Origin of the sequence: Mycobacterium sp. OAS707, from assembly GCF_014873705.1 — a bacterium.
Classification (GTDB): Bacteria; Actinomycetota; Actinomycetes; order Mycobacteriales; family Mycobacteriaceae; genus Mycobacterium.
In genome coordinates, this window is the sequence record NZ_JADBDS010000002.1 from 1 (window position 1) to 56,013 (window position 56,013).

Genomic DNA, 56,013 nt, shown 5'->3' on the forward strand with positions numbered 1-56,013 from the left:
AAACGCCCGGACCCATCCCGAACCCGGAAGCTAAGCCTGCCAGCGCCGATGATACTACCCAACCCGGGTGGAAAAGTAGGACACCGCCGAACACACATTAGAATTACCCCCCACGATTTCGTGGGGGGTAATTCTATATTCGCCGTTAATCGACAACTGAATTGCCATGAATTGTCGAGATTGGCAAATAAGTGTAGAAAGGCATACGTGGTCCAGGACAGGCAGGGCGGCAACAACGGCCGCCGTCCGCGGCGATCGCCGCCGCGCACCTCGGGGCCGGACCGCGCCCGCAGAGCCCAACCCAAAGCGGATGGCGACGCCGCAAAGCCGCTAGGTCCGCCGATACCCGCAGAGATCGAAGCCAAGCAACTATCGCCCGAAATCCGGGGCGAATTAACCACTTTGGATCGCTCGACGGCCGACGTCGTGGCGCGGCATCTGGTCGCGGCCGGCGAACTTCTTGATGTCGACCCGGAGGCCGCATTGGCGCACGCTCGCGCCGCCCGCGCCCGGTCTGGGCGCATCGCGGCGGTCCGCGAGGCGGTCGGCATCGCCGCCTACCACTGTGGCGACTGGGCCCAGGCGTTGGCCGAACTTCGTGCCGCCCGCCGGATGGGCAGCAAGTCGCTGTTGCTTCCGCTCATTGCGGACTGCGAACGCGGCGTAGGCCGGCCGGAACGGGCGATCGAGCTGTCGCGCACACCCGAGGCCGCGCAGCTCGAAGGGGACGATGCCGACGAGCTGCGGATCGTCGTGGCAGGCGCACGGTCCGACCTCGGCCAGCACGAGCAGGCCCTGGCACTTCTATCGAGCCCGACACTTGACCCGACCCGCACCGGACAGACGGCCGCCCGGCTGTTCTACGTTTACGCCGAAACGCTGCTCGCGCTGGGCCGCAACCAAGACGCATTGCAATGGTTCATCAACGCCGCGGCAGCGGACATCGATGGCGTCACCGACGCCGAAGAGCGGGTCACGGAGCTCGCCTGACGTGAGTACCCTTGCGCAGGACCACGATTGCTTACTTCTCGATCTCGACGGCACCGTTTTTCGCGGTCATGAACCAACAGACGGCGCCGTTGAGACACTGGCGGCAGTCCGCTCACGCGTCCTGTTCGTCACCAACAACGCATCCCGCGGACCGGCCGAGGTCGCCCAGCATCTGTGCGATATGGGATTCACGGCCAAACCCAATGACGTTGTCACGAGCGCCCAAAGTGCCGCACGACTACTGCAGGAAGAACTACAACCGGGTGCCGCCGTCCTCGTCGTCGGCACCGATTCGCTTGCCGCCGAAGTCAGGCGGGTCGGCCTCAAGCCCGTCCGGCAGTGGTCCGATGGACCCGTCGCTGTCGTGCAGGGCCATTCGCCGCAGACGTCGTGGCCGGACTTGGCAGAAGCGGCGCTGGCCATCCGCGGCGGGGCGCTGTGGATCGCGGCGAACGTCGACAAGACGCTGCCGTCCGAACGCGGACTGCTACCAGGAAACGGCGCAATGGTCGCCGCCCTCGAGGCTGCGACCGACCGCAAACCTCAGGTCGCAGGCAAGCCCGAGCCGACGCTGCTGATGGATGCGTTGGCGCGCGGCAAGTTCCGCACTCCGCTTGTGGTCGGCGACCGGCTCGACACCGACATCGCGGGTGCCAACGCCGCAGGCCTGCCCAGCCTGCACGTGCTGTGCGGGGTGAGCACCGCAGCCGACACCGTGCGCGCCACCGTTGAGCAACGACCCAACTACATCGCCGAAGACCTTCGCGCGCTCTACGCCCGCGCCGACAGCCTGCGCATCGGGCCTCACCCGGCGTGGTACGTCGACGTCGGCCCGACGGCGGTGACCGTGCAGGCCACCGGGCGCGATCCCGGAAACGATCTGTCAGTGGTCCGCGCGACGGCCAGCGCAGTGTGGAATGCCCAGCTCGACGGCCGGCGTGTCGTCCTGCTCGCGGGCGACGACGTGGCGCGACAGGCCATGGACCGCTGGTCCCTGCTCAGCCCGCCGGATCGGCTAGCGTAAACAGCGAAATGAGTACCGACCCCGACGAGATCCGCGCCCAGATCGCGGCGTTACTGGCAGATGTGCCCGACCCTGCCCAGGAGGGTTCCGGATTCGACCAGCTCGCTGAATCCGACATCGATGCAGTCGCCGCGCGGCTCGAGGAGGCCCACGACCTGCTGGTACGTGCGCTGGAATCGGTCGAGAAGGGCTAACCGCACGTGACGCGGCGCGCTCGTGTTGACGCCGAGCTGGTGCGGCGCGGTCTCGCGCGCTCGCGGCAGCAGGCCGCCGAGTTGATCGGCGCCGGACGCGTCTCGATCGACGGCATGCCGGCCGCGAAGCCCGCGACCGCGATCGCGGTCACCGCCGCCCTGACAGTGGAGGGCGATGAGCAACGTAACTGGGTCTCCCGCGGCGCACACAAGTTGATCGGCGCCCTTGACGCGTTCGACATCTCGGTCGACGGCCGTCGCTGTCTGGACGCCGGCGCGTCCACAGGCGGTTTCACTGAGGTGCTGCTTGACCGGGGCGCCCGCACGGTCGTCGCCGTCGACGTCGGATACGGCCAGCTGGCGTGGTCGCTGCGCACCGACCCGCGGGTGGTCGTGCACGAACGCACGAACGTGCGGGAATTGAACGCCGACGCGATCGGGGGACAGGTCGATCTCGTCGTTGCCGATCTGTCGTTCATCTCCCTGGCGACGGTGCTGCCGGCGCTGACGTCCTGCGCGTCAGAGAACGCGGATATCGTTCCTATGGTGAAGCCGCAGTTTGAGGTCGGTAGGGATCGAGTCGGTCCGGGAGGGGTCGTCTCCGACCCGGAGTTGCGCGCAGACGCGGTGGCTGCCGTCGCGCGCAAGGCCGCCGAACTCGCGTGGCACACGGTCGGCGTGACCGCCAGCCCGTTGCCCGGCCCGTCCGGCAATGTCGAGTTCTTTCTTCACCTGCGCACCACCACCGACTCTCCGCTGAGGGGTGAGCTGCTTGAACAGGCGGTGCTCAAGGCCGTCGCGGAGGGACCGCAATGACCTGTGAACGCACTGTCCTGCTGGTCGTACACACCGGCCGCGAGGAAGCCACCGAGGTGGCTCGCCGGGTCGAGAAAGTGCTGGGCGACAACAACATTGCGCTGCGTGTGCTTTCTGCGGAAGCCGTTGACCGCGGACCGGTGCACCTGGCGCCGGACGACATGCGGTCGCTTGGCGTCGAGATCGAGGTCGTCGACGCCGACGAACGCGCAGCAGAGGGCTGCGAACTCGTCCTCGTTCTCGGCGGCGACGGGACTTTTCTACGGGCTGCAGAGCTTGCGCGCAACGTCGAAATACCGGTGCTCGGTGTCAATCTCGGCCGCATCGGTTTCCTCGCGGAAGCCGAGGCCGATCACATTGACACGGTGCTCGAGCACGTCATCAAAAAGGACTACCGCGTCGAGGAACGCATGACGCTGGACGTCGTGGTGCGCGTCGACGGCAAGATCACTGACCGCGGCTGGGCACTGAACGAGGCGAGCCTCGAGAAGGGTCCGCGGTTGGGCGTGCTGGGTGCGGTGCTCGAGGTCGACGGACGGCCGGTGTCGTCGTTCGGCTGCGACGGGGTTCTGGTCGCGACGCCGACGGGATCCACCGCATGGGCTTTCTCGGCCGGCGGGCCGATCGTGTGGCCTGATCTGGAGGCAATCCTGGTGGTGCCCAACAATGCTCATGCGTTGTTCGCGCGGCCGATGGTCACCAGTCCGAACGCCGCGATCGCCATCGAGATCGAGGCCAGGGGCCATGACGCGTTGGTGTTCTGCGACGGGCGTCGCGAAATGATTGTTCCCGCAGGCGGCCGACTGGAGGTGACGCGGTGCGGCACCCCGCTGAAATGGGTGCGGCTGGACAGCGCGCCGTTCACTGACCGTCTGGTGCGTAAGTTCCGGTTGCCGGTCACAGGGTGGCGCGGACAGTAGTGCTATCCGAAATCCGCATCGAGTCCCTTGGCGCCATCAGCGCCGCGACCGCCGAATTCGATCGCGGGTTCACGGTGCTGACCGGCGAGACGGGTACCGGTAAGACGATGGTCGTCACGGGTCTGCATCTGCTGGGCGGCGGGCGTGCCGACGCCAACCGGGTACGCTCCGGCGCCGAGCGTGCGGTGGTCGAAGGACGTTTCACCACAACCGAACTCGGCGACGGAGTGGGTGCCCGCGTCGACGAGATACTGGACTCGTCGGGCGCCGAGCGTGACGACGACGGAAGTGTGATTGCCGCCCGGTCGGTCAGCCGTGACGGCCCGTCCCGCGCTTACCTCGGTGGCCGCAGCGTGCCCGCCAAATCGCTGAGCACGTTCACCACCGAACTGCTTGCGCTGCATGGCCAGAACGACCAACTACGGCTGATGCGTCCCGAAGAACAGCGTGGGGCACTCGACCGTTTCATCGACATCGAGTCACAACTCAAGCGCTATCGACGGGTGCGTGATGACTGGCTCGGCGCTCGCCGCGACCTGGCCGACCGTAAACAGCGGGCGCGCGAGCTTGCCCAGGAAGCTGACCGCCTCAAGTTCGGGCTCAACGAAATCGACACCGTGGCACCCGAACCCGGTGAGGACGTGGCGCTCGTCGACGACATCCGCCGACTCTCCGAACTCGATGCGCTGCGCGAGGCCGCGCAGACAGCACGGACGGCATTGTCGGGTTTGGACGACGACCCTTCGGCCGCGTCTGCCGCCAACGGGGTTGGACACGCCAAGTCGACGCTCGAGGCTACCGATGACTCAGCGTTGCGGATGCTCGCCGAGCAGCTAGCCGGTGCGTTGGCCGTCGTCTCCGACGTCTCGACCGAGCTCGGTGACTTTCTGGCCGGATTACCAAGCGATGCAAGCACTTTGGAAAACAAGCTGGCCCGTCAGGGTGAGCTGCGCACGCTGACCCGCAAGTACGCCCCCGATATCGACGGGGTGCTGCAGTGGGCGGCCGAGTCGCGCGAACGGCTTACGCAGCTGGATGTCTCAGAGGAAGCACTGGGCGAGCTCGAACGGCGCGTCGACGAGCTCGAGGCCAAAGTCGTCAGCGCCGCAATCGAACTCAGCAAGGCGCGAACGAAAGCGGCTAAAGGTCTGTCCAAGGCGGTGACCGCCGAACTCAGCGGATTGGCCATGGCCGATGCCGGTTTCAGTGTTTCGGTGGCCAATCTCGCGGCCCGCGCGGACGACTCAGCGCCGCTCAGGCTGCCGTCCGGGGAAACCGTTCATGCCGGACATGATGGCATCGACGCCGTTGAATTCGGCTTCGCCGCACACCGCGGCACCGACATGCTGCCGCTGAACAAGAGCGCGTCGGGCGGCGAGCTGTCGCGCGTCATGTTGGCGCTGGAGGTGGTGCTGGCGGCCTCCGCCGAGGGCACCACGATGGTCTTCGACGAGGTCGACGCCGGGGTCGGCGGACGCGCCGCAGTGCAGATCGGTCGGCGACTGGCCCGGCTGGCCCGCACGCACCAGGTCATCGTCGTCACGCACCTGCCACAGGTCGCGGCGTACGCCGACGTTCACCTGGTCGTCGACAGCGGAGGCCGGAACAAGTCCAGCGGTGTGCGCCGCCTCGACGATGGCGAGCGCGTCGCCGAACTCGCACGAATGCTGGCCGGGCTGGGGGAGTCCGACAGTGGCCGGGCGCACGCCCGCGAGCTCCTCGACGCGGCGCAGAGCGATCGCGCGGACTAAACACCGAGCACGGAGTCGACCAGACGCCTGATGAAGTCGGCGTCCGGCGCATCGGGGGTCATCAACCGCAGGTAGAACATCGCGCCCGCGAGCGCCGCCGAGGCCGCATCGGGGTCGACACGCGAAGGGAATTCACCGGTTTCGACACCCCCGGCAATCGCGTCGGTAAGCCGCCGGCGGCGTCGCGCCGAATAGGCGTGGTGGAAGTCGCGCACCGCGGGTTCTGTTTCGGCGGCATGCACCAGCGCAGGCACGCAGGCCGACAACGGCGAGTCGCCGAGCGCGTCGGCGAGGTGGCGCAGGATCAACTCCACCCGCTCGCGGGCAGTACTGTCGGCGAGTTCGCGGGCCGGGTCCGGTTGCGTGTTGAGAGTCTCCAGCGCGTCGGCGATCAACGCCGCCTTGTTCGGCCAGTGCCGGTAGACCGTGCTCCGCCCGACGCTCGCGAGGGCCGCCACCGACTCCATCCGGAATCCGCTGTATCCCGCGTCCGCGAACTCCTTCAGCGCAGCGCGCAGAATCACGCGGCGAGACTGCTCGATGCGCGGATCCGGCCTGTACACACTCTGGGACACTTCTGTATCATAACCGCCAGGAGGTGCAATGATGACCGAATTCAGTGTTCGCTACATCGTCGAGGACGTCGATGCGGCCGCAGACTTCTACACGCGTCACCTTCAGTTCGAGGTGGTGATGAAGCCCGGGCCGGGTTTTGCCATGCTCCGCAGAGACGGCCTCCGACTCCTGCTCAACACGCCGGGTGGTGGCGGCGGCGCGGGCCAGACCTTGTCAGATGGCTCGACGCCAGAACCCGGCGGCTGGAACCGATTTCAGCTAGCTGTCGAGGATCTGGACGGCACCGTGGACTCGCTTCGAGAAGCCGGCGTGGCCTTTCGCGGGGAAACCATCACCGGCCGCGGGGGTAAGCAGGCGCTCGCGGTCGATCCGTCGGGCAACCTCGTCGAGTTGTTCGAGGCCTATGAGGGCTGACACGAAAACCGTGTTGCAGTTGTGACAGAAAGGCACTTCTGGGGCTGATGTTACGGCGCGCCTCCGACGGATACGCGCAGTTCCTCGACAGAATCGGCCCCTATGAAGATGTCTGCGTTGCTTTCCCGTTCTGCCAGTTCACGGCCGGGCATCACCGGAACCGCGAGGGTTGACCGCGACATCGATCGGCTGCTGAGACGGATCACCCCTGGTGACATCGTCGTCATCGACGCACTGGATCTTGATCGGATCACCGCTGACGCGCTCGTCGAGGCGAATGTCGCCGCCGTCGTCAACGCATCGCCATCGATCTCGGGCCGCTACCCGAACCTCGGGCCGGAGGTGCTGGTCGCCAACGGCGTCACGCTCATCGACGACACCGGGCCCGACGTATTCAAGAAAGTCAAAGACGGCGCGCGCGTGCGCCTGTTCGAGGGTGGCGTGTACGCCGGTGACCGGCAGCTGATCCTGGGCACCGAGCGCACCGACCACGAAATCCACGAGTTGATGCACGAAGCCAAAAGCGGCCTGGTGGCTCACCTCGAGGCGTTCGCAGGCAACACGATCGAGTTCATCCGCAGTGAGAGCCCATTACTGATCGACGGCATCGGCATCCCCGACATCGATGTCGACGTCAATCGCAGGCACGTCGTGATCGTCGCCGAGGACATCAGCGCCGCCGCGGACCTGAAGGCCCTCAAGCCGTTCATCAAGGAGTATCAACCGGTACTGGTGGGTGTCGGAACCGGTGCCGACGTGCTCCGCAAGGGTGGCTACCGGCCGGCGCTGATCGTCGGCGATCCCGACAAGATGAGCGCCGAGGTGCTGCGCTGCGGCGCCCAGGTGGTGCTGCCTGCCGACGCGGACGGCCACGCTGCGGGTTTGGAGCGCATCCAGGATCTGGGCGTAGGCGCGATGACATTCCCCGCCGCCGGCTCCGCCGCGGATCTGGCGCTGCTGCTGTGTGACCACCACGGTGCGTCGCTGATCGTCACCGCCGGACACTCGGCCAGCATCGAGGAGTTCTTCGACCGGTCACGGCAGCAGAGCAACCCGTCGACGTTCCTTACCCGGCTCAAGGTCGGCGAGAAGCTCGTCGACGCCAAAGCCGTCGCCACCCTGTATCGCAGCCGAGTGTCCGGCGGGGCCATCGCGCTGCTGGTGCTGGCGATGCTCATCGCGGTGATCGCGGCGCTGTGGGTGTCACGTGCCGACGCCGCTGTGCTCGACTGGATCTCGGACTACTGGAATACCTTCTCGCTCTGGGTCCAGGGTTTGGTCACCTAGGACTCAGCATGATTTCCCTACGCACACACGCGATTTCGCTTGCAGCGGTTTTCCTTGCGTTGGCAATCGGCGTGGCGCTCGGGTCCGGACTGCTGTCCAACACGCTGCTGTCAGGGCTTCGTGACGACAAGCACCAACTGCAGAACCAGATCAACACACTCACCGACGACAAGAACGCGCTGAACGAAAAGCTCAGTGCAGCAGGTGAATTCGATGCCCAGATGTCGCCGCGGATTCTGCACAACGCGCTCGACGGCAAGTCCGTTGTGGTGTTCCGCACGCCCGACGCGAGCGACGACGACGTCGACGCGCTGACTCGGATGGTGGGCCAGGCCGGCGGCACGGTCAGCGGGACCATCGCACTGACCCAGGAGTTCGTCGACGCCAATTCCGCGGAGAAGCTGCTGTCGGTGGTCAACTCGCCGATCGTGCCTGCCGGTGCGCAGCTGAGCACCAAGTCGGTGGATCAGGGCTCGCAGGCCGGCGACCTGTTGGGCATCGCACTGCTGATCAACAGGGATCCAAAGGTTCAGGTGGTCGACGACGCCCAGCGCGACACCGTGCTGGCGGCACTGCGCGACACCGGCTTTGTGACGTATGGCACCGAGCGCATCGGCCCCGCGAACACCGCGCTGATCGTGACGGGCGGCGGCCTCGGTGACGGTGCGGGCAATCAGGGCGCGACGGTCGCCAGATTCGCGGCGGGCCTCGCCCCGCACGGCTCGGGCACCGTGGTCGCCGGGCGTGACGGCTCGGCATCCGGCACCGCAGCGGTAGCGGTGACCAGGTCAGACGCCGGGCTGAGCGGAGCGATCAGCACCGTCGACGACGTCAACGCGGAGTCCGGCCGGATGACCGCTGTGCTCGCACTGGGCGAGCTGATCAACGGCGGACGGCCCGCTCAGTACGGCGTCGGCCAGGGCGCGTCATCGGTAACCCTGCCGCAATAGAAGCCAAGGGCGTGTCAGCGACGGCTTGTCGGCGTCGGTGTTAAGGTGAGATTCCGTGGGTCGGCAGGCCCCAGCTAGTTCAGCGATCCCCTGCCCGTCGTCACGGAGGTTGCTCTTGCCAGCGTTACGCAAGCACCCGCAAACCGCTACCAAGCACCTCTTCGTAACGGGCGGCGTGGTTTCCTCACTCGGTAAAGGCCTGACGGCGTCGAGCCTTGGTCAGTTGCTGACGGCGCGGGGCTTGCAGGTGACGATGCAAAAGCTCGACCCGTACCTCAACGTCGACCCCGGCACCATGAACCCGTTCCAGCACGGCGAGGTGTTCGTCACCGAGGACGGCGCCGAGACCGACCTCGACGTCGGGCACTACGAACGCTTCCTCGACCGCAATCTGTCCGGATCGGCGAATGTCACCACGGGACAGGTCTATTCGTCGGTGATCGCCAAGGAGCGTCGAGGTGAATACCTCGGCGACACCGTCCAGGTCATCCCGCACATCACCGACGAGATCAAGAGCCGCATCCTGGAGATGGCCGACCCCGACGTCGACGGAAACCGGCCCGACGTGGTGATCACCGAAATCGGCGGCACCGTCGGCGACATCGAGTCGCTGCCCTTCTTGGAGGCCGCCCGGCAGGTGCGTCACGAGGTCGGCCGAGAGAACTGCTTCTTTCTGCATTGCTCGCTGGTGCCCTTCATGGCGCCTTCGGGGGAGCTGAAGACCAAACCGACGCAGCACTCGGTGGCGGCGCTGCGCAGCATCGGTATCACTCCGGATGCCCTGATCCTGCGCTGCGACCGCGACGTGCCCGAACCGCTGAAGAACAAGATCGCGCTGATGTGCGACGTCGACATCGACGGTGTGATCTCCACGCCCGACGCGCCGTCGATCTATGACATCCCCAAGGTGCTGCACCGCGAGGAACTCGACGCCTATGTGGTGCGCAGGCTGAGCCTGCCGTTCCGCGACGTCGATTGGACGCAGTGGAACGATTTGCTGCAGCGGGTGCACGAACCCCAGGAGACGGTGCGAATCGCGTTGGTGGGCAAGTACATCGACCTCTCCGACGCGTATCTGTCGGTGGCAGAGGCACTGCGCGCCGGCGGCTTCAAGCATCGTGCCAAGGTCGAGATGCGCTGGGTAGCCTCCGACGACTGCGAGACCGAAGTCGGAGCGGCCGCGGCGCTCAACGATGTGCACGGCGTGCTGATCCCCGGCGGGTTCGGCATCCGCGGTATCGAGGGCAAGATCGGCGCCATCTCGTACGCGCGCAAGCGCGGGCTGCCGGTGCTCGGGCTCTGCCTCGGGTTGCAGTGCATCGTCATCGAGGCCGCGCGTTCGGTCGGGCTCGCAAGCGCCAACTCCGCGGAATTCGATCCGAAGACGCCGGATCCCGTCATCTCGACGATGGCCGATCAGCGCGACGCTGTTGCCGGCGACGCAGACCTCGGCGGCACCATGCGGCTGGGTGCGTATCCCGCCGTGCTGGAGGCGGGTTCGATTGTGGCACAGGCCTATCAGGCCACAGAGGTGTCCGAACGACACCGGCACCGCTACGAGGTGAACAACGAATACCGTGATCGGATTGCCGAGAGCGGATTGAAGTTCTCCGGCACCTCTCCCGACGGACACCTCGTCGAGTTCGTCGAGTACTCCGCGGATGTGCACCCGTTCATCGTCGGCACCCAGGCTCACCCCGAGCTCAAGAGCAGGCCAACCCGGCCCCATCCGCTGTTCGTCGCGTTCATCGGCGCGTCGCTGGACTACAAGGCAGAAGAACGGTTGCCGGGCATGGACATTCCCGAGCAGCACGCGAATGGCGTCGAGCACGACGACAAGGTTTCGCAACTGCTGCAAGAGCCCGCGACCCGTGGCTGAGCACGAGTTCGAGACGGTATCCAGCGAAACCCTATACGTCGGCAAGATTTTCGCGCTGCGCACCGATGAGGTCCGCATGCCGCACGGCAACACCGCGCGCCGCGAAGTGATCGAACACTTCGGGGCGGTGGCCATCCTGGCGATGGACGACCAGCGCAATATCGTGATGGTCTACCAATACCGGCATCCCGTCGGGCGGCGGTTGTGGGAACTGCCGGCAGGTCTGCTCGATCTCGGTGGTGAGGCGCCGCATATCACCGCGGCCCGCGAACTCGAGGAGGAAGCCGGACTGGCGGCCGCGCAGTGGCGGGTGCTCGTCGATCTGATTTCGGCGCCGGGTTTCAGCGACGAAAGCGTGCGGGTCTATCTCGCGACCGGAATAACCGATGTCGGCCGCCCGGAAGCTCATGATGAGGAAGCCGACCTGAAGGTGAAATGGTTCTCTCTCGAAGAGGCCAGGCAGATGGTGCTGGCCGGGGAGATCGTCAATTCCATTGCGATAGCGGGCATTCTGGCCGCCCATGACGTCGAAGATCCGTCGTCGCTGCGCACCGTCGACGCTCCCTGGATCGACAGGTCAAAGGCATTCGCGAGGCGGCAGGCCAACCCATGACCACTTTTCGGTCGGCCCTCGACGACCAAGTGCAGGGCTACCTCAACCACCTCACCATCGAACGCGGGGTCGCCGCGAATACATTGAGCTCATATCGCCGCGATCTGCGCCGCTACGCCGAGCATCTGACGGTCCGCGGCATCGATGATCTGACCAAGGTGACCGAGCCGGATGTCAGCGACTTTCTGGTAGCGCTGCGCCGTGGCGATCCCGATACGAAAACCCTTCCGCTGTCTGCTGTTTCGGCAGCCCGCGCGGTGGTCGCCGTACGTGGGCTGCACCGGTTCGCGGTAGCTGAGGGACTGACCGAGGTCGACGTCGCGCGCGAGGTGAAGCCGCCGACCCCGAGCCGGCGACTGCCGAAGAGCCTGACGATCGATGAGGTGCTAGCGCTGCTCGAAGGCGCGGGCGGCGACAGTGAGGCCGACGGTCCGCTGACTCTGCGCAACCGCGCGCTGTTGGAGCTGCTGTATTCGACGGGCGCGCGCATCTCCGAGGCGGTCGGGCTCGACATCGATGACATCGACACTCAGGCACGGTCAGCGCTGCTGCGCGGCAAGGGCGGAAAGCAGCGGCTGGTGCCGATCGGTCGGCCCGCCGTAACGGCACTCGACGCCTACCTGGTGCGCGGCCGCCCTGAGCTGGCGCGCCGCGGCCGCGGCACGCCGGCGATCTTCCTCAACGCGCGCGGCGGCCGGCTGTCACGACAGAGCGCGTGGCAGGTGCTGCAGGATTCCGCCGAGCGGGCAGGCATCACGGCCGCGGTATCGCCGCACGTGCTGCGTCACTCGTTCGCCACCCATCTGCTCGACGGTGGCGCCGACGTCCGGGTCGTGCAGGAGCTGCTCGGCCATGCGTCGGTGACGACGACGCAGATCTACACCATGGTCACCGTAAATGCACTGCGTGAGGTGTGGGCGGGAGCCCATCCGCGAGCGCGATAACTGATGCAGACGTCGGCTTCCATCGCGATGCGCTGGCGACCGACAGCCGTTGGCTGCCGATGTAGCCCTCTAGATCCTCCCGGGTCAGGAATCCGAGCCGGACTTGCAGATCTGTGAAGCTGAGTGTGAAGGCATCCGCGAGTCTGTGCAGTTCGTCGGCGTTGGGGAAGTCATCCTGCTTGACCCTGCGGTAGTAGCCGCTACTGGACATTCCGAGCGCTTGAGCGATCTGCTGGTTGGTCACCCGACCATCCATTAAATAACTGAGTAGGGCTCCGAGGTGGCGCCCGTTTTCGTCTGTGCGGGGCACCCGGTCACGCTACCGCGATCTGCTAGCTGTGTCTACGAAAGCGTCAATAAAGGTTAAGAAAGACGCGCGTTCGTACTGCGGCCCACGAAGGGCTTGTCCCCTGTTCAGGGGACATGTGCTATCCGATTAACGATTGCGAGATCAACTGCAGCAATGTAGCCGATGCTGAGCAAATAGTTTGCTGGATAACAGGGCCCGCGGCGCACTTCCAGTGCAGCCGCGCTCGCACGCGCGGTCCAGGCGCACGTTGAACAGTCCGGATGTGATTCCGTTGGAATGGACATGTGTGACGTCGTGACGCTGGGGCGCGCCCGGCAGGCTCAAGGTGGATTCGCTGATGCGCACCGCGAATGGCAAAGCGGATCGCGCGAGAGTTGTCAGTTGCCTAAGTATTCCGACTCCAGCACGAGGTCGGGCATCAGCGACTGATACTCGCCGTGCGTCTTGTGCTCAACGGTGTCGAACAACTTGCCCTGCTGCTGGGTCATGAACCCCCGGTATTTCGGTGAGCCGGGAATCAGGATGTTGTCGGCGACGACGATCGATCCCCGATGCAGCCAGCCCCGGTCGATGATGCTCTGCAGGTCGGCCAGATAGGCGGCCTTGTCGTGGTCGATGAACAACAGGTCCAGCTTCCCCGCGGCGAACCCGTGCTGATCGGCCAGCGCGTCAAGCGTCAGACCGCCGTCGCCGATGGTGCCGACCACACACGTGACCCGGTCATCGACGCCGGCGTGAGCCCAAATACGCTGGGCCACTTCGGCATTGGCCTTCGAGAGCTCGACGGAAAACACCTTCGCCGAGGGCGCGGCGCGGGCGATCCGCAGCGAGCCGTAACCGCAGTAGGTGCCCAGCTCCAGCGCCACGCCGGGGTTGGCGCGGCGGACTGCCGCGTCGAGCAGCTCACCCTTCTCGTCGCCGACGTTGATCAGGAACGACTTCTCGTATGCGAATTGGTCGACCTTGGCGATCACGTCGTCGATGTCGCCCTTGCGCGCGTTGGCGACCACAAATTCGGCGGCGGCTGCCTCGCGTCCGTCGCCGATCTGACCGGTCTTGGTGATGTTGCGGGCGCCGATCGCCAGCCGCCAAAACGACCAGCGCAGGAACGGTGCCCGCTGCTTCAGACTCATGGCGGTCAGCCTATTCGCGCGGCCACCGCGATTGGGTTCCACGTTGCCCGCGGGTCTGCCAGACCAGGCAGGTGCGCACCGTTAAACTTGCCCGGATGTTCGGAATGCCTTCAGCTTGGATGACCAGCGACGGTCGGGCATGACCGACGAAGGCGGAGGCTCCGAGTTCGGTCTGACCGGTCGCCCGCCACGGACCATTCCCGAGCCCAAGCCGAAAAGCGTGCACGGGCCGGCCAAGGTCATCGCGATGTGCAACCAGAAGGGCGGCGTAGGCAAGACGACCTCGACCATCAACCTGGGCGCCAGCCTGGCCGAGTACGGCCGGCGCGTCCTTCTAGTCGACCTCGATCCGCAGGGCGCGCTCTCGGCGGGGCTGGGAGTGCCGCACTACGAGCTGGAACACACCATCCACAACCTGCTGATCGAACCGCGGGTCTCGGTGGACAACGTGCTCATCCACACCCGGGTGCCCGGCATGGACCTGGTGCCAAGCAACATCGACCTGTCGGCAGCGGAGATCCAGTTGGTCAACGAGGTGGGTCGCGAGCAGTCACTGGCCCGCGCGCTGTACCCGGTGCTTGATCGCTACGACTACGTGCTGATCGACTGCCAGCCGTCGCTGGGTCTGCTCACGGTGAATGGGCTGGCGTGCAGTGACGGTGTGATCATCCCGACCGAATGCGAGTTCTTCTCGCTGCGCGGGCTGGCGTTGCTGACCGACACCGTCGACAAGGTTCGTGACCGGCTGAACCCCAAGCTCTCGATCAGCGGCATCCTGATCACCCGCTTCGACACCCGAACCGTCAACGCCCGCGAAGTGATGGCCCGCGTGATCGAGAGGTTCGGCGATCTGGTGTTCGACACTGTGATCACCCGCACGGTGCGTTTCCCCGAGACGAGCGTCGCGGGGGAGCCGATCACCACATGGGCGCCGAAATCCGGTGGGGCCGAAGCATATCGGTCATTGGCGCGCGAGGTCATCGACCGGTTCGGCGCGTGAACGACGTCCAGTCGACGCCGGAGGAGCAGACCCAGCAGAGCGGCTTCCAGGTCCGGCTGAGCAATTTCGAGGGTCCGTTCGATCTGCTGCTGCAGCTGATCTTCGCGCACCGCCTCGACGTCACCGAGGTGGCGCTGCATCAGGTGACCGACGAATTCATCGCGTACACCAAGGCGATCGGCCCGCAGATGGAGCTGGACGAGACGACGGCGTTCCTCGTCGTCGCGGCCACGCTTCTTGACCTCAAGGCCGCGCGGCTGCTGCCCGCCGGGGAGATCCACGACGAGGACGATCTCGCGCTCCTCGAGGTCCGCGATCTGCTGTTCGCCCGCCTCCTGCAGTACCGGGCGTTCAAGCACGTCGCCGAGATGTTCGCCGAACTCGAGGCCGCTGCGCTGCGCAGCTATCCAAGGGCGGTGGCGCTGGAGAAGCGCTACGAGGACCTGCTGCCCGAGGTGATGCTTGGCGTCGACGCCGAGAGCTTCGCCGAGATCGCCGCGGCAGCGTTCACGCCGCGTCCCGTGCCGACCGTCGGCACCGACCACCTGCATCAGGTGGTGGTGTCGGTGCCAGAGCAGGTCACCAATCTGATGAACCTGCTGGAGAGCCGCGGCATCGGGCAGTGGGCGTCGTTCTCCGAGCTGGTCGCCGACTGTGGGGCCTCGATCGAGATCGTGGGCCGCTTCCTGGCGCTGCTCGAGCTGTACCGTGCGCGGGCGGTAGCATTCGAGCAATCAGAACCGCTTGGTGTGCTCCAGGTTTCGTGGACCGGAGAGCGGCCCACCAACGACCACCTCGCGGCGGAAGTGGACCGATATGACTGAAGAAGTTCCGAACGACATCACCACCGACCTTCCCGCGGATCTCGACCTCGGCATCGACGTCGCGACGGCACCGGAGCTCGAGGATTCCGAGCTCGGCGCGGCGCTCGAGGCGCTGCTGCTGGTAGTGGACACCCCGGTGACGGTGGATCAGCTGGCCGCCGCGACCGATCAGCCGGCCTACCGGGTGGCGGCCAAGCTGCAGGTGATGGCCGACGAGCTGGCGGCCCGGGAGAGCGGCATCGATCTGCGCGAAGCCGCAGGCGGCTGGCGGATGTACACCCGCGCGCGGTTCGCGCCGTATGTGGAGCGGCTCCTACTAGACGGCGCCCGGTCGAAGCTGACGCGGGCGGCGCTGGAGACGTTGGCGGTGGTCGCGTACCGGCAGCCGGTGACGCGGGCCCGGGTCAGTGCGGTGCGTGGCGTGAACGTCGATGCGGTGATGCGCACGCTGCTGGCGCGCGGGCTGATCACCGAGGCCGGCGTCGATCCGGATAGCGGCGCGGTGACCTTCGCGACCACCGAGCTGTTTCTCGAGCGCCTGGGTCTGACGTCGTTGACAGACCTACCGGACATCGCGCCACTGTTGCCCGACGTCGACGTGATCGACGATCTGAGCGAAACCCTCAGCGAAGAGCCACGTTTCATGAAGCTCAACGGCGGGGCGCCGGCAGGAGACGCGCCCATGTCGTTCGACGTAGACCAGGAGTGAAATGGTCGCCTCTGAGGGCGTGCGTCTGCAGAAAGTGTTGTCGCAGGCCGGAATTGCGTCGCGCCGCGTCGCCGAGAAGATGATCCTCGACGGCCGGGTCGAAGTCGACGACAGGATCGTCACCGAATTGGGCACCCGCGTGGACCCCGACGTCTCGGTGATCCGCGTCGACGGGGCACGGGTGAGCGTTGACGACACGTTGGTGCACTTGGCGATCAACAAACCGAAGGGTATGCACTCCACCATGTCCGACGATCGGGGCCGGCCCTGTGTCGGCGACCTCGTCGAGCATCGAGTGCGCGGCAACAAGAAGCTGTTTCACGTCGGAAGACTGGACGCCGACACGGAGGGGCTGATGCTGCTGACCAACGACGGCGAGCTCGCACATCGGCTGATGCACCCGTCGTTCGAGGTCCCCAAGACTTATCTGGCAACGGTCGACGGCGCAGTGCCGCGCGGGCTGGGCCGTAAGCTGCGCGACGGCATCGAGTTGGACGACGGACCGGCGCGCGTCGACGATTTCGCTTTGGTCGACAAGGTGCCCGGCAAGACGTTGGTGAGAGTGACGCTGCACGAAGGTCGTAAGCGAATCGTGCGACGAATGCTGGCTGCCGTCGGGCATCCGGTACTGGAGTTGGTACGCACCGATATCGGCTCGGTGTCGTTAGGCGACCAGCGCCCGGGCAGCATCCGGGTGCTGAGCCAAAAGGAGGTAGGGGAGTTGTACAAGGCGGTGGGCCTGTGAGCTCCTCACTCGTGGTCGCGGTCGACGGACCCGCAGGTACTGGAAAGTCTTCGGTATCAAGAGGTTTGGCTCGGTCGCTGGATGCCCGCTATCTGGACACCGGCGCGATGTACCGGATCGTGACGCTGGCGGTGCTTCGGGCGGGCGTGTCACTCGAGGACGTCGCTGGCATAGGCGCAACGGCGACTGCTGCGGACCTTGCCGTGGGGTATGACCCTGATGAAGACCGTTCTTACCTTGCCGGAGAGGATGTTTCGGCCGAGATACGCGGCGACGAGGTGACCAAAGCGGTGTCGGCAGTTTCGGCGGTGCCCGCGGTGAGGACCCGGCTGGTGCAGTTGCAGCGCGAACTGGCGGCAGGGCAGGGCAGCGTTGTGGTCGAGGGCCGTGACATCGGCACGGTGGTGCTACCCAACGCCGACGTGAAGATCTTCCTGACCGCTTCGGCCGAGGAGCGCGCGCGACGACGCAACGACCAGAACATCGCGTCCGGGCTGGCGTCTGACTACGACGCCGTGCTGGCCGACGTGAAGCGCCGGGATCACCTGGATTCGACGCGGGCGGTGTCTCCGCTGCGGGCCGCCGACGACGCTTTGGTCGTCGACACCAGCGATATGACCGAGTCGCAGGTCGTCGCGCATCTGCTGGAACTGGTCAAGCAGCGCGCCGGGGCTTCGCGATGAGCGATGGAACGTGGGCCGATGAAAGTGATTGGGAGCTAGGCGCGGAAGACGTCGCGGAGGCGATCGAGGAGGCCGCGGCTCCGCCGCCTGTGGTGGCAATTGTGGGTCGCCCGAACGTCGGCAAGTCGACGTTGGTGAACAGGATCCTGGGCCGTCGCGAAGCCGTGGTGCAGGACGTCCCTGGCGTGACGCGCGACCGGGTTTCCTACGACGCGCTGTGGTCGGGCCGGCGGTTCGTGGTGCAGGACACCGGCGGATGGGAGCCGGACGCAAAAGGCTTGCAGCAGTTGGTGGCCGAGCAAGCATCGGTGGCGATGCGCACAGCCGACGCGATCGTCTTCGTGGTCGATTCGACCGTCGGGGCTACGACGGCCGACGAGGCGGCGGCCCGGTTGCTGCAACGCTCGGGCAAGCCAGTTTTCTTGGCGGCCAACAAGGTTGACAATGAACGCGGTGAGGCCGACGCGGCCGAGCTGTGGTCGTTGGGCCTGGGGGAGCCGCATCCGGTCAGCGCGATACACGGCCGTGGCGTTGCCGATCTGCTGGACAAGGTCACCGAGGCCCTTCCCGCGGTGTCGGAGATGGCGTCCGGCGGCGGCGGTCCGCGCCGAGTCGCCTTGATAGGCAAGCCGAATGTGGGCAAGAGTTCGCTGCTGAATCGGCTGGCCGGTGACGAGCGCTCGGTGGTGCACGATGTGGCGGGCACGACGGTCGACCCGGTCGACTCGCTGATCGAGATGGACGGCAAGGTCTGGCGTTTCGTCGACACCGCGGGACTGCGGCGCAAGGTCGGTCAGGCCAGCGGGCACGAGTTCTACGCCTCCGTGCGCACGCACGGTGCAATCGATGCCGCCGAGGTCGCCATCGTGCTGATCGACGCCTCGCAGCCGCTGACCGAGCAGGACCAGAGGGTGCTGACGATGGTGATCGAGGCTGGCCGGGCCCTGGTGTTGGCGTTCAACAAATGGGACCTGGTTGACGAGGACCGGCGTTATCTGCTGGATCGCGAGATCGACTTGCAGCTGTCGCAGCTGCAATGGGCGCCGCGGGTGAACATTTCGGCGAAGACGGGCCGGGCCGTGCAGAAGCTGGTGCCTGCGCTGGAGACGTCGCTGGCGTCGTGGGACACCCGAGTGCCGACGGGGCGGCTGAACACCTTCCTCAAGGAGGTCGTGGCGGCGACGCCGCCGCCCGTGCGGGGAGGCAAGCAGCCGCGAATTCTGTTCGCCACGCAGGCGACTGCGCGACCGCCGACGTTTGTGTTGTTCACCACAGGGTTCCTCGAGGCCGGCTATCGGAGGTTCCTTGAGCGGCGGTTACGCGAGACCTTCGGATTCGAGGGCAGCCCGATCAGGATCAACGTCAGGGTGCGGGAAAAGAGGGGCGCCAAGTCTCGATAGGGTTGGGCAAATGCCCGTCTCGCACATGATCCTGATCGCCCTGGCGGGCGTCGGGGCGGGGGCTATCAATGCGATCGTCGGCTCCGGCACGCTGATCACCTTCCCGACCCTCGTGGCGCTGGGATATCCACCGGTGACCGCGACGATGTCGAACGCGGTCGGCCTGGTGGCCGGCGGTGTGTCGGGGACGTGGGGATATCGGCGCGAATTGCGCGGCCAATGGCATCGACTCCGATGGCAGATACCTGCGTCCTTGGTCGGCGCGCTGTTGGGGTCGTGGCTGCTGCTGCACCTGCCGGAAAAGGTGTTCGAGAAGGTCGTGCCGGTGCTGCTGGTGCTCGCGCTGGGCCTGGTCGTCATCGGTCCGAAGATCCAGGAGTGGGCGCGGCGGCGAGCGGAGCTGTCCGGGCAGTCGCCCGAACATGTGAGCGGCCGGCGGATGGCGGCTCTGGTGTTCGGGACCTTCGCGATCGGGATCTACGGCGGATACTTCACGGCCGCACAGGGCATCATGCTGATCGCGGCGATGAGTGCGCTGCTGCCGGAAGACATGCAGCGGATGAATGCGGCCAAGAATCTGCTGTCGCTGTTGGTGAACATCGTGGCTGCGGTGGCGTACACGCTCGTCGCATTCGACCGGATCAGCTGGGCGGCGGCGGGATTGATCGCGGCCGGCTCGTTGATCGGTGGATTCCTCGGCGCGCATTACGGACGGCGGCTCTCGCCCACGGCGCTGCGGACAGCGATCGTGATGGTCGGCGCGATCGGGCTCTATCGACTGGTAACCGTTTAGGGCGCGGAGGCGGTCTGCGGTAGGCTTTCGACCTGCTGCCGGCGATCCTGGCAGCACCGCGGGCTGTGGCGCAGTTTGGTAGCGCACTTGACTGGGGGTCAAGTGGTCGCAGGTTCAAATCCTGTCAGCCCGACCAAGCTCAGAGGCGGCTTCCGAGATTCGGCAGCCGCTTTTTTCATGCCGTACCGCCATTTCAAATCGCCATCCGAGCGCATCGCGAAGTCCATTGGCTGCCATCCGCGCGGCGTCGCCACTGGTGTGCCCGTAGAGATCACCGGGGACGCTGATCGACGCATGGCCGAGTAGGTCAACCTCATTGAAAGACGCTTGACCCTCCCCCTGGGGGAAACTCCACTGTGGCGGTATGACCAACACCGACACCACATGGGATGCGTTGCCCGCTTTGGTGACCACGTACCTGACCGCTCACCAGACTCGGGACGTGGCCACCGCCATCAGCACCTTCACCGCCGACGCTGCCGTCACCGATGAGGGCCGCACCGTCCAGGGACGGCGGGACATCGGCGCCTGGCTGGACAGCGCAGGCAGCCAGTACACCTTCACCACCACCTTCACCGGCGCCGATGTGCCCGATCCCGAGCATGTCCACGTCGTCCAGCGCCTGGAAGGCAACTTCCCGGGCGGGGTGGTCGATCTGCATTACCGGTTCACCCTGGACGGTGATCTGATCAGCCGACTCGTGATCGAGCCCTGACATGGCATCGAAGAATTGGTTCATCACCGGAGGCACCCCCGGTGGCTTCGGAATGGCTTACGCCGAGGCGGCATTGGAGATCGGCGACCGGGTAGTGCTCACCGCACGTCGCCCCACGGAGTTGGATGCGTGGGCTCGGCCGTACGGCGACCGCGTGCTGGTGCTGCCGCTCGACGTCACCGACGCAGATCAGGTGCAGCGTGCAGTCCGGACCACCGAGGAGCACTTCGGCGGCATCGATGTGCTCGTGAACAACGCCGGACGGGGCTGGTACGGATCGGTCGAAGGGCACGACGAGGCCGCGGTGCGTGCCATGTTCGAACTCAACTTCTTCGCCGCACTGTCTGTCATCCGGGCTGCGCTGCCGGGCATGCGTGCCCGGGGCAGTGGATGGATCGTCAATATGTCCTCCGTGGCAGGCCTGCGCGGTGTCACCGGATTCGGTTACTACAGCGCGACGAAGTTCGCCATCGAAGCGGTTTCCGAGGTTCTCCGCGAAGAGGTTGCACCGCTGGGCATCCGGGTGTTGGCCGTGGAGCCGGGAGCATTCCGCACCCGGGCTTACGCGGGTTTCGCCGACGAGCCCATCGCAGAGTCCATCGCCGACTACCGGCCGATGCTGGAGCGTGTCCGCGCGGCGATGGTCGACGAGGACGGTGCGCAGCCCGGCGATCCGCGGCGCGGCGTGCGCGCCGTCATCGCCGCCATGAGGCGGGACCCGCCGCCCCGCCGGCTGGTGTTGGGCAGTGCCGGATTCGATGCCGTCGTCTCTGCGCTCGAGCACGGGCTGGCCGACGTTCGAGCGAGCGAAGCGTTGTCCCGCGGCGCCGACTCTGCGCCGGGACACTGAGCAGCGCGGTAAGCACATCGCCGGGCCGATTCGCCCCGCGGCCACGGGCGCCAGAGTGAAGGACCCATCACGATGGAAAAGCCAGGGGGACAATGTATTTCGCTTGGATACTGTTCACGGTCACCGTCGCCGCCTTGGCCAGGTCGCACGCCGTGTCAGCCCGGGGCGGTCGCCGATCTCGTCGGCGAAGTTGCAGGCCTAACCGTCCCATGACCACCGAGGCGGCGGTCGGTGCCGGCCGGGGCGAGCCGAAAGACCGGCCAGCCGATCTCTGTTCGCCATTTGGACGGGTCGTCGGTGTCGCGGGGCCCGACCCGATAGGTCTCGTGTATCGGTCCGTCGACGGCCAACGCGTGAGTGACGACCCAGGAACCGAGGCGGCCATAGGTGACGTCGATGTCGTCATGGGGCCCGGCATGGGTGGCGACGGCGAGGTCGGCTGCCGGGAGCTCAAGAACGTCGATCCGACCGGATGGCCGGGGTGTACGCACCGGCCGGAAGACCGTCATCACCCCAGCGCCATGCGCAAACAGCGCGTTCGCATAGTTTCCGCCGGGTGGTCCTGTGCGTTCGCCGGGAGGGAACGCCGCGTCCAGTTCCGTCATCGCCGCGTCGTACCAGCTGAGCGAATCGCTGAGGCGCACATGATCGCTGATCGCGACAACCGTACGAGCAGGCATCGACCGGAGCTCGACGTGAATCTCGGCTGGATCCGGGCGCAAGAGCCGACGTAGCGACACCACGGCGGCCTGGGTTCGGTTCAACTCGGCTTCCAGTCGGCGGAGGTGGCCCGCGATCACCTCGGCCCGTTGCTGCGGATCGTCGGTGGCCAGAATCGACCGAACCTCTGCCAGTGGCACGTCGAGCCGCCGGAGCTGATGAATAACCTGAGCGACCGGGATCTGCTCGGGCTCGTAGTACCGGTAGCCCGAGAAGGGGTCGACAGTCGCGGGCTCGAGGAGTCCGGCCTCGTGGTAACGCCGCAACGTCCGCACGCTCAGGTGCGTCACCGTCGCGAACTCACCGATGGTCAGCTGGGAACCCATGACCCAGTTCCTCCTTGTCCCGCCGGGGAGACCGCACTTTCTGCACTGCAGAACATAGCGCTCCTTGCTGCGTCGTCGGCATTCATCGTTTCGGCTCAGTGTGCGAGTCCACCGACGCACCCCCGACATCGTGGAAGCCGCGCCGGCACGTTTGGTCCTTTGTGGTGCGGGTAGGCGGTTTCAATGTCAGCCGAGCCCTCATCGATCTTGCTACTCGCCGATCCCGGTGCCCCGGCAGCGATCGCCGAACGTCTGTCTCATTCGCTACCGAATGCGCTGGCGGACGGCCCCGGAGATGACAGTTGGGATGTGTCCGTGCGGCGGCACGCCTATCCCATCGATGAGCACACCGAGGTTTCAGAGGTGGTCGGCACCATCGAACCGGCCAGCGAAGCAGAAGACATCGTCATCTATCTCACTGATCTGCCCCGCCGGCAGGGGACGACCCCGGTGATCGCTGACATCAGCGTCCACAACCGCTTCGGAGTGATCTCCATCCCCGGGCTAGGTGGCGCGTTCATCGATCGCCGGGTGAGGAAGTTGGCACGAACCGTGGTGGATGAGGTGACGCGCCAGCCGACGAAGCAAGAGGTGCCGGTGAAGCGGCTGACCCGGATACAAGACGACGACGTCGTTCACTACTTCGCCCCGTCAGCTCTGTCTCGTCTGCGCCTCCTGGCCGGCATGGTTTACGCCAATCGACCGTGGCGACTGGTTACTGGTTTGTCGAAAGTGATGATGGCAGCGTTCGCTACTGGGGCTGTGAGCCTTGCATATCCGACGATTTGGCAGTTGTCCGCCACTATGGGCCCCTGGCGGTTGAGCGCGGCAACGATATTGGCGAGTACAGCCCTGATCGCGTGGCTCGTCGTTGAACACAAAATATGGGAACGCCCGCAGTCGGCCGACGAACGTGACCGCGCGGTTCTGTACAACGCCTCGACTGTCGTCACCCTTGCAATCGGCGTCATCGTTTTCCACGCCGGGCTGTTCATCCTGCTGCTGGTGACGGCCTGGTGGACACTTCCGCCGCAAATGGTCGCTCAAAACATCGGCCATCCGTTCGGACTTTCCTCCTTGTTGTTGATGGCCTGGCTTGTGGCGGCAGTCGCCACACTTGGCGGCGCGCTCGGCTCAGGGATGGAAGACGAGATAAGGCCGTGAAGGCGGCGGCATATGGAATCCGGCAACGCCAGCGATTCGATCAAACCAACTGACGCGCGTCCGTTGTTAGTGGCGGCGCGGGTCCCATAGCTGCGTGGACCTCCCGGATCAACGAAACGCGGGAATCACTTCGTTGGCAAAGGTTTCCGCGTACTTCGCGAACTGCTTGGCCGGAATGCCAGGCGGCAACATCATCATGAAATGCTCGACCGGCGCTTTCGCGCGCATCGCGTTGAAGAAGTCGATGGCCACCGCCGGCGTCAGGACCTGCAGTATGCGACTCGCCTTGAATTGTTCGAGCGTCATCGGCTTCAACACCGCGTCGCCGTCGATGCCCGTCGACTTTCTATCCTCGCTCAGCCACTGCCCGTACGAATTGTTGACATGGAGGTAAAACGGAGCAAGTTCCTCTGCCGCTTGCTCTGGATCGTTCGCCACAACCACAAAGAGTCCCTGAATTCGGATGCGGCCCGCTGCAGGATCTTTGCCGTGCGTACGCAGCTTCTCGTTGTACAGCTCAACGAACTCCATGTTGCCGAAGTAGCCGTCGCCGAACTTCGCGGTCCGATCAATCGCTTTTTCGTTGAAACCCCCGAGATAGAGGGGAATTCGACCGTTCGGAGGTACCGGCATGATCTTGGCGTCCCGCAGCTGGAAATGCTTGCCGTTGACCGTGACGGATTCGCCTCGCCAGAGGCGCAGGAGAATCTCGAGGAATTCGTTTGTGCGGCTGCCGCGCGTTGTGAAGTCGATGCCGTAGCCTTCGGCTTCGCGCCGCCGATAGCCGACAGCAACGGACACATCGAGGCGCCCGTTGGACAGGATGTCGAGCACCGCGCACTCTTCGGCAAAGCGCACCGGGTGATAGAGCGGCGCCAGGGCGACCGCGGGACCGATCCGCATTCTCTTGGTACGAGCCGCAAGCGCCGCCAACATGACCATCGGCGAGGGTTGATAACCATCCTCGGCCGCGTGATGTTCAGGCACCCACGCGCCCTCGAAGCCCAGCGTCTCAGTCCATGCGGCGAACTCCAACGTCTCTGCATAGACCTCTGCCCATGGCCGACGCCACTGGGCGGGATTCCGGAAATCGTAGAGGTAGCCGAACGTCAGTTTGCTGTTCATTAGTCGCGTTACTCGGTCCGGATGCCCTTATGTCCCAACGGGAATCGCTGCAGTCGCGGGGTAGCCGATCGGAAGGAGCACGTCGCCGGCCGTGGTGGGGTAGTAGACCTCCCACCGGTAGTAGCCGGTGAATGCCGACGGGTCGGCCGCGAGCACCGCCGCATAGTCATTGACCGCGTGCACGTAGGCATCGGCGTTGTTGTACCGGTAGATCGCATGATCACGGTCCGTCGCAAAGCCGTTGGCAGCCAACATCCGCCCGGCCGCCGTGATGCTGTCGTGCGGCGAGTGGATATCTCCGCCGTCTCCATACGCCGCGAACGTCGACGGCAAGAACTGCATCGGACCTTGCGCGCCCGCGGTGCTCACACCGTTGATCCGTCCGAAGCGTGTCTCGATCAAATTGATCGCCGCCAGGAAGTTCCATCCCACAGCCGAGGCCGACTCTGACTCGCGGTAGTAATTCAGAAGGTCATCAGCCGGAGCAGGTGCTTCGATTCGCCACGCTGGCACCGCATCTGTGGCATGTGCCAACGTGTCGAGCTGGCGCCGCGCATCCACATTGAGGTCATAGACCTCCAGCATCGTCGCCGGGATGCGTCCTCGCGCCACTGCATCCCATTCGGGATGGTGCCCAATGGCGCGAAAAGCCGCCTGCTGTCGGCGCGCCGCCTGCGTCAGCGCCGCCTCCGACGCCGAGGGGTCATGCAGAACCTGCTCGTCGGCGACCAGATCGTCGGCCAGTTGCGCCGGGTCTGCTGCCAGCCGCGGTTGCGCGGCCGCGGGTGCCGTTGTCTCGTCGAGCATGGTCGCGCCGACCGGCGGGCTTTCAGCCGCCGTCGTCGGTGCGGCGACGTCCGGTGTCGACGTCGAACACCCCGCAAGCAATACCGCGGCGAGCAGGAGGGCCGAAAGTGGTTGCAGCACAGTGGATCCTGTCAACTCGACCTGGTGATGCCACGAGCTACGGCGACGCACAGATCAGCGCACACCGCCGCCACCTCGCCGGTGGTCTCCTGCGGATTCTCCAGCCAGGCTCCGATGAGTTGATTGACACCGCCGACCATGAATACGGCACCTCGGCGCAAGTCAGCGGGGTCCTGAGTCTCGCCGGTCAGGACGTCCGGAGCGTGCTGGATCACCAGATCGGTGATCATGTCCAAGATGTGCGTGCGGTGCTGCGCCAAACCCGGAACACTGCTCACGTCCCCGGTGGCGATGCGGTGCACGTGAGGATCGGCGGCAATCATGTCGAGGAACGCCGTCAGCGCCGACCGAAGTTTGTCGCCGAGCGTTCCAGGGGCGCCGATCCCGGCGACAACCAGCGCATCGAGCAGTTGATCGCGGACGTCGTCGGAGATGGCGAACAGCAGCGCCTCCCGGTTCGGGAACTGCTCGTAGAAGTAGCGCGAGGTCAGCCCCGCATCGGTGCAGACGCCGCGGACCGTCACCTCGGTGACTCCGGACTCGCCCCACGTACGCCGCCCTGCTGCCAGCAGCTTTCGACGGCGTTCGGCGCGGCGGTCGGTCGCGCTGATGCCGCCGTATTCGCGCACCACCTCCGCGCGCTTCATTGACAGCACGATACCCGCAACCTAAATTCTGACTACGAGCGTTATCCAATGTGCTCAAAGGAGAGCAGCGATGAACATTCCGGCACGCCACCCCGAGAGGCCGCTCGCCGTTCCTGCCGTGGTTCGGATGTTCGCTCACGTTATGGGCTTGCGCGAGCCGACACCGGAGCAGTGGCGCAGACTCGGCGAGCGGCTGACCGTGGGCGACGAGCCGATGGACAGCCTTGTCGAATGGATGTCGTCTGCAGGCATGCAGCAGATGCGCATCCTGTTCGATCGTGCAGCAGCCGAGGGCATCGACAACGTGTCCGAAGCACCAGAACCGTTGCGCGAGTTCTTCATTGCCGTCGAATCCGCCCCCGATTGGGTTGACTGGGACAAGGTGCGTAAAGGTCAACGCGCGCTGCGCAGAGGTGGCGCAGACGGCATGTACATCGCGCGCGACGTGTCACTGCTCGGCGGGTATCAGTTCTCCGGATTCAACAAGACGCTGCTGCGTACCGGCGCGCTGGAGAAGGGCTCGAACCAGCGCTTCGCTGAGACCATGCAGTGGGCGATGGACGTCATCGCCGACGGCGGTCTGACCCCGTTCGGAATCGGCTACCGATCCACACTGCGCGTGCGCCTGATCCACGCCTTCGTGCGCAGGCATGTGGTCGCGATGCCCGATTGGCGCAGTGATGAGTGGGGTTTGCCGGTCAACCAGACCGACATGGCCGCGACCCTGGTCGGCGCGCTGATCGCCCCACCCGTCGGTGCAATGGGAATGGGAATCCTGCCCGCGCCCGGCGACCTCGACGCCATCGCACACCTGACCCGCTATGTCGGCTGGCTGATCGGCGTGCAGGACGAATGGCTGCCGCACGACTTCCGTGACGGCATCCGCGTGCTCTTTCACACCGCCACCGCGCTGTCGATGCCCGACGACTCGACCCAGCAGCTTTCAGTGCCGATGGCCGAGGATCCGCTGTCGTGGCACTACCGCGGCGCGCGGGGACTGCGCCGCCGCCTGGCATGGGCCCAACACCTGTCGGTGACGAGCGGTTTCCTCGGACCGCGGGCGATGCGCACGCTCGGCCTGACCTACGTGCTGCCGTGGTACCCGCTGTTGCGAATCCCGGTCAACGTAGGCCGCAGTGTCGCGGCAATCGCGCTGCCCGGCGGCAGGGATCGTGCGGCGTCCCGTGGCCGACGCGAACAAGAAGCATTGCTGCGCACCATCATCGGCGACAGCCAGGCGACAATCGGCGACTCTGCTTCACACATGAGCAGCGTCGCGTAGCGCGATTCAAGAACGCATGGAGTCAAGGAAGTAGGCTTCTTTTCCCGTCGGATAGCCGCCGCCGTCGGTTGCGATGTGAACGTGGTCCATGTGGTTGGCGGTTTCATTGCCGTAGTTCGCCGTCCAACTCGGAGCGGCTTGGGCCGGGTAGAAGCCCTGCCGCCAAATGACGTGGATCACGCCCCACGTCTTCGCCATCGCCAGTGCGTAACCCGCGATCTGGTTGCCCAGCGCGATGCCCGCTTCGCTGTGATAGTCCGGGATCATCACGTCGATGGCCAACCCGTTGGGATGCCACGGCAACGGGTCCTGCCGATACCCGCCGATCGTCTTGATCTCCGGGAACATCACATTGATCGCACGCGCCACCCAAATGGTGTGGGTCTGCAAGCCGTTCTCCGGCGCGATGCCGGCAGGCAACGCGAACTGGAAATCCTGGCCGGCCACCGGCGCACTCGCGGCCAACAAGTCCGCGGCCGAGGGAGTAGCAAGCTTCGTCGCGCTCGGCGGAACGGCTTCCTGCGTTGATGGTGGGACTGCCGCGTTCGCAGGGCTGTGCCGAGGCTCTGCGCCCTGCGCATAGAACATGCCGCAGGCAAGAACAACCGACGCGCCGAGCGCCAACCAGCGACCCCGGCCGTCGGCTAACAGGTTCTTGCCCACGGCCAGCACCCTACTGCCGGATCCGAGTCGGAATGGCTACCTTCACCAAAGGTTGAGAGTTACGCAATCATCGGGTCGATCGCCGACCGGGGCACCAGCACCTGCGTCGCCCCTGCCGCCTCCGGCAGCAGTGTCCCCTGGTCGAAGAAGAAAATCACTCCGTCGTTGACGACCGCGAAGTTCTGGTAGTTGTTCGGGTTGTACAACGCCGCAGGAGCAATCGCGACGGGCGGTGGCGCCGCCGCCGGCGGCGTTGTGGGCGCTGGGCTCGTGGTGGGCGTCGTCGCCGAAGGCGGGGTGGCAGGCGCGGCGGGCGGTGGAGGTGCCAGCTGCTTCTGCAGTTCAGCCTGCACGATCGGGCCGACGACCTTCAGCGGATCGTCGACTCGCCACAACGGCGTGTTGTTCTTATCGTCCGGTGCAGCCGTCCAGATGATCGCCTTGCGATAGCTCTGGTCCCAGTTGAACGCCTTGAACATCGTCTGCGGATGCGCGCCGCCGACGTTTTGGTACACCTTGAACACCACAGCTTGCGTCCCGCGCGGCGGCACTGCCGAGTTGTATTCCGTCGGCGTGATGTTCAGCTCGTACGGGGTGTCGCGCGGCGCACCGGATTTGGCCACGTTGAGGAACCCGTCGCGCGTCTGGGCGATGTAGTCGGCCACCGACTTCTGGTCGGGATAGTCCAGCGGGATGCTGATGTTGACGCTGTAGCCGGCGTCGGAGAGCTGGATCTCGCACGTCCGGCCGGTATTGCCGCCCTTGAGATCGGCGCAGTAGTCCTTTGGCGCGGCGGAGGCCACGCCGGAAGAGCCGAAGATGGCGACGGCCGCGACCAGCGCGGCCACATTGAAGATGCGCACCCGTATTCCCTCCTGGCAAACTGCGGCGTACGCCGCGGACGAGAGATTAGCGCGTAGTACTACTCATCCGCTAAATGCCCTGGCCGGGCATGCTTGTGTCATGTCGCTCAGCCAGCCCGCATCCGACAGCGGCACGGACGCCGTCACCACACCGGTCGGCCGCGACCGTGCTGTCGACGTCATCCGCATCGCCGCACTTGTCGTCGTGATGTTCGGCCACTGCGCGCTGCTGCTTGCCACCATCGACTCCGGTGGGCTGCGCATCGGCAACCTGCTCGGTGAGATTCCCGCGCTTGCCCCGATCACCTGGGCCGTTCAGGTGATGCCGCTGTTCTTTCTGGCAGGCGGCGCTGCCGGCGCCTACAGCTGGCGCGCCGGAACCCGCTGGGGGACATGGCTATTCACCAGGGCGCAGCGCCTGTGTCGGCCCGTGTTCTGGTACCTCGCGGCATGGTCGGCCGGTCTCGTGGTGGCGCGCATGACCCTTGGCGCCGCATCCGCAGAGGGGCTGGGGCGCGAGTGCGTCGCGCTGCTGTGGTTCCTCGGGGTTTACCTCGTCGTGCTCGCCTTCGTCCCAGCGCTAACCAGGCTTCAAACCGGCCGTGGCATCGCCGTCGTCGTTGTCGCATTGCTCGCCGCAGCGGCGGCCTTCGATGCGATCAGGATCGCCGTCGGCACACCCATGTCCGCGGCAGCCAACTTCCTGATCGTCTGGCTCATTCCCGTCGCGATCGGGGTCGGATACGCGCGTCGGCTAATCAGCGTCCGCATGGCATGGGCCGTTGCGGTCGCGGCGCTCACCACACAGGTCGTGGTGGCGATCGCGGGGCCCTACGAAGTGTCTCTAGTGGTCACCGGCACCGAGCGGATGTCGAACGTGACGCCGCCGACGTTCCTGCTCGCTCTGCAGTGCACGTGGTTGTCGTTCGCCTTCGTCGCTACCGCGAGCGTGATCCGGACATGGGCGGCCCGGCCGCGGGTTTGGCGGGCGGTTGCCGTCGGCAACGGGGGAGCGATGACCCTCTACCTTTGGCACATCCCGGCCATCGCAGTAGCCACCTTCACGCTGAACGCGTTCGGTCTCGACGCGTATGACGTTCACGCGCAAGGGTTTTGGGCCCGCCTAGCGCTGCGGGCGGTCGTGTTCGCGGCGGTGATGGCCGTGGCTTTCCGACTGCTGTCACCGCTCGAGCATCGCCGGCTGCCGTGGTGGGATACACCGGCCGACGCCGACGGCGTCCGTGCCTACGCCGCCGGAGCGCTGGTTTGCGTCGCAGGCGTTGCGGTCCTGGTACTCGCCAAGAACGGGCTTGCAGACGCCACCGGGTGGACGGCCCTCGGCGGCTTCGTCGCCGCCGCGGCCGCCGCGCGGATAGCCGCTACACCCCGAGCGCGGGTCCGATAGTGGTGTTCCAGGACTCCTGCATCTCCGACTCGAACAGCCCCCAAGTGTGAGAGCCCTCTGGTCGCACCACATAGTTGATCGGCACCCCGGCCGCCGCCGCGGAGTCGGCGAACACCTTCGTGCTGTCGGCGACGATGCGTTCGATCAATCCGCCGGTGAAGTTGGGGCCGAAACCCTCGGGCAGCCGGTCGACGGCACCGACTCCGCCGCTGGCCGATGCGGCGGCATAGACAGCCACTCCCTTGAGCTTGGATACGTTCTTCGACGGGTCGTGGGCCACCCACAGCGGGTCACCGGGCGGGCCCCACATCGCGTCGGCGCTGGCACCGCCACCGGCCAGGGTCAACGACACCTGCTGGGGCTGATCTGAGGGGTTGAGCAGCCCACTGTAGGAGCCGACGGCCCGATACAGGCCAGGCGCCTGCACGGCGTAATCCACGGCGGTGCCACCGGTGCTCGACAACCCGCCCACCGCGTTGCGGCCGTTGGTGTTGTACTGCTTGTTGATCAGCGGCGGCAGTTCTTGCGTCATGTAGGTCTGATACTGCTTGCTTCCGTCAGCGACCCAGTTGGTCCACCAGCTGAAGGCGCCGCCCAGTGGAGAGACCACGTTGACGTTCTTGTTCGCGAAAAACCCCTGAATGTCGGTCATGCCGAACCAGCTCTTGCCGCCGGGCGCGATGCCCCCGCCGGCAATGTCGTCGCCGCCGTCGATGCCGGGCAGCAGATAGAACGTGGGCGCGCCCGACTTGGGGGCCTTGAAGACGTCGTTGACGATGACGGTATTCATCGACGGCGAGTACACCGACACCTTGTCCCACCGGTCGTTGACGTGCTGAATGTCGGTGATGTGTGGACCGCCGCCCGGAGCCCCACCCGGCGGATCTGCCGCCGCGACCGGGACCGATAGGAACGGAATTACCGAGATCAAGACGACGACGAACACACGGATACGACTCTTCAGTTGGGTCACGGGCTGATTATGTAGTTCAGCGAATCGACAGGCAACTCTTTCCGACTTCAAATGTTGCGTGTCGGTCGATCTCGCCGGCCCGCCCTGACCTGCGGTTCGTAAAATGAAAGTGGCTGTCATAAGACGCCAGTTCTGTTGCATCCCAATCGAAGAGAGCGCCGGTCGAGCTAACCGGATTGCCACTGACGGCAATTGTTGGGATCGGTAGCCGCCGAGGCCGTCTGTACTTATCGCGATGACGACGCCAACGAGGCTGCGCACCACGAAAGGACAACCGTAATGAAGCTCGTGCCCACCCAGCTCGAGGAACAGATCAACCGCGTCGACCGCAACACGGCGCTGGGGATCGGGATCGCAACCGGCCTGACCGCACTGTGGTGCGCATACCGGCTGATCTGGCTGATCTACACGGCAGTCACGTTCTCCAGCGTCGGCTGGTCACCGATTGCACTGGTCTTCCCGTTCGTGATCTGGGGCGTGATAGGTGTTGTCGCCGGGATCGCTGCATTCAGCTTCCTGACCCGCTACGCCAAGGGGACCTAACCCCAAACGACAAGGCCTGGCGCTTGTTCGCGACGTGGGCGGGCGCCAGGCCTCGTTGCGTCAGGCGAGGGGTGCAATAGGCGGTGCGGGGGGAGCCGCAGGACCCGGAGGCACCGGAGCGGCCTCCAGATGCGGTGCGGGACCGACAGTTCCCGCGGCGGGTATCGTCGGCGCCGCGGTAACCGCAGGCGCGGACAGCGGCGACGGCCCAGGCGTGGCCTGCGGCCCTGGTGCCGGGCCAGTGCCGGGTGGTTGCGCCAACGCGTCCGCGGCCCAACTCGCCTGCAGCTGATTGGCGACGAAAGTGGCTGCCTGATCGGTCATTCCGGCATCGATGTACGTGTTGTGTGCCGAGAAACTCCTGCCGCTGGTATCGCAGACGAGGTCGTTGTCGACACACAGGTCGATGGTCTTGCCCACGTACTGCGGCCCGATAGTGACGGCCGGGTCATTGATCGCACGCATGAAACGTGTCGACGGCTTGCCGAACAGGGCTACCGCTGCGACGTGGTTTGCCACCTCGGGGGGCATCGGTGCCGGCACCTCCGCCGGCGAAACCCCATCGGGCACAACGCTTGCGGTGACGAAGCCCATGACCGCCGCGCCCTGCGAGAACCCGCCGAGCACCATCTTGGTCTTCGGGCAATTCGCGGCAGTGGCGAGGATGTGTGTGCGCGCATCGTTGATGCCGTCGATGGCGGTGGAGAATTCGATGGTCGCCGGATAGTCGACCGCGTACACGCCAAGCCACTTCGGGGCGACCCGCGCGCGCAGTGCGTCGACGAACGCTTCCCCCGTCGGCCCTAGGCCCGGCGCTTCGGTGGTGCCCCGAGCGAACACGACCTCGGCGTCCGGGCACGGCTCGGCCTGCGCTGTCGGAATCGGTGCACTCTGCAGACCGCAAGTCGCCAGTGCCGCAGCGCCGATCGATACCGCGATGTGACGTGGCCTCACGGACCTATGCTTGCATACCTCGACGGGTGATGCGCGCCGAGCGGAAAGCCCTTCGCGCGCCCCGAGTTTGCCCCATTTTCCCAGCACAGCAGCAGTAGCGATGAACTGCAGCTTCGCCATGACTGACCTCCCGACTCGCAACGATGCCATCTATGTCGTGAGACAGCCGCCGAGTATTACGCGGAACCCAGATGCTGCCAGCCTGGCTGAAGTGGATTGCGGTGAATACTACGTAACTCACCGCCGAATACCTAGTCTCTTACCGCCTCCTTAGAGCTTGCTAATCGCACGCTAGCGAAGCGGGCGCAAGATCCTCTGCACGCGTTGATGTTTCGCCTTCCTAGATCCGATTCGCCGCGAAAGTTGCGGCCTGATCGACCATTCCGGTCTCGATGTATGCCGTGTGGGCACGCATGTCCCCGCCATCGGAACAGATGGGGTCGTTCGGCACACACAGGTCGATCGTTCTGTCTACGTACTGCGGAGCGATCGTTGGCAGTGGGCCGGGGGAGAGCGTGTCCGCGAACGCACTCCGCGGAGCGCCGAAGAGCGCGGCGGCCGCGACGTGATCGACGATCTGGGCAGGCGCGGCCGTGGTCGACAGGTCGATCACCGCTGCGCCTTGGGAATATCCGCCGAGCACCAACCGGGTATTGGGGCAATTCGCGGCCGTCGCTTGAATATGGGCGCTCGCGTCCTGTGCGCCGGCCGGGGTACTGGTTTCGAAGTCGCGGCTGGCGGGATAGTTCACCGCGTACACCCCGACCGTGCGTCCGCCCAGTTGCGACCGAAGTGAGTCGATGAAGGTCTGCCCGATGCCACCCGGACCTGGCGGCTCAGTCGTCCCGCGCGCGAACACGACCTCCACATCAGGGCATGGATCGGCGCCGGCGGCCGGGAGGTTGGCAAGAGGCAGTGCCCAGGCAGTCATCACCACTGCCGCGCCGACGGTGATTCGGTAGAAGCTCGACGTGCCCATGCTGGTATGTCGCCAGACGGCCCGCGGATGTCACATCAACGAACACATCAGCCCGGTCGGGTCGTATTGCCGACGGACCGCACCCAGCCGCTGTAGGTTCGCGCCGAAGTACAGCGACGGACGGGTGTCCGGCTCCGCATAGTTGACATAACGTCCCACCGAATGTGCTTGAACCGAGGTATGCGCACTGGTCAGCCAGCGGTGCGCGGTGTGTCAATTCGGGCAGCCGAGGGTTCGGTGTACCACTGGACGCAGGCGGCCGCACGTCGCCAAGGGAACGCGGCATCACCAGGCCCGCGGTCTTGGACAGCACCGGATAGTGACTCGATCACCGCAGTCGCCGAACCCGCGTCGAGCGGCCATGCAGTCGTCGCAGCGGCGATCGATTCCGCGGCTCCGCGCGTCATCTCCCCGATGATGTCGGATCCTGCGACGAACGCTCGCGGACGAGCCGCCTGACTGCCTCCTTCGAAGTACCGGACGAAGTCCCTGCGCCCCAACGTTCGGGTCGTAGTGCTCGTGGGCTGCACACCAGCGGCGGCACTGAACTGACTGGCTCTGTGCGGCCCGTCGCCTGCCGGCGTCGCCAGCACAACGGTGCAACCCGCCGAGCCGGCTCCCACGGTGATGTTGACCATGCCCCAGATCGCGCGGTCGGCGCTCTGCAACCAGTCGTGCCAACCGAGGATCACGTCCGCGGTCGCATCTTCAGGGAACTCGACGGTGACGACGTCCCTTCCGGCGGTCGGAAAGGTCCGGAATGTCAATGAGGCGACGACGCCGACGGCTCCGCCGCCCCCGCCGCGCAGCGCCCAGAACACGTCGGCATGCTCATCTGCCGACGCGGTGATGACCTCACCACTGGGCAACACGACGACGGCCGATGCCAGGGCGTCGCACGTCAATCCGGCGCGCCGCGCATCCGACCCGAGTCCGCCGCCCAACGTCAACCCGGCGATGCCAACCGTCGGACAGCTACCACTGGGAATCGAAAGTCTCTCCGCGGCCAGGGCAGTCTGCACCGAATCCAGTTGTGCCGCAGCCGGAATCGTCACCAGCTCGCGGTCGTGGGTGGGCTCGCCGGGCAGTCGCCGTAAATCGATGACCATTGCGCCGTCGGCGGCCGAGGCGCCGATGTAGGAGTGTCCGCCGCTGCGGACGGTGACCTTGATGTCTTTTCGCGCGGCGAACTCGAGGGCCTTGCGAATGTCATCGGTCGATTGCGCCGTGACGACGGCGGCCGGTGTCGAGTCGTCGAAGAGCGCGTTGAAAAGACTTTTCGCCGTGGCGTAATCGGGATTGGACGGGAGGAGGACGTGGCCCTCGATGGCGTCGTCGAGCGCCGCCCAGTTCTGCGGGCCGGAAGCCTCAGCCGGGCTCGGTGCGGCCGAATTCGTTGGTTGCACCTGCGGTCCGTGCACGGGTGTCCGGCACGAGGCCAGCGCAGTGGCCGCGGCAGAGCCGAGTGCACCGCGGATGAAGACCTGACGTGAGATCTCCCGCGTCATGGCCGGATTACGGCTGGACTGTCAGGCAGCCTGTTCGAAGAGCGGCGTGACCCGCGCTGCCGTCTGCAGGACGACGCGTGGCGACCGCCGATTGCGCGTATGCAGCGTGACCAGTGAACCCGACCGTACGACGCCCAACGGCCCCTGACGCGCGAAACGCGAGATCGCGCTTGTCCGCACGGCCATCGCTGCCTTCGCCTGGCGGTATCCGAACCGAATGCCAGCTCCGGAGATGATCAGAAGCCCGGCGATGCCCGGCAGCGCGAACGCGGCGAGGGCCGTCAGGGAAGCGGGCGCCAGCACGGCCTTGACGGTGTGCTCGAGGAACGACAGGGCGTCGGTCGGGCCGGCGCCGCCAACCGCCAGCGGGGCGGTCCCGGACAGCGACAAGTCGGCGCTCAAGCCCGCGGCCGCAATTCCGCCGAGCGTTGCGGGTGCGATGACGTCGCCGAGCAGCGGCATGTCCCCGCTGGGAGTGAACGGAAGAATCGGGCCGGCGAACGGCGTCGTCGGTGATGTCAGGCCGGCACCTGCTGCAACCGAACGGCCGAGGCCGGAGGTGACGCCGACGGTTTCGACTGGCGTCGTCGCGAGTCCGACCATCAGCGAGTACAGATCGCCCGGCATCTGGGCGAGCGGCGCGACCGCGCCATTGACGGTCACCAGCATGCTCTGCAACGAAGTGATGACGTCGCCGAGCGGATCTTCTGACCCGGGAAGGCCAGCGAAGACGCCGGGCACGGTGAGCGCAACCCCGGCAACTGTTGCCACCGCGTTGGTCACCGGTCGGAACGCCGCCATGCCGGGCGCGACATTGCCCGGTGGGGGAGGTCCGCCCGGATCTGCCGCGGCGGCGTCGGCGTTGAGCGGAGTCGCGGCGGGATCGCCGGCCTCCGCGTTTTCACCGGCCTCGGCTGGATCGGTGGTGATCGCGGCCGGAATGGCCTCTGAGGACTCAGTGTTGTCGGCATCGGGGTCGGGCGCAACGACATCTGGCGTCGGTTTCACCGCAACGGGTGGTTTCGGTGCCGGTTTGCCGAGCGAACGCAGCTTCTGAAGGACGCTTTGAAGGGTGGTGTTGAGCGAAGATTTCGGTTTATTAGCGGTGCTAGCGGTCGACGCGGTCGAACCGCCGGCGTCGCTCGATTCACTGACCGACTGGCTCGTGGAGGTGCTCGCACCTGTTGTTTCGGTGTCGGCTGTCGCGATCGCTCCACCGCCGCTCCCGATAAGGAGTCCGGTGGTGAGCACGCAGACACCCGCTGCGAGGCGCAGTTGCGTCGAAATCTTGGTCTCCTCCCACCAGCAAGCGATCTCGTCGGTAGGTAACGAGGGGCATTCTCGCACAGTTTCGGTCTTTAACTAACACGATTCTGCAGTGAATCCGGCTCAAAAGAAATGGGCAGCAAACAATTTCTTCCAGGGACCCGAAAATGATCTTTGTCCGCACCGGCGAGGGGCGTACGAATTGGGTTTGCTGGCATCGGTTTACGCCGCGAGTTTCCCGGTGGACGCCGAGGTGGCGGGGCGTAAAGGCCGGTCCACCGACAACCCGATCACTCCGCATATGGTGGCGTTGCCGTCGCTTTGGTATTGGTGCATACCTCACGAGCCGCCGGCGGCCGAGGCGTCATCTTTACGCGACTGAGTTTGCCGCGGATCTCGCGCCCGGGTCCGGCCCGGATCGCGGCGATGGCCGCGGGCTGGTCGGATCATTGCGAATTCAACTCTCGATCACCCGTGCGAGGGTTGGTACGACTTCTGACCATGGCCTTCGTTCAGTTCAGCGGCGTGACGTTTCACGACCCCGACCTCGCCCACGGCAGTTACGTCCTGTACACCGGCGCCGACGGGATCAGTCGGTTGATCGACCTCGACGGCGTGGTGCGCAACGAGTGGCCGTATCCGGGCGTTCCGGCCAGGATCATCGATCCCGCCCTCAACGGCGGCCGGGTCGGCGATATCGGCGTTCAGCTCACGCAGCTGGCCGACTCGCCGGGCGGCATCTACGGCAATCGGACTGTCGGTCAGCTCTCGTGGTCGGGGGAGAAGGTGTGGGAGTGGGGTACCGAGGCGCCGGATGGTGCGGCCCGCCAGAACCACGATTGGGAGCTGCTCGACAACGGCAACCGCCTCATTCTGGTGGCGATCCCGCGCGAGGTTCCAGCGCTGGGCCCCCACATCGTGGGGGATCAGGGCATTTACGAGGTGGCGCCGGACGGTCGAATCGTCTGGGAATGGAAGGCGGGCGACCACCTCGACGAATTCGGCTTCACCGCAGAAGGTTTCGAGTACCTACGGCGAAGTGTGGCGCGCCAGCCCGACAACATCTGGGGCTACCTGGAAATCAACAGCGCCAGCACGCTTGGACCGAACCGCTGGCACCGCGATGACCCGGACTCCGTCTTCCATCCCGACAACATCCTGATCAGCTCCCGCAAGGCCAACATCGTCGCTCTGATCGACAGGGCCTCCGGGCGGATCGTGTGGCGGCTCGGTCCCTATTTCGACGACGCTCCCGGCGCCGAGCATCAACGCATCAACAGCCACGCGTTGCCGCGGCCACTCGATCAGATCTCTGGCCAGCACAACCCGCATTTCATCGCCGATGGGCTGCCAGGAGCCGGGAATCTGCTTGTGTTCGACAACCAGGGCGGCGCGGGCTATCCGCCTGCACCCCTTGGCATTTACGCCGGTTCGCGGGTGCTGGAAATCGACCCCGTCACCGAGCACATCGTGTGGCAATACACCGCGGAGGACTCGGGTCGCCCACCGTGGACCTTCTTCAGTTCGTTCGTCAGCAACGCGCAGCGCCTCCCCAACGGGAACACATTGATCACCGAGGGGATGCACGGCAGGATCTTTCAAGTCACGCCGTCGGGACAGGTGGTCTGGGAGTACCTCACGCCGTATGAGGACTACGCGGTTGCGGGTGAACCCGAGGTGAAGGTCCCTACCGTCGACGGTGTCGACCGCCCGACCTTGACGCGGATGATCTACCGGTCGCAGGCGGTGCCGTACGAGTGGGTGCCGACGGACACCCCACGGTCGTCGAACGCTGTCGACCTGCGCCTCGCTAGCAAACGGTGAACGGGGGCCGTCCGCGACACATCGAGGCGATGAACACAGCCGGGAGCATGCGTGCAAGGTCGACAGTCGCGCCTGATTCACAGGAGTTTCCCGAGGAAACGTCAATATCGAACGGTGTACGACGTGGTAACACCGCCGGTGGCCGTTTCGATAAACGCCACGACGCCGGTGCTGTGCGCTTTCTCGTCTTCACGAGATGACGCGCAGGAGCGAGCAAACTATGCTCGCTTCGGGTGAGCGCCTGACCCGTAACGGCGACGTCGGTTACGCGACGAGAGTGAGGCATTACGTGCAAGCGGTGTTGGGGCTGTCGATGACATCCACCAGCGTTGGGTGGGTGCTTCTCGACGGACAAGGTCCCGATGCCGCCGTTCTCGACAACGACGCGTTCGACTTTCAGTCCGCCGACGGTGGCGCCGAAGGGGACACGTCGCCGCACATCGCGGCCGCCCGTGGCGCGCAGACGATCGCGACGGCCAGCGGTCACAAGGTCGACACCGTCCACGTCACATGGACCGACGACGTCGAGGCCGACGCCGTGACTCTGCTGAAATCGTTGGTGGACTTGGGGTTTGACAATGTGCACTCGATCTCGCTGAGCAAAGCCGCGCAGGCGTGGGGGATCGAGGTCGGGCAGCAAAGTGAGCACGCCAAGACCGGGCTGTGCATCCTCGAGCCTCATCTGGCCACGGTCATGATCGTGGCCACCGGAGCGGGCACGGTGCGCACCGCCGTCACCGATACCCGCGAGTCCCCCGAGGACCTTGTCGAATGGCTGAGGACCGTGTTCCGCAAGGACGGCTGGCTACCGGAAAGTCTGTATCTCATCGGGGCGCATAGCGATCTGGATGAAGTGACCCAACCGATCGCCGACGCCCTGCCGATAGCCGTGACCGACTCGGTCGAAACGCAGATCGCGCTTGCCCGCGGTGCGGCACTGGCGACGGTCAGCCAGGGCGAAACGGCCCCGCCGCAGACTGTCGAGCCGACGTGGCGGGTGTCGCTGACGAAGAAGACAGCCGCCGCTGCGCCTGCGACAACGCAGTTAGCCGCGACGGCCATCGACACGGCCGTCACACAGGAGATCGCGAAGCCGCGAAAACAGCCGAAGGCTGGTTCGTCGACGCGGCAACGGCCATGGCTGCTGGCGCATGCGAAGAAGCTGACCATCGGTGCCGCGGCGGTCGCGGTTTTCGGCGCGGCTTTGTCGCTCGCCGCCGGTTCGGCGCTCAACGTCGAGAACTCCTCCGCACAGGCCGCCGACCCGGCCCCGGAGGGTGCATCGGTCACCTCGGTGAGCATTCACACGGTTCCGCCGCAGCCCGTGCCAGAGCTTCAACCGATGGCCGCCGAACCTCCGCCCGCACCACCGCCGCCACCGCCGCTGGAACCGCTGCCACCACCGGCAGAGCCGGTTGCATCGGTAGCGCCCGAACCGGTCGCGGTCCCTGTTCCCGAACCGGTGGTTACCGTTGTGCCCCACGCTGTTCCTGCGGCCGCTCCGGTTGCGCCGCTGGCTGCGCCGGTTCCTCCGCCTGCCGCAGCGCCCGCTCCTGTCGCCCCGCCACCTGCGGCACCCGCACCGATCGCGTCGCCACCTCCACCGGCCGAGGGTGCAGAGCCGCCGCCGGCGGATCCGATTCAGCAGGTGTTGAGCCCGCTGTTCAGCGGGCTGCCCTGACCTCTAAGGCTTGACGCCGATGGTGATCAAGTCCGAAAGCACCTGCGTCCACGCGGGCCGGCGGACACGGTGTTGATCGCTGATCGCAAAGCCCGCATCCTCGAACAGCCTTCGCATCTCAGTGGGCGATGGGTTGTGCGAGGGGTTGAGCCGGTTGGCGGACAGCCGATGCAAGGGCAGCACCTGCCGCGGGCTCAAGGTTGCCACTGCGGCCAGACCGCCCGGTGCGAGCACGCGGTGGAAATCACGCAGCGCGGCGGGTTGGTCGAAGAAATGAAACGCCGATGTCGTCACGACGGCGTCCAGCGAACCGTCCTCGAAAGGCAGATGCTCGGCAGGCCCCTTACGCCACTGCACATGTGACGAGCGAGCCTTCGCCTGAGCCAGCATGCCGTCGGACATGTCGACCCCGTAGACCTCGTCGGGATGCAGTTCGGCGGCGATACGGGCCGCGAGAATGCCTGTGCCACATGCGATGTCGGCCACCCGGCGGGCGCCGCTGTCCTCGAGGGCAGCGATCACCTCGTCTTGCGCCGGGCGATATACCCACTGCTGAAGGAACGGCAGATCGTAGAGCGGCGCGGCGATGCTCCAGAACTGCGTTACCGCGTCGTTGAGAGTCCGGCGCGGCACCGACGTCACCAGGTCCAGACCGTGGGGTCGGTCGGCGGGTAGTTCATGCAGATGTCGGTGCCGTGTGCGGCGACGCCCTTGTTGTTGAAGAACAGCTTGGCCCAGTTGCCCCAGTGGGTGGCCATCTGCTCGTAGTAGACGTTGGTTGCGGTGTCCTCCGAGTACTGCCGGCGGCCGGCGTAGTCCAGGGAGAAGAACCAGTAGATGCGGTCGCGGGCGGCGTCTTGGACGTCGACGGGCCGGTTCTTGTAGTCGGTCATGTAGCGCTCGTAGTAGACGGGTTCGACGTCGCGCACGGCGGCCATGTACTGATCGACGGTGCAGGTGGTCTTCAGGATCCGGTTCGGGATCGGGTAGTCGTCACTGGCATCGGCCGCCGCGACCGCCGGAAGTGCCATCGCCGCCACGCTCACCACAGCCGCCGCGACACTCGCCTTGATCCACATCATCTGACTCCTCACTGGTGGGCGGCCGCGTCGAGTACTGGCAGCTTATCGGGACAGTAGTAACGAAGCGATGCCCCGAGGAACTGCCATGCCTGTTCCGTTGTACTGCCTTTCGGCAGTTGAAGGAAGACGAACTTCGCCGACTTGTCGGCATCCTGGTCGAGCCCGTTGTACAGCCGCTTACAGGTGATCTTGCCGATCCACGCGTTGTAGTCCTTGCCGCCATAGATGCCGTACGTGTGGAGTTCGTTGGCGAAATCCGTGTCCGGATCAGCGTGCGCCGGCGCGGCGAAGACCAACGCAGGTGCTATCGCCGCCACGGCAACCGAAGCGAGTCTGAATCCCTTCATCACACACCTATCTGATTGGGCCCGTTGGGTTTTCATCAGCAGTACCGCCACTGCCGACGCTGACTGGGGTGTCGTCCGAATGCCGGGCCGGCTTCGGCCACGGCACCGGCTTTGGCCGGGTTCGCACGTTCTGCGGCCACCAGAACCAGCGGCCCATCAGCGCCGCGATCGACGGCGTCATGAACGAGCGGATCACCAGCGTGTCGAAGAGCAGGCCGAGTCCGATCGTGGTGCCGACCTGACCGACCACGATCAGATCGCTGACCACCATCGACATCATCGTGAACGCGAACACCAGGCCGGCCGACGTGACCACTGCGCCGGTGCCCGCCATGGAGCGGATGATGCCGGTCTTGATGCCGGCGTGTATCTCCTCTTTGAATCGGGACACCAACAACAGGTTGTAGTCGGATCCCACCGCCAGCAGGATGATCACCGACATCGCCAGCACCATCCAGTGCAGCGGAATACCGATGATGTGCTCCCAGATCAGCACGGACAAGCCGAAGGATGTGCCCAGCGACAACAGCACCGTGCCCACGATGACCGCAGACGCGATCACCGCCCGGGTGAGCAACAGCATGATGATGAAAATCAAGCAGAGCGAGGATATTCCGGCGATCAGCAGGTCCCAGTTCGAACCTTCCTGCATGTCCTTGTAGGTGGATGCGGTGCCGCCCAGGTAGATCTTCGAGCCCTCCAGCGGCGTGCCCTTGATGGCCTCGAACGCCGCGTTCTTGATCTGCGGGATCAGCTTGATGCCCTCTGGGGTGGCGGGGTCCGCTTCGTGAGAAATGATGAACCGCACGGACTTTCCGTCCGGCGAGACGAACATCTTCATGCCGCGTTTGAAGTCCGCGTTGTTGAACACCTCGGGCGGCAGGTAGAACGAATCGTCGTTCTTCGATGCATCGAACGCCTGGCCCATGGCGCCCTGGTTCTCCTGCATCGCCTTCATCTGGTCCTGCTGACTCTTCTGGCTCTGATACATCGTCAGCGAGATGTTCTTCATGCTCTGCATCGTCTCGATCATCGACGGCATCAGCGCGACCATCTGCGGCATCAGGGTGTCCAGCCGCTCCATGTCGGGGAGCAGGTTCTTGATGTCATCGGTCATCGTGTCGATGCCGTCAAGCGTGTCGAAGATCGATCTGATCGACCAGCAGACGGGGATGTCGAAACAGTGCGGTTCCCAGTAGAAGTAGTTTCGCAGCGGCCGGAAGAAATCGTCGAAATCCGCGATGTGGTCGCGCAGTTCCTCGATGTCGACCGTCATGCCCTTCATCTTTTCGACCATGCTGTGCGTGGTCGCCGCCATCTGCACGGTGATGCTCTGCATTCGCTGCATCGTGTCGATCGAGGTCTGCATGTCGTTGGCCTGCTTGAGCATGTTGGCCATGACTTTGTCCATGTAGTCCTGGTTCATCTGCTGGGTGGTGCCCTGCATGCTGATCAGGAACGGGATCGACGTGTGCTCGATCGGGGTGCCCTCAGGCCGGGTAATGGACTGCACCCTGCCGACGCCAGGAATGTGGAAGATGCCCTTGGCAATTCGGTCGATCACCAACATGTCCGCGGAGTTGCGCACGTCATGATCGGTTTCGACCAGCAGCATCTCCGGGTTCATCCGGGCCTGCGGGAAATGCCGGTCCGCCGCCGCATATCCGACATTGGCGGGGATGTCTGGAGGCAGGAAGATCCGGTCGTTGTAGCTCGGCTTGTAGGACGGCAGCGCCAGCAAGCCGACCAGCGCCAGTGCCACCGATGCAGCGAGAATCGGCCCCGGCCAACGCACTACGGCGGTACCCATCCTGCGCCAGCCACGGGTCTTCATCGCCCGCTTGGGGTCGAGCAGGCCGAACCGGCTGCAGATGGTCAAGAGCGCGGGCGCCATCGTCAGCGCGGCCGCGACCGCCACCAGCATGCCGATCGCCAGGGGAATCCCTAACGATTGAAAGTAGGGCAATCGGGTGAAGTGCAGGCAGAACGTCGCGCCCGCGATCGTCAAACCCGAACCCAGAATGACGTGAGCGGTGCCGTGATACATGGTGTAGAACGCGGTTCCGCGATCCTCACCGCTTTCACGCGCTTCGTGATAGCGCCCCAACAAGAAGATCGCGTAGTCCGTGCTCGCCGCGATCGCCAATGTGGTGAGCAGGTTGACCGCGAACGTCGACAATCCGATCAGGTCGTAAAAGCCAAGCGCAGCAACGATTCCGCGCGCGGCCGCCAGCTCGATGAACATCATCGCCAGCACGATCAGCACCGTGACGATTGACCGATAGACGAACAGCAGCATGATGAAGATGACGCCGATCGTGATGGCGGTGATCAGCTTCAGGCTCTTGTCGCCAGCATGGTGCTGGTCGTAGGTCAGCGGGGCCGGCCCGGTCACGTAGGCCTTGAGTCCAGGTGGCGCCGGGGTACTGGCCACGAGGTCGCGGACCGCTTGCACTGACTCGTTGGCCAGGCTCTCGCCCTGGTTGCCCGCCAGATAGACCTGCACGTAGGCGGACTTGCCGTCGGCGCTCTGCGCACCGGAGGCGGTCAGCGGATCGCCCCAGAAGTCCTGAATGTGCTCGACGTGCTTCTTGTCGGCCTCGAGCTTGTCGACCAGCCCGTCGTAGTACTTGTGCGCGGCGTCGCTGAGCGGCTGGTCGCCCTCGAGGACGACCATGGCCGAGCTGTTGGAGTCGAATTCCTGGAACGTCTTACCGATGCGTTGCATCGCCTGCATCGATGGGGCGTCGTTCGGAGCCAGCGACACCGAGTGCGCCTCACCGACTACTTCGAGCTGAGGGGCGATGACGTTGACGATCACAACCAGCGCGATCCAGCCCAGGAAGATCGGCACGGAGAACAGCCGGATGAACCGGGGGATGATCGGGTGCGCCCCGACATGTGTGTTGCTCACGCGGACTTCACCAAGCAAAAGGTCTGGGCGTTCACGCCGTCGGTGGTCCTCTCGTCCTTGACCACGCCGTCGACGGTGATGCGGCAGGTGATGGAGTTGCCGTCGCTCTGGGCGACGATGTTCGGGCTAGCGGCGGGCGCCGTCGTGGTCAGCGTCAACTGCCACGGAATCGCGGTGTTGACCGCCTTCTGAGGCTGCGCGTCGAGGTCCAGATAGTTGATGGTGGCTGTCGCCCCGTCGCCGAAGATCTCGTACTTCACGACTTTGGGGTTGAAGGGCTCGGGGTCATTGACCAGGCCGGCGCCCGGCTTCGTCAGCACCGTTTGTCCGAAGAACCCGCGGAAGCGGTCTACCACGAACACTGCGATGACCACTACGAGCAGGATCACCAACAGCACCCAAATGCGCTTGGCAAAACGCAACATCAGACGATTCGCTCCCGTGTCTCAAAGGCAGTCGAGGCTATAACTTAGCCGGTATAACTTCTCATCGCGAAACCATTACCTCAAGTGGTTGTGTTGCTGGTCACCTCCTGGTCGGCGGCGCGGGCCGGGTCACTGATCTGCTGCCCCCATGCGGGCATTTCGAACTGGTCGAGGCAGCGCTCGATGAATGCAAGGGCCTGGTCGTGACCGCGCGTAATGCCGAGACCCTGCTCGTGGATCACCATGCGGGACAGCCCGCCCATGATCATCGACATGACCACCGGCGGGAACTGCTCGAGGTCGATGCCACGGGCTTTCATGGCCAGCGTCACGACTCCCTCTTCAAGGTCGCGGAAGCGCATTGCGTAGGCCGAGATCTCGCTTCGGATGGCCTTGCGATGGTTGGCCATCGCCAAGAACTCGGTGAACAACTGGGCGTCGGTCGCGCTGTTCAGCAGCCACAGCGCGTGCAGCGGTCGCACCTCGGCGATCGCCTCGCGCTGATGTTCCAGATTGCTCTCTGCTTTGTCGCGCAGCACCGCGACGAACAGGTCGTCCATGCTTGGGAAGTAGTAGTGCACCAATGCCGGCTTGACGCCTGCCTTGGCGGCGACCCGTCGTGATGTCGCTGCTGCATAGCCCTCTTCGAGCATGATTTGGGCAGTTGCCTCGATCAGTGCCTCGCGCGTCGCCTCACGGCCAACTCGTGGCCGCTTGTCAGCGGGGCGCCTGATCATGAAGGCAGACTAACGGTTGGGCGACCGCCCAACAACCGCTACGGGTTTTCGGGCGCGGCGGGCGGCAGTAGCGACTCGAGCCGTCCGAGCGCGTCGTCGAGTGCCGCCGCGCGTGGCACCCCGCCTGCGAGCGTTCGGCCGACCGCGCAGCCGATCACAAACGTCGAGAGCGGGGTCATCGTGCGTTCGACGCGGTGTGCGACGTCGCCGGCGGCGTCAAGCAGGCGGGTCATCTCGGCGGACGTCAGTGGTGCCTCACCGAGGCTGCGGGCAAGCTCGTCGATCCAGTTGTCCATGTTGTCTGCCTACTCCTCTTTCGAACTAGCTATTTTTGCTAAGATACGAACTTGTGAACTGGACACCACTTCCCGTTCCGTGGGCAGTCCAGGCTGTGGACCGGATACCCAAGCAGCGCTACTACGACGAAGAGTTCTACGCGCTCGAGGCCGAACTGTTTTGGCCGCGGGTGTGGCAGATGGCCTGCCGCCTCGAGGAAATTCCGGCACGCGGCGACTTCGTCGAGTACGAGATCCTCGACCAGTCGGTGATCGTCGTGCGGGTGGACGACGACAACGTCCGCGCCTTCTACAACTCATGTCGCCATCGCGGGATGAAGATCGTCGAAGGCTGCGGGTCTCGCCGCAGCTTCGTCTGCCCGTTTCACGGGTGGTGCTGGGGCCTCGACGGCGCCAACACGTTTGTGTTGCGCCCCGAGATCTTCGACGAGAAGAACCTCGACGCCGAGGATCTGAGCCTCGTTCCCGTCCGGGTTGAGCTGTGGGGTGGTTGCGCCTGGATCAATCTCGACGACACCGCGCCGCCGTTGCGCGAGTGCCTCGAGCCGTTCGCGTCCAGGCACGACGAATGGAAGGTGGGCGCACTGCGCACCGAGTGGTGGAAATCCTGCCTGCTGCCCGTCAATTGGAAACTGGCGGCCGAGGCCTTCATGGAGGGCTACCACGTCCCGCAGACACACCCGCAACTGCTGCCCTCGTCGCACAGCCCGGACACGTCATCCGTGCATCCCCTCATCGAGATGAGCCTGCACTTCATGCGCACCCTCGGCTCGGGTATGGGCGGCATGACGCACGAGAATGACGTCCGCATCGCCGAAGGGCTGCAACACATGTCGCTGCCCGACGATCCGGCGGAGGCGATGGCCGCGTGGCGTGGTGCGGTGAACGACGCGGTGACGAAATGGCACCGCGCCCGCGACTGCGATTTCCCGGACCTGAACGATCTGGACCGCCGCGGCGTTATCGACCCGATCGGCTTCTGCTTCCCGCACTACTTTCTGCTGCCGCAGTACAGCAGCGCATCTTCGTATCGAATCCGACCGCTCGGGCCAGAACAGACGCTTTTCGAAATCTGGTCGCTCACCCGCTATCCCGGCGACCGCTCACCCGGTAGGCCCACGCCGCCCGAACCGCTGGCACCCGACGACCCGAGTTGGCCGACCATCCCGGCTCAGGACTTCTCCAATCTGCCTAGGCAACAGAAAGGCTTGCACGCCAAGGGGTTCGACTTCATGCGGTTGTCAACGCAAGTCGAAGGGCTGATCTCGAACTTCGAGCGCGTGATCGACGGCTTTCTGGCAGGTGTGCCGTACGAGCGGCTGGTCGGAGCGATTCAGAAAACGAACACCACGATCGACGTCCCTGTCGCCGACCTCGAGCTGTCCGAAAGAGTCCAAGCATGACGAAGTGGGACAAGTCCGTCGACCTTCTCATCGCGGGAAGCGGCGGCGGGGGCATGGCTGCCGCGCTCGCCGCACTGGACTCCGGAATCGAACCGCTCATCGTCGAGAAGCAAGCCCTCATCGGCGGCGCGACGGGGATGTCCGGCGGCATGCTGTGGCTGCCGAACAACCCGCTGATGCAGGCGGAGGGCGTCCCCGATTCTCACGAAGACGGATTGGCGTACTTCGACGACGTCGTCGGCGATATCGGTGAAGCGTCGTCGGTTGCGCGCCGCGAGATGTTTCTGACCGCCGGCAACGAGATGATCGACTTCCTCACCCGCAAGGGTGTTCGCCTGGTCCGATGCCCGGGCTACAGCGACTACTACCCGAATCACAAGGGCGGCAACGCGGCCGGACGATCCATCGAGGGGATCCCGTACGACGCGGCCGCACTGGGGGACTGGAGCGAGAAGCTTCAGACGATGGACAAGAATTGGAACCGCGGCTTCGTGGTGAAGACCAGCGAACTGGTGGTCGTCGGATACTTCAACCGCTCGCCGCGAGCATTCGCGTTGGCCCTGAAGGTGTTGCTGCGTACCCAAGCCGCCCGGCTTCGTCGCCGCAAGGTCCTCACCAACGGGGCCTCGGTCATCGGGCAGATGCTCGAGGTGCTGATGGGCCTCGCCGGTGGCCAGCCGCCGGTCTGGACGAACACCGCGATGGATGATCTGATCGTCGAGGACGGCCGTGTCGTCGGCGCCAGGGTCACTCGCGATGGCGCCTCGCTGAATATCGAAGCGCGCAAAGGGGTCCTGCTCGCAGCGGGAGGCTTCAGCCGCAACGCGGAAATGCGCCGTCGGTACAGCGGCGATCAGCCCAACGAAGCGAAATGGTCGCTTGCCAACCCCGGCGACACCGGGGAAGTGCTGCGGACCGCGATGCAACTCGGAGCGAAGACCGACTTACTGGATGAGGCCTGGTGGCTCCCATCGGTTTTCGTCGCCGATCCCCGTGCACGCGTCGTCGGTCAGGCCCGGCAACGACCGGGGGCGATCTATGTCGACGGGAATGGCAAGCGGTTCTGCAACGAGTCCAATTCCTATGTCGAGGTCGGCAAGGCCATGTACGCCAACAAGGCCGTGCCGTGCTGGCAGATCTTCGACGAGGGTTATGTGCGTCGCTACGTCTCCGGTGCGAACCCGTTCCAGAAGCGGCGACTGCCGGAGGAGGTGATCGAGACGGGCGCCATCATGCGGTCTGACTCGATCGCCGACCTGGCACGCCAGATCGATCTTCCTGCCGACACATTGGAGCAGACGGTCAAGCGTTTCAACGAGTTCGCCGCCAAGGGCCTCGACCCGGACTTCGGGCGCGGCCAGTCGGCGTACAACATCTGCCTCGGCGATCCGGGCCACAAACCCAATGCCGCATTGGGGCCGATCGATCGTGCCCCGTACTACGCCACACGGGTGTTCCCCGCCGACGTCGGCACCTGCGGGGGAGTGATAACGAACGAATACGCACAGGTGCTCAACGAGAACGACCAAGTAATCGACGGCCTCTACGCAACCGGCAACATCACCGCGACGGTGATGGGCCGCACCTACCTCGGCGCGGGTGGCAGCATCGCCAACACCATGGTGTTCGGCTACGTCGCCGCCCGTCACGCGGCCGGTGGGGCTTTGGGCGGCGAGCAGGGCAAGTAGCCGCGCGAGCAGACGCAAAAAGCCCCGACACGCCGAAGAAATGGGGACTTTTACGTCTGCCCGCCGGAGGCAGTGTCACCCTGATCGACGAAATCCCTTGGCTTCAAGCCGGACTCGATGAGCGCTCGCCTTCGCTCCTGCACATCAGAAGCCGCGCCGACCATATTGGTCAGGATGTGGCTGACCTGAAGGTGGACCCGCATCCCCATCAATTCCCACGCCCGCTTCACGTTGTTCTTCACGGCCATCAGCGTGGTCATCGGGATCTGCCCGATCTTGCGGGCCATCTCCTCGACGGTGTCCTCGAGGTCTTCACGCGCAACCACCTTGTTGAGCAGCCCCCATTCCAGCGCCTCCTGCGCGGAAAGCGTTGGCGCCAACAGCAACCAGTCCATGGTGCGATGCCAGTTCATCATCAACCACGGCTCGATCATCGTGTGCCCGCCGGGCTCGCCGAGGCTTTGCGCCAGCGGCATCTGGAAATACGCATCCTCCGACGCGACACTGAAATCCGTCAGCAGCCCAAGGTAGATGCCGCCTCCCATGCAGTACCCGTGGATCGCCGAGATCGTGATCTTTGGAAACTCCCACAGATACAAGGTCGGCCACAAAAACAGGTCGGCGGTGCCCTTGTACAAATCCTCGAAGGTGTCGCCGAAATCCGGGTACGGATTTTCGTCGGGACCCCACCGCGCCACATGCCCGCCGCAGAAGCCTTTGCCGTTGGCCTTGAGGATGACGACCTTGATGTCCTTGTCGCGGTCGGCCTCGTGCAGGCAGGCGTCGACCTCCTCGACCAGTTTGGCGTCCTTGGTGTTGGCCCGGTCGGGCCGGTTGAGGATGATCCGCGCTATCGGCGGCTCCCGTTCATAGATGACCGATTCGAGCACGCGCTTCGTCATGGGGCCTCCTAGAGAATCGCGCCGCTGTCCTTGGCCGCCGAGATGTCATCCCAGTCGAGATCGAGCTCCAACAGGATCTCCTCGGTGTGCTGTCCATGTTCGGGTGCACGCGCCGGACCCGGGGGAGTTTCGTTGAATTGCACTGGAGCCGCGACGATCTGGTACTCGACACCCTTGTCGTCGACATTCGGGATGGTGAGCCCGTTCGGTGCGACCTGAGGATCGTTCAACGTCTCCTTCGGCGTCGCGAGCGGCGCCCATACCCCGGGCTCGTCAGCGAGGGCCGTGCGCCAGTGTTCGAGGTCCTGGCTCGCGATCGCCTCCCCGACCAGTGCACACGCCTGCGCGGCGTTGGCGATCAGATTGCTCGACGGCACGAAGCGTTCGTCGGTGGCGAGCTCCGGCAGGCCGATCCGCTCGCAGAACCCCGCCCAATACCGATCGGGTTGCAGGAAGACCAACTGAAGCCACCGGTTGTCTTTGGTTTTGTAGCGATTGACGAGCGGGTTGATCGCCAACCCCGGTGGGGCACCGGGTATACCGTCGATGCCGAACAGGTCGGCCACCGAGATCGACGGCGCGATCGACCACATCGCCTGAGCCAGCAGCGACGAGTCGACGACGGAGGGCTCACCGGTCCGTTCTCGATGGAACAGCGCCGCGCAGACGCCGCCCGCGAGCGTGATGCCGCCCTGCAGGTCGCCGAATCCCGGGCCCTGCACAGCCGGGGTCTCGGTGCCGAACGGAGTCATGGTGTAGGACACCCCGCCGCGGGACAGATACGTAGCGGCGTCGAATCCACCCTTGTTCGCATCGGGACCGCGCACACCGGTGCCGGTGCCGCGCGCGATGATCAGGTTCGGATTGAACGAGCGAAGGTCCTCAACGGTGAGCCGCGCACGCTCCAGGGGGCCCGGCAGCCAGTTGGTCAGAAACACATCCGCGGTGGCCAGCAGGCGGCCGAGATATTCGCGACCGGTTTCGGTCTTGATGTCGATGCCGATGCTGCGCTTGCCCCGATTGCCGATCTCGAGGATGAAGTCGACGTCGGCGCGCGCGTTCTGGCGAGTGAAGCCGCCAATCACCAGTGCCCTGCCGGGGTCGCCACCCTTGACGTCTTCCACTTTGATGACGTCGGCGCCCCAATCGGCAAGCGCCGCACCGGCGGACGGCACATATGTCCATGACGCCAGTTCGACGACACGCACTCCGCTCAGCACTCCCGTCATTGCTTCACCTTTCCGACAGCTCTGCCCACTTCTTGCAGATATCTATCCGAGCCGCCGGCGAATGCGCTCCAGCCCAGCAGCCGTTTCAGATAGAGGTGCGCGTCGTGCTCCCACGTGTAGCCGATGCCACCGAAGATCTGAATCGCGGTGTCAGCGACGGTGGCCAGTCGCCCGGCGAATGCCTTGGCACGCACTGCCGCCAGGTGGCGTTCGGCGGCCTGCGCGGCGTCGGCCGCCCACAACGCGTGCAGCACGCCGCTGCGTGCGAGTTCGACAGTCTCGTACATGTCGACACACATGTGTTGGACCGCCTGGAAGCTGCCGATCGGCTGATCGAACTGCCGCCGCACCTTTGCGTATTCGATGGCGAGATTCATCACCCCGGTGGCGGCGCCCAGGGCGTCGGCCGCATAGGCGATCAGGACATCGTCTGTGTGCCCGTCGATATCATCTGCCGACCCCAGCCACTGCGCGTCGACCCCGGTGAACCGAACGTCGAATTGTTTGCGCGTCGAATCAACGTGCTCCCGCTCGGTCACATCGACGGACTGGGCGTCAACGGCATAGAGTCCGATTCTGTCGCTATCCACGGCGAACACCAGGATGACGTCGGCGGCCGCCGCGTCTGGCAGCGCAGTGATCTCTCCGCGCAGTACTCCGTTTGCGACCGCGGGCAACTCCCCGTCGAGGGGCCCCACGGTCGCAATGAGGGAACCATCGGCGATACCAGTCAAGATCGTGCCGGCGTCTGCCCCACACCGTGTCAGTGCGCGTGTCGCGGCCACCGCACTCGACATCCACGGTCCCGGGTACAGCGCGGCGCCGAGTTCCTCTGCGACGACGCCCGCCTCGAGCATCGTCATACCCGCGCCGCCGAACTCCTGGGGCACCAGCACACCGGTGGCGCCGATGGCCGCCAACCCGTGCCACACCTCATCGGTGGTGCCCCTGGGGTCATCGAGCATCGGTCGCACATGAGTTGGCAGGCTTGCCTTTTCGGCCAGGTAGCTGCGCACGGTGTCGCGCAGCGCCAGCTGTTCGTCGGTGAGTTCGAGGTTCACTTCCGCGGCAGCCCTAGCACCCTCGTCGCGGTGACGCTCTTGTTGATCTGTGTGGTGCCGCCGGCGATGGTCAGTGAGCGCGACGTCAACCGATACTCCGTCCACCGCCGCGGACCGCCGAGCGGGCCGAGCACGTCAAAGGCCAGCGCGGCGAGCTCCTGGCCGATCTCTGCCCACACGCTTTTGGCCAGACTCGCCGACCCCAGTGCGTCACCGCCGTGCAGCGTCGCCGAGATCGACCGCTGACACAGCACTTCCAGGTACTTGATCCGCACCGCCACCTCCCCGAGCCGGCGCAGGGTCACACCGTCCTCCATCAGGCCGGCGTCGGTGAGGTCGGCCACCAGGTCCTGCAGCTGCATCTCCAGCTGGGCATAGAGCCGAGCCGCGCCCGCTCGCTCGTGGCTCAGCGTGGTGGTGGCGACCTGCCATCCCGCGTTCAGTGGGCCGAGCAACGCGTCGGTGCGAACCCGGACGTCGGTGAAGAAGATCTCCGCGAAGTCGCTGGCGCCGTTGATCGTGACCAACGGCCGCACCTCGATCCCGGGCAGGGTCATGTCGACGATCAGACACGAGATGCCCTTGTGCTTGGGCACTTCGGGGTCGGTGCGCACATAAAGCTGACACCAGTCGGCACGGTGGCCCAGCGACGTCCAGATCTTCTGGCCGTTGACCACGAAGTGGTCGCCGTCGCGCAGCGCCCGGGTGCGCAGCGAGGCGAGGTCGGAGCCGGCTTCGGGTTCGGACATGCCCTGACACCAGATGTCGTCGGCGCGCACCATGCGGGGGAGCAGCTCGCGTTTCTGTGCATCCGTGCCGTACTGCATGATCGCCGGGGCGATGTTGTTCATCCCGATCACATTGAGCGGCACCGGCGCTCGCGCGTGAATGGTTTCCTCGGCGTAGGCGAGTTGTTCGAGCACGCCTGCACCGCGGCCGCCGTATTCCTGCGGCCACGACACCGCGCCCCAGCCCGCGTCGGCCAGCGTGGCGTCCCATGCGCGCAGGGTTTCGAAGGTGTCCGGATCACGGCCACGCCGACGACCGGCGGCCACCACCTCGTCGGTCAGGTTCGCGGCCAACCACGCGCGCAGCTCCTTGCGGAACTGTTCGACCTCCGGCGGGTAAGAAAAGTCCACGGTGTCCTGTCGGGATCGTTTCTTTATAATTTTAGGTAGTATAGCTACTGCAACACGTTACAGTTGGGGTCGCCATATAAGTCTCCGGAATGGTCACTTCAGGGAGGTTCGGTCGTGGGCCGAGTAGCGGGGAAAGTAGCCCTGATCAGCGGAGCCGCTCGCGGCCAGGGGCGATCGCACGCTCGATTGCTGGCCGCCGAGGGCGCCGACATCATCGCCGTGGACATCTGCGAAGACATCGAGACCAACGAGTATCCGCTGGCACGGCCGGAGGACCTGGACGAGACCGCTCGGCTGGTCGAGAAGGAAGGCCAGCGCGCACACACCGAGATCGCCGACGTTCGCGACCGCGCCGCATTGGCGGCGGCGATCGATCGCGGCGTTGCCGAGTTCGGTCAGCTCGACATCGTGGTGGCCAATGCCGGCATCTGCCCGATGACGGCAGGGCTTCCGCCGCAGGCGTTCGTCGACGCGGTCGACGTCGACCTGCTCGGCGTCATGAACCTCATCCATGCCAGCATCAAGCACCTCCACGCGGGTGCGTCGATCATCGCGACGGGGTCCGTTGCCGCGTTCATGGCGACGGCCGTCAACACCGCGGGGATGGACGGCGGCCCGGGCGGTGCGGGCTATGCGTTCGCGAAACAGGTTGTCGCACACTATGTCAACGACCTAGCCCGGACGCTGGCGCCCGAGCAGATCCGGGTGAACGCGATTCACCCGACCAACTGCAACACCGACATGTTGCACAGCCCGCCGATGTACAAGGCATTCCGGCCGGATCTGCAGAACCCGACCCGCGAGGAGGCCGAGGTCGTCTTCCCGATGATCCAGGGTTTCCCGATTCCGTACGTCGAGCCCGAGGACATCAGCGAGGCGGTGCTGTTCTTGGCCAGCGACGCCGCCCGGTACGTCACCGGCCAACAGCTGCGCGTCGACGCGGGCGGCTTCCTGAAGATCAAGCCGTGGTCCGGGCCGTAGGAAAGGCGCAGGTATGCCAAGGGGAATCATCTACGTAGAGACGATGCCGGCCTCGCCGGACCGGGAAGCCGAGTACCACAAGTGGTACAACGACACGCATTTGGAGCAGATCCTGTCGGTGGACGGGATCGTGTCGGCCCGCCGGTTCGCGCCGACAAGCGGCGACGGGCCGTTCATCGCGATCTATGAGCTTGACTGTGACGACCTGGATGCGGCCGCGAAGCGGATGGGCGAGGTCAACCTGACCGGCCTCGACAACATCGCGATGGACCCCAAGCCGATCCCGCACGTCTACCGCGAGATCGGATCGCTTGGCCCATGACCTACCCCGCAGACGTCCAGCGGCGCATCTACGCGTTGATGGTGTTGATGAAGGCCGCCGACGATCGACTCTCCAAGGGCATCGGCACCGGCGAATTCATGTGCGTGTACTGGCCGTCGCGCGGCCAGGAGGCCGTTGCCGCGGCGATGGGTGTGTCGCTGCGTGACGACGACCAGTTGGTGACGACGTATCGCGGGCTACACGACCTGATTGGCAAAGGCGTTCCGCTGGAAGAGATTTACGGCGAGATGATGGGCCGCGTCGTCGGCGCGAGCCGCGGTAAGGGCGGCACCATGCACATCGCGAACCCCGACAAAGCCGTGATGCTCTCGACAGGAATCGTCGGGGCCGGACCGCCGGTGGGCGTCGGGCTGGCCATGGCGGCCAAGCGAAAGGGGCTCGACCGGGTCACCGTGGTCAGCTTCGGCGACGGAGCCACCAACACCGGCTCCTTTCACGAGGCGGCGAACATGGCCGCGCTGTGGGACCTGCCGGTCGTCTTCGTCTGCCAGAACAACCAGTACGCCGAGATGACGCCGACCACCGACACGATGAAGCTCGAAAGAGTCGCGGATAGGGCGGCCGGCTACGGCATGCCGGGTGTCCGCGTCGACGGTAACGACCCGCTTGCCGTCGCGACAGTACTGGACGAAGCGCTGAGCCGGGCCCGCCGCGGCGCGGGCCCCACCTTCATCGAATGCGTGACGTTCCGCTTCCGTGGCCACTATTTCGGTGACCGGACGCCGTATATCCCGAAGGAGCAACTGGAGGCGGCGATGGCAGCTGACCCGGTGCCGCGCTTCCGCAGGCTGCTGATCGACGACGGCGTCTGCACCGACGAGGAGCTGAGCCGGATCGACGAGGGCGCACTCACCAAGGTCGAGATGGCGCTGAAGACCGTCATGGCCGCCGATGCCCCTTCGATCGACGAGCTGGATCGAGACGTGTACGCGACCCCGATCTCCTACCCGGTGTGAGGACGACGCGCATGGACGAGAAGGAAATGACGATGCGCGAGGCGCTGAACTTCGCGCTCGATGCGGCGTTGGCGGCCGACGAGCGGGTGTTTCTGCTCGGCGAGGACATCGCCGACCCCGGCGCATCCGGTCCGACTGCG

General features: G+C 65.4%; 60 protein-coding genes, 1 tRNA gene and 1 rRNA gene (1 of these 62 only partly in view). 36 read left to right on the forward strand and 26 right to left on the reverse strand.

What is annotated here, in order from left to right; genetic code table 11:
* From rrf to recN, 7 genes are all read left to right on the forward strand, one after another.
* Positions 1-92 (forward strand): 5S ribosomal RNA (gene rrf / locus GGC64_RS10670); the annotation flags it as partial.
* Positions 93-207: 115 nt separating this feature from the next.
* A complete protein-coding gene (locus tag GGC64_RS10675; protein WP_192722501.1) occupies positions 208-990 on the forward strand; it encodes a tetratricopeptide repeat protein in 783 nt (260 codons plus the stop codon).
* Between the two features lies 1 nt (position 991).
* On the forward strand, positions 992-2,014 hold the full coding sequence (locus GGC64_RS10680; RefSeq protein WP_192722502.1) for an HAD-IIA family hydrolase: 1,023 nt from the start codon (positions 992-994) through the stop codon (positions 2,012-2,014).
* A gap of 8 nt (positions 2,015-2,022) precedes the next feature.
* Positions 2,023-2,208, forward strand: a complete 186-nt coding sequence (locus tag GGC64_RS10685; RefSeq protein WP_192722503.1) for a hypothetical protein — start codon at positions 2,023-2,025, stop codon at positions 2,206-2,208.
* Positions 2,209-2,214: 6 nt separating this feature from the next.
* Complete coding sequence (locus GGC64_RS10690; protein WP_192722504.1) at positions 2,215-3,024, forward strand: TlyA family RNA methyltransferase; 810 nt, start codon at positions 2,215-2,217, stop codon at positions 3,022-3,024.
* Positions 3,021-3,944 carry an NAD kinase gene (locus GGC64_RS10695; RefSeq protein WP_192722505.1) on the forward strand — a complete coding sequence of 308 codons (924 nt, stop codon included), beginning with the start codon at positions 3,021-3,023 and terminating at the stop codon, positions 3,942-3,944. Before GGC64_RS10690 ends, GGC64_RS10695 begins: the two co-directional genes overlap by 4 nt.
* Entirely contained in the window at positions 3,944-5,695 is a 1,752-nt protein-coding gene (gene recN / locus GGC64_RS10700) for a DNA repair protein RecN (RefSeq protein ID WP_192723832.1), read from the forward strand. The genes GGC64_RS10695 and recN overlap by 1 nt, the downstream gene beginning before the upstream one ends.
* On the opposite strand, the gene GGC64_RS10705 is transcribed toward recN, so the two are convergent.
* Positions 5,692-6,270: a TetR/AcrR family transcriptional regulator gene (locus tag GGC64_RS10705; RefSeq protein WP_192722506.1), complete on the reverse strand. Its 579-nt coding sequence runs from the start codon at positions 6,268-6,270 to the stop codon at positions 5,692-5,694. The genes recN and GGC64_RS10705 overlap by 4 nt on opposite strands.
* A 31-nt stretch (positions 6,271-6,301) precedes the next feature.
* Between GGC64_RS10705 and GGC64_RS10710 the strand changes: the two genes are divergently transcribed.
* The 6 genes from GGC64_RS10710 to xerD all read left to right on the forward strand — a co-directional run bounded on the left by GGC64_RS10710 (position 6,302) and on the right by xerD (position 12,358).
* Positions 6,302-6,685, forward strand: a complete 384-nt coding sequence (locus GGC64_RS10710) for a VOC family protein (protein ID WP_192722507.1) — start codon at positions 6,302-6,304, stop codon at positions 6,683-6,685.
* 102 nt (positions 6,686-6,787) lie between these two features.
* A complete protein-coding gene (gene steA / locus GGC64_RS10715) occupies positions 6,788-7,972 on the forward strand; it encodes a putative cytokinetic ring protein SteA (RefSeq protein ID WP_192722508.1) in 1,185 nt (394 codons plus the stop codon).
* Between the two features lie 8 nt (positions 7,973-7,980).
* Entirely contained in the window at positions 7,981-8,922 is a 942-nt protein-coding gene (locus GGC64_RS10720; protein ID WP_192722509.1) for a copper transporter, read from the forward strand.
* Between the two features lie 115 nt (positions 8,923-9,037).
* Positions 9,038-10,801: a CTP synthase gene (locus tag GGC64_RS10725; protein WP_192722510.1), complete on the forward strand. Its 1,764-nt coding sequence runs from the start codon at positions 9,038-9,040 to the stop codon at positions 10,799-10,801.
* Positions 10,794-11,414, forward strand: coding sequence for an NUDIX hydrolase (locus tag GGC64_RS10730; RefSeq protein WP_192722511.1), 621 nt, complete (start codon positions 10,794-10,796; stop codon positions 11,412-11,414). The genes GGC64_RS10725 and GGC64_RS10730 overlap by 8 nt, the downstream gene beginning before the upstream one ends.
* Positions 11,411-12,358: a site-specific tyrosine recombinase XerD gene (xerD, locus tag GGC64_RS10735; RefSeq protein ID WP_192722512.1), complete on the forward strand. Its 948-nt coding sequence runs from the start codon at positions 11,411-11,413 to the stop codon at positions 12,356-12,358. The genes GGC64_RS10730 and xerD overlap by 4 nt, the downstream gene beginning before the upstream one ends.
* Here xerD and GGC64_RS10740 read toward each other — a convergent pair.
* The gene (locus tag GGC64_RS10740; protein WP_225951775.1) at positions 12,303-12,614 is read right to left on the reverse strand and encodes an XRE family transcriptional regulator; all 312 of its coding nucleotides are present in this window, start codon (positions 12,612-12,614) and stop codon (positions 12,303-12,305) included. The two genes, xerD and GGC64_RS10740, sit on opposite strands and share 56 nt — an antisense overlap.
* Positions 12,615-13,045: 431 nt before the next feature.
* Positions 13,046-13,801 carry an O-methyltransferase gene (locus GGC64_RS10745; protein ID WP_192722514.1) on the reverse strand — a complete coding sequence of 252 codons (756 nt, stop codon included), beginning with the start codon at positions 13,799-13,801 and terminating at the stop codon, positions 13,046-13,048.
* 139 nt (positions 13,802-13,940) lie between these two features.
* On the opposite strand from GGC64_RS10745, the gene GGC64_RS10750 reads away from it, so the two are divergent.
* From GGC64_RS10750 to GGC64_RS10795, 10 genes are all read left to right on the forward strand, one after another.
* Positions 13,941-14,801 carry a ParA family protein gene (locus tag GGC64_RS10750; protein ID WP_192722515.1) on the forward strand — a complete coding sequence of 287 codons (861 nt, stop codon included), beginning with the start codon at positions 13,941-13,943 and terminating at the stop codon, positions 14,799-14,801.
* The gene (locus tag GGC64_RS10755) at positions 14,798-15,625 is read left to right on the forward strand and encodes a segregation/condensation protein A (RefSeq protein WP_192722516.1); all 828 of its coding nucleotides are present in this window, start codon (positions 14,798-14,800) and stop codon (positions 15,623-15,625) included. The genes GGC64_RS10750 and GGC64_RS10755 overlap by 4 nt, the downstream gene beginning before the upstream one ends.
* Entirely contained in the window at positions 15,618-16,334 is a 717-nt protein-coding gene (scpB, locus tag GGC64_RS10760) for an SMC-Scp complex subunit ScpB (protein WP_192722517.1), read from the forward strand. Before GGC64_RS10755 ends, scpB begins: the two co-directional genes overlap by 8 nt.
* Position 16,335: 1 nt before the next feature.
* On the forward strand, positions 16,336-17,079 hold the full coding sequence (locus GGC64_RS10765; RefSeq protein WP_192722518.1) for a pseudouridine synthase: 744 nt from the start codon (positions 16,336-16,338) through the stop codon (positions 17,077-17,079).
* The gene (gene cmk, locus GGC64_RS10770; RefSeq protein WP_192722519.1) at positions 17,076-17,762 is read left to right on the forward strand and encodes a (d)CMP kinase; all 687 of its coding nucleotides are present in this window, start codon (positions 17,076-17,078) and stop codon (positions 17,760-17,762) included. The genes GGC64_RS10765 and cmk overlap by 4 nt, the downstream gene beginning before the upstream one ends.
* Complete coding sequence (gene der, locus GGC64_RS10775; protein WP_192722520.1) at positions 17,759-19,162, forward strand: ribosome biogenesis GTPase Der; 1,404 nt, start codon at positions 17,759-17,761, stop codon at positions 19,160-19,162. Before cmk ends, der begins: the two co-directional genes overlap by 4 nt.
* A 10-nt stretch (positions 19,163-19,172) precedes the next feature.
* Positions 19,173-19,955, forward strand: a complete 783-nt coding sequence (locus tag GGC64_RS10780) for a sulfite exporter TauE/SafE family protein (RefSeq protein WP_192722521.1) — start codon at positions 19,173-19,175, stop codon at positions 19,953-19,955.
* A gap of 59 nt (positions 19,956-20,014) precedes the next feature.
* Positions 20,015-20,091 (forward strand) — tRNA-Pro (locus GGC64_RS10785).
* 228 nt (positions 20,092-20,319) lie between these two features.
* Complete coding sequence (locus GGC64_RS10790; RefSeq protein WP_192722522.1) at positions 20,320-20,670, forward strand: nuclear transport factor 2 family protein; 351 nt, start codon at positions 20,320-20,322, stop codon at positions 20,668-20,670.
* A 1-nt stretch (position 20,671) separates the two neighbouring features.
* Positions 20,672-21,520, forward strand: coding sequence for an SDR family NAD(P)-dependent oxidoreductase (locus tag GGC64_RS10795; protein ID WP_192722523.1), 849 nt, complete (start codon positions 20,672-20,674; stop codon positions 21,518-21,520).
* Positions 21,521-21,675: 155 nt separating this feature from the next.
* Here the strand turns inward: GGC64_RS10795 and GGC64_RS10800 are convergent, their stop codons facing one another.
* Positions 21,676-22,566, reverse strand: coding sequence for a MerR family transcriptional regulator (locus GGC64_RS10800; protein WP_192722524.1), 891 nt, complete (start codon positions 22,564-22,566; stop codon positions 21,676-21,678).
* 309 nt (positions 22,567-22,875) lie between these two features.
* On the opposite strand from GGC64_RS10800, the gene GGC64_RS10805 reads away from it, so the two are divergent.
* Complete coding sequence (locus GGC64_RS10805) at positions 22,876-23,730, forward strand: hypothetical protein (RefSeq protein WP_370582063.1); 855 nt, start codon at positions 22,876-22,878, stop codon at positions 23,728-23,730.
* A 108-nt stretch (positions 23,731-23,838) separates the two neighbouring features.
* On the opposite strand, the gene GGC64_RS10810 is transcribed toward GGC64_RS10805, so the two are convergent.
* The 3 genes from GGC64_RS10810 to GGC64_RS10820 are packed head-to-tail and all read right to left on the reverse strand — an operon-like array spanning position 23,839 to position 26,429.
* Complete coding sequence (locus tag GGC64_RS10810) at positions 23,839-24,855, reverse strand: LLM class flavin-dependent oxidoreductase (RefSeq protein ID WP_192722525.1); 1,017 nt, start codon at positions 24,853-24,855, stop codon at positions 23,839-23,841.
* A gap of 27 nt (positions 24,856-24,882) precedes the next feature.
* Positions 24,883-25,782 carry a transglycosylase SLT domain-containing protein gene (locus tag GGC64_RS10815; RefSeq protein ID WP_370582064.1) on the reverse strand — a complete coding sequence of 300 codons (900 nt, stop codon included), beginning with the start codon at positions 25,780-25,782 and terminating at the stop codon, positions 24,883-24,885.
* An 11-nt stretch (positions 25,783-25,793) separates the two neighbouring features.
* Positions 25,794-26,429, reverse strand: a complete 636-nt coding sequence (locus GGC64_RS10820) for a TetR/AcrR family transcriptional regulator (protein WP_192722527.1) — start codon at positions 26,427-26,429, stop codon at positions 25,794-25,796.
* A gap of 70 nt (positions 26,430-26,499) precedes the next feature.
* Between GGC64_RS10820 and GGC64_RS10825 the strand changes: the two genes are divergently transcribed.
* Positions 26,500-27,711, forward strand: coding sequence for an oxygenase MpaB family protein (locus tag GGC64_RS10825; RefSeq protein ID WP_192722528.1), 1,212 nt, complete (start codon positions 26,500-26,502; stop codon positions 27,709-27,711).
* Positions 27,712-27,717: 6 nt separating this feature from the next.
* Here the strand turns inward: GGC64_RS10825 and GGC64_RS10830 are convergent, their stop codons facing one another.
* Both GGC64_RS10830 and GGC64_RS10835 read right to left on the reverse strand, forming a co-directional pair.
* On the reverse strand, positions 27,718-28,299 hold the full coding sequence (locus GGC64_RS10830; protein ID WP_225951778.1) for a glycoside hydrolase: 582 nt from the start codon (positions 28,297-28,299) through the stop codon (positions 27,718-27,720).
* 134 nt (positions 28,300-28,433) lie between these two features.
* Positions 28,434-29,237, reverse strand: coding sequence for an RsiV family protein (locus GGC64_RS10835; RefSeq protein WP_370582065.1), 804 nt, complete (start codon positions 29,235-29,237; stop codon positions 28,434-28,436).
* 100 nt (positions 29,238-29,337) lie between these two features.
* Between GGC64_RS10835 and GGC64_RS10840 the strand changes: the two genes are divergently transcribed.
* Positions 29,338-30,642 (forward strand): acyltransferase, encoded by a 1,305-nt coding sequence (locus GGC64_RS10840; RefSeq protein ID WP_192722530.1) that lies wholly within the window; start codon positions 29,338-29,340, stop codon positions 30,640-30,642.
* Here GGC64_RS10840 and GGC64_RS10845 read toward each other — a convergent pair.
* Positions 30,617-31,615 (reverse strand): alpha/beta hydrolase family protein, encoded by a 999-nt coding sequence (locus GGC64_RS10845; RefSeq protein WP_192722531.1) that lies wholly within the window; start codon positions 31,613-31,615, stop codon positions 30,617-30,619. The two genes, GGC64_RS10840 and GGC64_RS10845, sit on opposite strands and share 26 nt — an antisense overlap.
* Positions 31,616-31,894: 279 nt before the next feature.
* Between GGC64_RS10845 and GGC64_RS10850 the strand changes: the two genes are divergently transcribed.
* Positions 31,895-32,158 carry a hypothetical protein gene (locus tag GGC64_RS10850; protein WP_192722532.1) on the forward strand — a complete coding sequence of 88 codons (264 nt, stop codon included), beginning with the start codon at positions 31,895-31,897 and terminating at the stop codon, positions 32,156-32,158.
* A 60-nt stretch (positions 32,159-32,218) separates the two neighbouring features.
* Here the strand turns inward: GGC64_RS10850 and GGC64_RS10855 are convergent, their stop codons facing one another.
* The 5 genes from GGC64_RS10855 to GGC64_RS10870 form a co-directional block, all read right to left on the reverse strand.
* Positions 32,219-33,112, reverse strand: coding sequence for a cutinase family protein (locus GGC64_RS10855; protein ID WP_370582066.1), 894 nt, complete (start codon positions 33,110-33,112; stop codon positions 32,219-32,221).
* A 340-nt stretch (positions 33,113-33,452) separates the two neighbouring features.
* Positions 33,453-34,091 carry a cutinase family protein gene (locus tag GGC64_RS10860; RefSeq protein ID WP_192722533.1) on the reverse strand — a complete coding sequence of 213 codons (639 nt, stop codon included), beginning with the start codon at positions 34,089-34,091 and terminating at the stop codon, positions 33,453-33,455.
* Positions 34,092-34,121: 30 nt separating this feature from the next.
* Positions 34,122-34,250: a BBE domain-containing protein gene (locus tag GGC64_RS35025; RefSeq protein WP_370582067.1), complete on the reverse strand. Its 129-nt coding sequence runs from the start codon at positions 34,248-34,250 to the stop codon at positions 34,122-34,124.
* Positions 34,251-34,282: 32 nt separating this feature from the next.
* Positions 34,283-35,599, reverse strand: a complete 1,317-nt coding sequence (locus GGC64_RS10865; RefSeq protein WP_225951696.1) for an FAD-dependent oxidoreductase — start codon at positions 35,597-35,599, stop codon at positions 34,283-34,285.
* Between the two features lie 21 nt (positions 35,600-35,620).
* Positions 35,621-36,607, reverse strand: coding sequence for a hypothetical protein (locus tag GGC64_RS10870; RefSeq protein WP_192722534.1), 987 nt, complete (start codon positions 36,605-36,607; stop codon positions 35,621-35,623).
* A gap of 370 nt (positions 36,608-36,977) precedes the next feature.
* On the opposite strand from GGC64_RS10870, the gene GGC64_RS10875 reads away from it, so the two are divergent.
* The 3 genes from GGC64_RS10875 to GGC64_RS10885 all read left to right on the forward strand — a co-directional run bounded on the left by GGC64_RS10875 (position 36,978) and on the right by GGC64_RS10885 (position 40,370).
* Complete coding sequence (locus GGC64_RS10875; protein WP_192722535.1) at positions 36,978-37,247, forward strand: hypothetical protein; 270 nt, start codon at positions 36,978-36,980, stop codon at positions 37,245-37,247.
* Between the two features lie 119 nt (positions 37,248-37,366).
* On the forward strand, positions 37,367-38,689 hold the full coding sequence (locus GGC64_RS10880; RefSeq protein ID WP_192722536.1) for an aryl-sulfate sulfotransferase: 1,323 nt from the start codon (positions 37,367-37,369) through the stop codon (positions 38,687-38,689).
* Positions 38,690-38,909: 220 nt separating this feature from the next.
* Entirely contained in the window at positions 38,910-40,370 is a 1,461-nt protein-coding gene (locus GGC64_RS10885; RefSeq protein ID WP_192722537.1) for a hypothetical protein, read from the forward strand.
* Positions 40,371-40,373: 3 nt separating this feature from the next.
* Here the strand turns inward: GGC64_RS10885 and GGC64_RS10890 are convergent, their stop codons facing one another.
* The 7 genes from GGC64_RS10890 to GGC64_RS10920 form a co-directional block, all read right to left on the reverse strand.
* Positions 40,374-41,012 carry a class I SAM-dependent methyltransferase gene (locus GGC64_RS10890; protein WP_192722538.1) on the reverse strand — a complete coding sequence of 213 codons (639 nt, stop codon included), beginning with the start codon at positions 41,010-41,012 and terminating at the stop codon, positions 40,374-40,376.
* A complete protein-coding gene (locus GGC64_RS10895; protein WP_192722539.1) occupies positions 41,009-41,449 on the reverse strand; it encodes a DUF5078 domain-containing protein in 441 nt (146 codons plus the stop codon). The genes GGC64_RS10890 and GGC64_RS10895 overlap by 4 nt, the downstream gene beginning before the upstream one ends.
* 11 nt (positions 41,450-41,460) lie before the next feature.
* Positions 41,461-41,799 carry a DUF732 domain-containing protein gene (locus tag GGC64_RS10900; RefSeq protein WP_192722540.1) on the reverse strand — a complete coding sequence of 113 codons (339 nt, stop codon included), beginning with the start codon at positions 41,797-41,799 and terminating at the stop codon, positions 41,461-41,463.
* A 7-nt stretch (positions 41,800-41,806) separates the two neighbouring features.
* A complete protein-coding gene (locus GGC64_RS10905; RefSeq protein ID WP_192722541.1) occupies positions 41,807-44,713 on the reverse strand; it encodes an MMPL family RND transporter in 2,907 nt (968 codons plus the stop codon).
* Positions 44,710-45,138 carry an MmpS family transport accessory protein gene (locus GGC64_RS10910; RefSeq protein ID WP_192722542.1) on the reverse strand — a complete coding sequence of 143 codons (429 nt, stop codon included), beginning with the start codon at positions 45,136-45,138 and terminating at the stop codon, positions 44,710-44,712. Before GGC64_RS10910 ends, GGC64_RS10905 begins: the two co-directional genes overlap by 4 nt.
* A gap of 80 nt (positions 45,139-45,218) precedes the next feature.
* On the reverse strand, positions 45,219-45,875 hold the full coding sequence (locus GGC64_RS10915; protein WP_192722543.1) for a TetR/AcrR family transcriptional regulator: 657 nt from the start codon (positions 45,873-45,875) through the stop codon (positions 45,219-45,221).
* A gap of 38 nt (positions 45,876-45,913) precedes the next feature.
* Positions 45,914-46,171, reverse strand: coding sequence for a DUF6457 domain-containing protein (locus GGC64_RS10920; RefSeq protein ID WP_192722544.1), 258 nt, complete (start codon positions 46,169-46,171; stop codon positions 45,914-45,916).
* 53 nt (positions 46,172-46,224) lie between these two features.
* On the opposite strand from GGC64_RS10920, the gene GGC64_RS10925 reads away from it, so the two are divergent.
* Together GGC64_RS10925 and GGC64_RS10930 are read left to right on the forward strand one after the other, a co-directional pair.
* Positions 46,225-47,574 carry an aromatic ring-hydroxylating dioxygenase subunit alpha gene (locus GGC64_RS10925; RefSeq protein WP_192722545.1) on the forward strand — a complete coding sequence of 450 codons (1,350 nt, stop codon included), beginning with the start codon at positions 46,225-46,227 and terminating at the stop codon, positions 47,572-47,574.
* Positions 47,571-49,262 (forward strand): FAD-binding protein, encoded by a 1,692-nt coding sequence (locus GGC64_RS10930; protein ID WP_192722546.1) that lies wholly within the window; start codon positions 47,571-47,573, stop codon positions 49,260-49,262. The genes GGC64_RS10925 and GGC64_RS10930 overlap by 4 nt, the downstream gene beginning before the upstream one ends.
* A gap of 50 nt (positions 49,263-49,312) precedes the next feature.
* Here GGC64_RS10930 and GGC64_RS10935 read toward each other — a convergent pair whose 3' ends face one another.
* The 4 genes from GGC64_RS10935 to GGC64_RS10950 are packed head-to-tail and all read right to left on the reverse strand — an operon-like array spanning position 49,313 to position 53,593.
* The gene (locus GGC64_RS10935; RefSeq protein ID WP_192722547.1) at positions 49,313-50,164 is read right to left on the reverse strand and encodes an enoyl-CoA hydratase-related protein; all 852 of its coding nucleotides are present in this window, start codon (positions 50,162-50,164) and stop codon (positions 49,313-49,315) included.
* Between the two features lie 8 nt (positions 50,165-50,172).
* A complete protein-coding gene (locus GGC64_RS10940; RefSeq protein ID WP_192722548.1) occupies positions 50,173-51,393 on the reverse strand; it encodes a CaiB/BaiF CoA-transferase family protein in 1,221 nt (406 codons plus the stop codon).
* Positions 51,390-52,454, reverse strand: a complete 1,065-nt coding sequence (locus GGC64_RS10945; RefSeq protein ID WP_192722549.1) for an acyl-CoA dehydrogenase family protein — start codon at positions 52,452-52,454, stop codon at positions 51,390-51,392. Before GGC64_RS10945 ends, GGC64_RS10940 begins: the two co-directional genes overlap by 4 nt.
* Positions 52,451-53,593 carry an acyl-CoA dehydrogenase family protein gene (locus GGC64_RS10950; protein WP_192722550.1) on the reverse strand — a complete coding sequence of 381 codons (1,143 nt, stop codon included), beginning with the start codon at positions 53,591-53,593 and terminating at the stop codon, positions 52,451-52,453. The genes GGC64_RS10945 and GGC64_RS10950 overlap by 4 nt, the downstream gene beginning before the upstream one ends.
* 114 nt (positions 53,594-53,707) lie before the next feature.
* On the opposite strand from GGC64_RS10950, the gene GGC64_RS10955 reads away from it, so the two are divergent.
* The 4 genes in view from GGC64_RS10955 to GGC64_RS10970 are tightly spaced (at most 13 nt apart) and all read left to right on the forward strand, a layout consistent with a single transcriptional unit that may run on beyond the window.
* Complete coding sequence (locus GGC64_RS10955) at positions 53,708-54,574, forward strand: mycofactocin-coupled SDR family oxidoreductase (RefSeq protein ID WP_192722551.1); 867 nt, start codon at positions 53,708-53,710, stop codon at positions 54,572-54,574.
* Between the two features lie 13 nt (positions 54,575-54,587).
* Positions 54,588-54,896, forward strand: coding sequence for a DUF4286 family protein (locus tag GGC64_RS10960; RefSeq protein ID WP_192722552.1), 309 nt, complete (start codon positions 54,588-54,590; stop codon positions 54,894-54,896).
* On the forward strand, positions 54,893-55,873 hold the full coding sequence (locus GGC64_RS10965) for a thiamine pyrophosphate-dependent dehydrogenase E1 component subunit alpha (RefSeq protein ID WP_192722553.1): 981 nt from the start codon (positions 54,893-54,895) through the stop codon (positions 55,871-55,873). Before GGC64_RS10960 ends, GGC64_RS10965 begins: the two co-directional genes overlap by 4 nt.
* An 11-nt stretch (positions 55,874-55,884) precedes the next feature.
* On the forward strand, positions 55,885-56,013 hold the 5' end (the start) of the coding sequence (locus tag GGC64_RS10970; RefSeq protein WP_192722554.1) for an alpha-ketoacid dehydrogenase subunit beta. It continues 870 nt past the right edge of the window; the window shows 129 of its 999 coding nt (coding positions 1-129); its start codon is at positions 55,885-55,887; its stop codon lies off the right edge, out of view.

Bases quoted from the DNA above. Each gene is read 5' to 3' on its own strand.
- GGC64_RS10685 (WP_192722503.1), top strand. From the start codon at position 2,023: ATGAGTACCGACCCCGACGAGATCCGCGCCCAGATCGCGGCGTTACTG.
- GGC64_RS10695 (WP_192722505.1), top strand. From the start codon at position 3,021: ATGACCTGTGAACGCACTGTCCTGCTGGTCGTACACACCGGCCGCGAG.
- GGC64_RS10710 (WP_192722507.1), top strand. From the start codon at position 6,302: ATGACCGAATTCAGTGTTCGCTACATCGTCGAGGACGTCGATGCGGCC.
- steA (WP_192722508.1), top strand. From the start codon at position 6,788: ATGAAGATGTCTGCGTTGCTTTCCCGTTCTGCCAGTTCACGGCCGGGC.
- GGC64_RS10720 (WP_192722509.1), top strand. From the start codon at position 7,981: ATGATTTCCCTACGCACACACGCGATTTCGCTTGCAGCGGTTTTCCTT.
- xerD (WP_192722512.1), top strand. From the start codon at position 11,411: ATGACCACTTTTCGGTCGGCCCTCGACGACCAAGTGCAGGGCTACCTC.
- GGC64_RS10740 (WP_225951775.1), bottom strand. From the start codon at position 12,614: ATGGATGGTCGGGTGACCAACCAGCAGATCGCTCAAGCGCTCGGAATG.
- GGC64_RS10745 (WP_192722514.1), bottom strand. From the start codon at position 13,801: ATGAGTCTGAAGCAGCGGGCACCGTTCCTGCGCTGGTCGTTTTGGCGG.
- GGC64_RS10750 (WP_192722515.1), top strand. From the start codon at position 13,941: ATGACCGACGAAGGCGGAGGCTCCGAGTTCGGTCTGACCGGTCGCCCG.
- scpB (WP_192722517.1), top strand. From the start codon at position 15,618: ATGACTGAAGAAGTTCCGAACGACATCACCACCGACCTTCCCGCGGAT.
- GGC64_RS10765 (WP_192722518.1), top strand. From the start codon at position 16,336: ATGGTCGCCTCTGAGGGCGTGCGTCTGCAGAAAGTGTTGTCGCAGGCC.
- der (WP_192722520.1), top strand. From the start codon at position 17,759: ATGAGCGATGGAACGTGGGCCGATGAAAGTGATTGGGAGCTAGGCGCG.
- GGC64_RS10780 (WP_192722521.1), top strand. From the start codon at position 19,173: ATGCCCGTCTCGCACATGATCCTGATCGCCCTGGCGGGCGTCGGGGCG.
- GGC64_RS10790 (WP_192722522.1), top strand. From the start codon at position 20,320: ATGACCAACACCGACACCACATGGGATGCGTTGCCCGCTTTGGTGACC.
- GGC64_RS10795 (WP_192722523.1), top strand. From the start codon at position 20,672: ATGGCATCGAAGAATTGGTTCATCACCGGAGGCACCCCCGGTGGCTTC.
- GGC64_RS10800 (WP_192722524.1), bottom strand. From the start codon at position 22,566: ATGGGTTCCCAGCTGACCATCGGTGAGTTCGCGACGGTGACGCACCTG.
- GGC64_RS10810 (WP_192722525.1), bottom strand. From the start codon at position 24,855: ATGAACAGCAAACTGACGTTCGGCTACCTCTACGATTTCCGGAATCCC.
- GGC64_RS10820 (WP_192722527.1), bottom strand. From the start codon at position 26,429: ATGAAGCGCGCGGAGGTGGTGCGCGAATACGGCGGCATCAGCGCGACC.
- GGC64_RS10825 (WP_192722528.1), top strand. From the start codon at position 26,500: ATGAACATTCCGGCACGCCACCCCGAGAGGCCGCTCGCCGTTCCTGCC.
- GGC64_RS10830 (WP_225951778.1), bottom strand. From the start codon at position 28,299: ATGTTCTATGCGCAGGGCGCAGAGCCTCGGCACAGCCCTGCGAACGCG.
- GGC64_RS10840 (WP_192722530.1), top strand. From the start codon at position 29,338: ATGTCGCTCAGCCAGCCCGCATCCGACAGCGGCACGGACGCCGTCACC.
- GGC64_RS10850 (WP_192722532.1), top strand. From the start codon at position 31,895: ATGAAGCTCGTGCCCACCCAGCTCGAGGAACAGATCAACCGCGTCGAC.
- GGC64_RS10860 (WP_192722533.1), bottom strand. From the start codon at position 34,091: ATGGGCACGTCGAGCTTCTACCGAATCACCGTCGGCGCGGCAGTGGTG.
- GGC64_RS10865 (WP_225951696.1), bottom strand. From the start codon at position 35,599: ATGACGCGGGAGATCTCACGTCAGGTCTTCATCCGCGGTGCACTCGGC.
- GGC64_RS10880 (WP_192722536.1), top strand. From the start codon at position 37,367: ATGGCCTTCGTTCAGTTCAGCGGCGTGACGTTTCACGACCCCGACCTC.
- GGC64_RS10885 (WP_192722537.1), top strand. From the start codon at position 38,910: ATGCTCGCTTCGGGTGAGCGCCTGACCCGTAACGGCGACGTCGGTTAC.
- GGC64_RS10895 (WP_192722539.1), bottom strand. From the start codon at position 41,449: ATGTGGATCAAGGCGAGTGTCGCGGCGGCTGTGGTGAGCGTGGCGGCG.
- GGC64_RS10900 (WP_192722540.1), bottom strand. From the start codon at position 41,799: ATGAAGGGATTCAGACTCGCTTCGGTTGCCGTGGCGGCGATAGCACCT.
- GGC64_RS10910 (WP_192722542.1), bottom strand. From the start codon at position 45,138: ATGTTGCGTTTTGCCAAGCGCATTTGGGTGCTGTTGGTGATCCTGCTC.
- GGC64_RS10915 (WP_192722543.1), bottom strand. From the start codon at position 45,875: ATGATCAGGCGCCCCGCTGACAAGCGGCCACGAGTTGGCCGTGAGGCG.
- GGC64_RS10920 (WP_192722544.1), bottom strand. From the start codon at position 46,171: ATGGACAACTGGATCGACGAGCTTGCCCGCAGCCTCGGTGAGGCACCA.
- GGC64_RS10930 (WP_192722546.1), top strand. From the start codon at position 47,571: ATGACGAAGTGGGACAAGTCCGTCGACCTTCTCATCGCGGGAAGCGGC.
- GGC64_RS10935 (WP_192722547.1), bottom strand. From the start codon at position 50,164: ATGACGAAGCGCGTGCTCGAATCGGTCATCTATGAACGGGAGCCGCCG.
- GGC64_RS10940 (WP_192722548.1), bottom strand. From the start codon at position 51,393: ATGACGGGAGTGCTGAGCGGAGTGCGTGTCGTCGAACTGGCGTCATGG.
- GGC64_RS10960 (WP_192722552.1), top strand. From the start codon at position 54,588: ATGCCAAGGGGAATCATCTACGTAGAGACGATGCCGGCCTCGCCGGAC.
- GGC64_RS10965 (WP_192722553.1), top strand. From the start codon at position 54,893: ATGACCTACCCCGCAGACGTCCAGCGGCGCATCTACGCGTTGATGGTG.